79 protein-coding genes, 1 tRNA gene, 2 rRNA genes, 2 pseudogenes and 1 riboswitch (2 of these 85 cut by a window edge) are annotated in these 53,016 nt (G+C 36.3%); of the genes and pseudogenes, 14 read left to right on the plus strand and 70 right to left on the minus strand.

What is annotated here, in order from left to right:
• Both BC6307_RS17815 and BC6307_RS17820 read right to left on the minus strand, forming a co-directional pair.
• Positions 1 to 666: ribosomal RNA gene (locus BC6307_RS17815) — 23S ribosomal RNA — on the minus strand (it extends 2,270 nt beyond the left edge of the window).
• Between the two features lie 369 nt (positions 667 to 1,035).
• Positions 1,036 to 2,587: ribosomal RNA gene (locus BC6307_RS17820) — 16S ribosomal RNA — on the minus strand.
• Together the 16S and 23S rRNA genes form the textbook arrangement of a ribosomal RNA operon.
• A 471-nt stretch (positions 2,588 to 3,058) precedes the next feature.
• Here BC6307_RS17820 and BC6307_RS17825 point away from each other — a divergent pair.
• Positions 3,059 to 3,241, plus strand: a complete 183-nt coding sequence (locus BC6307_RS17825; RefSeq protein WP_066412496.1) for a hypothetical protein — start codon at positions 3,059 to 3,061, stop codon at positions 3,239 to 3,241.
• Between the two features lie 43 nt (positions 3,242 to 3,284).
• Here BC6307_RS17825 and BC6307_RS17830 read toward each other — a convergent pair whose 3' ends face one another.
• Both BC6307_RS17830 and BC6307_RS17835 read right to left on the minus strand, forming a co-directional pair.
• On the minus strand, positions 3,285 to 3,815 hold the full coding sequence (locus BC6307_RS17830; protein WP_066412493.1) for a hypothetical protein: 531 nt from the start codon (positions 3,813 to 3,815) through the stop codon (positions 3,285 to 3,287).
• A 167-nt stretch (positions 3,816 to 3,982) separates the two neighbouring features.
• The gene (locus BC6307_RS17835) at positions 3,983 to 4,885 is read right to left on the minus strand and encodes a DMT family transporter (RefSeq protein WP_066412491.1); all 903 of its coding nucleotides are present in this window, start codon (positions 4,883 to 4,885) and stop codon (positions 3,983 to 3,985) included.
• Positions 4,886 to 5,005: 120 nt separating this feature from the next.
• Between BC6307_RS17835 and BC6307_RS17840 the strand changes: the two genes are divergently transcribed.
• Both BC6307_RS17840 and BC6307_RS17845 read left to right on the plus strand, forming a co-directional pair.
• Entirely contained in the window at positions 5,006 to 5,707 is a 702-nt protein-coding gene (locus BC6307_RS17840; RefSeq protein WP_066412489.1) for an MgtC/SapB family protein, read from the plus strand.
• Positions 5,708 to 5,792: 85 nt separating this feature from the next.
• Positions 5,793 to 5,865 (plus strand) — tRNA-Ala (locus tag BC6307_RS17845).
• A gap of 94 nt (positions 5,866 to 5,959) precedes the next feature.
• Here BC6307_RS17845 and BC6307_RS17850 read toward each other — a convergent pair.
• Complete coding sequence (locus tag BC6307_RS17850) at positions 5,960 to 6,208, minus strand: hypothetical protein (protein WP_066412487.1); 249 nt, start codon at positions 6,206 to 6,208, stop codon at positions 5,960 to 5,962.
• 740 nt (positions 6,209 to 6,948) lie between these two features.
• Between BC6307_RS17850 and BC6307_RS17855 the strand changes: the two genes are divergently transcribed.
• The gene (locus BC6307_RS17855) at positions 6,949 to 7,953 is read left to right on the plus strand and encodes a DUF3231 family protein (RefSeq protein WP_066412485.1); all 1,005 of its coding nucleotides are present in this window, start codon (positions 6,949 to 6,951) and stop codon (positions 7,951 to 7,953) included.
• Positions 7,954 to 8,279: 326 nt separating this feature from the next.
• Here BC6307_RS17855 and BC6307_RS17860 read toward each other — a convergent pair whose 3' ends face one another.
• From BC6307_RS17860 to BC6307_RS25575, 4 genes are all read right to left on the minus strand, one after another.
• Positions 8,280 to 8,528, minus strand: coding sequence for a hypothetical protein (locus BC6307_RS17860; RefSeq protein WP_066412483.1), 249 nt, complete (start codon positions 8,526 to 8,528; stop codon positions 8,280 to 8,282).
• On the minus strand, positions 8,528 to 8,809 hold the full coding sequence (locus tag BC6307_RS17865) for a hypothetical protein (RefSeq protein WP_066412479.1): 282 nt from the start codon (positions 8,807 to 8,809) through the stop codon (positions 8,528 to 8,530). Before BC6307_RS17865 ends, BC6307_RS17860 begins: the two co-directional genes overlap by 1 nt.
• A gap of 68 nt (positions 8,810 to 8,877) precedes the next feature.
• Positions 8,878 to 9,297, minus strand: coding sequence for a hypothetical protein (locus BC6307_RS17870; protein WP_066412478.1), 420 nt, complete (start codon positions 9,295 to 9,297; stop codon positions 8,878 to 8,880).
• A complete protein-coding gene (locus BC6307_RS25575) occupies positions 9,266 to 9,400 on the minus strand; it encodes a hypothetical protein (RefSeq protein WP_268874256.1) in 135 nt (44 codons plus the stop codon). Before BC6307_RS25575 ends, BC6307_RS17870 begins: the two co-directional genes overlap by 32 nt.
• 173 nt (positions 9,401 to 9,573) lie before the next feature.
• Here BC6307_RS25575 and BC6307_RS17875 point away from each other — a divergent pair, with 173 nt between their 5' ends.
• Together BC6307_RS17875 and BC6307_RS17880 are read left to right on the plus strand one after the other, a co-directional pair.
• Positions 9,574 to 9,801: a helix-turn-helix transcriptional regulator gene (locus tag BC6307_RS17875; RefSeq protein ID WP_066412477.1), complete on the plus strand. Its 228-nt coding sequence runs from the start codon at positions 9,574 to 9,576 to the stop codon at positions 9,799 to 9,801.
• Between the two features lie 16 nt (positions 9,802 to 9,817).
• Positions 9,818 to 11,269, plus strand: a complete 1,452-nt coding sequence (locus BC6307_RS17880) for an ApeA N-terminal domain 1-containing protein (RefSeq protein ID WP_157076593.1) — start codon at positions 9,818 to 9,820, stop codon at positions 11,267 to 11,269.
• A gap of 487 nt (positions 11,270 to 11,756) precedes the next feature.
• On the opposite strand, the gene BC6307_RS17890 is transcribed toward BC6307_RS17880, so the two are convergent.
• The 29 genes and pseudogenes from BC6307_RS17890 to BC6307_RS18030 form a co-directional block, all read right to left on the minus strand.
• A complete protein-coding gene (locus BC6307_RS17890) occupies positions 11,757 to 12,590 on the minus strand; it encodes an N-acetylmuramoyl-L-alanine amidase family protein (protein ID WP_066412471.1) in 834 nt (277 codons plus the stop codon).
• Between the two features lie 119 nt (positions 12,591 to 12,709).
• On the minus strand, positions 12,710 to 12,952 hold the full coding sequence (locus BC6307_RS17895; RefSeq protein WP_066412469.1) for a phage holin: 243 nt from the start codon (positions 12,950 to 12,952) through the stop codon (positions 12,710 to 12,712).
• Between the two features lie 26 nt (positions 12,953 to 12,978).
• On the minus strand, positions 12,979 to 13,161 hold the full coding sequence (locus BC6307_RS17900) for a hemolysin XhlA family protein (protein WP_066412468.1): 183 nt from the start codon (positions 13,159 to 13,161) through the stop codon (positions 12,979 to 12,981).
• A 43-nt stretch (positions 13,162 to 13,204) separates the two neighbouring features.
• Positions 13,205 to 13,426, minus strand: a complete 222-nt coding sequence (locus BC6307_RS17905; protein ID WP_066412467.1) for a hypothetical protein — start codon at positions 13,424 to 13,426, stop codon at positions 13,205 to 13,207.
• Positions 13,423 to 13,836, minus strand: a complete 414-nt coding sequence (locus tag BC6307_RS17910; protein ID WP_084380206.1) for a DUF1617 family protein — start codon at positions 13,834 to 13,836, stop codon at positions 13,423 to 13,425. The genes BC6307_RS17905 and BC6307_RS17910 overlap by 4 nt, the downstream gene beginning before the upstream one ends.
• Positions 13,837 to 13,858: 22 nt before the next feature.
• Positions 13,859 to 17,443, minus strand: coding sequence for a phage tail spike protein (locus BC6307_RS17915; RefSeq protein ID WP_066412465.1), 3,585 nt, complete (start codon positions 17,441 to 17,443; stop codon positions 13,859 to 13,861).
• Between the two features lie 16 nt (positions 17,444 to 17,459).
• Positions 17,460 to 18,878: a distal tail protein Dit gene (locus BC6307_RS17920; RefSeq protein WP_066412462.1), complete on the minus strand. Its 1,419-nt coding sequence runs from the start codon at positions 18,876 to 18,878 to the stop codon at positions 17,460 to 17,462.
• Positions 18,878 to 21,196, minus strand: a complete 2,319-nt coding sequence (locus BC6307_RS17925; RefSeq protein WP_066412460.1) for a phage tail protein — start codon at positions 21,194 to 21,196, stop codon at positions 18,878 to 18,880. Before BC6307_RS17925 ends, BC6307_RS17920 begins: the two co-directional genes overlap by 1 nt.
• A gap of 54 nt (positions 21,197 to 21,250) precedes the next feature.
• The gene (locus BC6307_RS25740; RefSeq protein ID WP_084380204.1) at positions 21,251 to 21,364 is read right to left on the minus strand and encodes a zinc finger domain-containing protein; all 114 of its coding nucleotides are present in this window, start codon (positions 21,362 to 21,364) and stop codon (positions 21,251 to 21,253) included.
• Positions 21,365 to 21,428: 64 nt separating this feature from the next.
• Positions 21,429 to 21,965 (minus strand): SHOCT domain-containing protein, encoded by a 537-nt coding sequence (locus BC6307_RS17935; RefSeq protein WP_066412459.1) that lies wholly within the window; start codon positions 21,963 to 21,965, stop codon positions 21,429 to 21,431.
• A 60-nt stretch (positions 21,966 to 22,025) separates the two neighbouring features.
• Positions 22,026 to 22,421 carry a DUF6673 family protein gene (locus BC6307_RS17940; RefSeq protein WP_066412458.1) on the minus strand — a complete coding sequence of 132 codons (396 nt, stop codon included), beginning with the start codon at positions 22,419 to 22,421 and terminating at the stop codon, positions 22,026 to 22,028.
• The gene (locus BC6307_RS17945; protein WP_066412456.1) at positions 22,422 to 23,021 is read right to left on the minus strand and encodes a Gp15 family bacteriophage protein; all 600 of its coding nucleotides are present in this window, start codon (positions 23,019 to 23,021) and stop codon (positions 22,422 to 22,424) included.
• A 14-nt stretch (positions 23,022 to 23,035) separates the two neighbouring features.
• Complete coding sequence (locus BC6307_RS17950; RefSeq protein ID WP_066412453.1) at positions 23,036 to 23,467, minus strand: phage tail tube protein; 432 nt, start codon at positions 23,465 to 23,467, stop codon at positions 23,036 to 23,038.
• A gap of 6 nt (positions 23,468 to 23,473) precedes the next feature.
• Positions 23,474 to 23,881, minus strand: a complete 408-nt coding sequence (locus BC6307_RS17955; protein WP_066412450.1) for a ubiquitin family protein — start codon at positions 23,879 to 23,881, stop codon at positions 23,474 to 23,476.
• Positions 23,878 to 24,234: a minor capsid protein gene (locus BC6307_RS17960; protein WP_066412448.1), complete on the minus strand. Its 357-nt coding sequence runs from the start codon at positions 24,232 to 24,234 to the stop codon at positions 23,878 to 23,880. The genes BC6307_RS17955 and BC6307_RS17960 overlap by 4 nt, the downstream gene beginning before the upstream one ends.
• Complete coding sequence (locus tag BC6307_RS17965; protein WP_066412445.1) at positions 24,234 to 24,572, minus strand: putative minor capsid protein; 339 nt, start codon at positions 24,570 to 24,572, stop codon at positions 24,234 to 24,236. Before BC6307_RS17965 ends, BC6307_RS17960 begins: the two co-directional genes overlap by 1 nt.
• Positions 24,562 to 24,966 (minus strand): head-tail connector protein, encoded by a 405-nt coding sequence (locus tag BC6307_RS17970; RefSeq protein ID WP_066412444.1) that lies wholly within the window; start codon positions 24,964 to 24,966, stop codon positions 24,562 to 24,564. Before BC6307_RS17970 ends, BC6307_RS17965 begins: the two co-directional genes overlap by 11 nt.
• A 2-nt stretch (positions 24,967 to 24,968) precedes the next feature.
• The gene (locus BC6307_RS17975; RefSeq protein ID WP_066412442.1) at positions 24,969 to 25,286 is read right to left on the minus strand and encodes a hypothetical protein; all 318 of its coding nucleotides are present in this window, start codon (positions 25,284 to 25,286) and stop codon (positions 24,969 to 24,971) included.
• Positions 25,287 to 25,329: 43 nt separating this feature from the next.
• Positions 25,330 to 25,881 (minus strand): annotated as a pseudogene (locus BC6307_RS17980) (capsid protein); the annotation flags it as partial.
• Between the two features lie 174 nt (positions 25,882 to 26,055).
• A complete protein-coding gene (locus tag BC6307_RS17985; RefSeq protein ID WP_066412440.1) occupies positions 26,056 to 26,415 on the minus strand; it encodes an HNH endonuclease in 360 nt (119 codons plus the stop codon).
• Positions 26,416 to 26,493: 78 nt separating this feature from the next.
• A complete protein-coding gene (locus BC6307_RS25745; protein WP_084380198.1) occupies positions 26,494 to 26,637 on the minus strand; it encodes an NUMOD4 domain-containing protein in 144 nt (47 codons plus the stop codon).
• 139 nt (positions 26,638 to 26,776) lie between these two features.
• Positions 26,777 to 27,124, minus strand: a pseudogene (locus BC6307_RS17995) (capsid protein); the annotation flags it as partial.
• Positions 27,125 to 27,143: 19 nt separating this feature from the next.
• Positions 27,144 to 27,854 (minus strand): hypothetical protein, encoded by a 711-nt coding sequence (locus BC6307_RS18000; RefSeq protein ID WP_235858056.1) that lies wholly within the window; start codon positions 27,852 to 27,854, stop codon positions 27,144 to 27,146.
• A 79-nt stretch (positions 27,855 to 27,933) separates the two neighbouring features.
• Positions 27,934 to 28,314, minus strand: a complete 381-nt coding sequence (locus BC6307_RS18005) for a hypothetical protein (RefSeq protein ID WP_066412436.1) — start codon at positions 28,312 to 28,314, stop codon at positions 27,934 to 27,936.
• A gap of 98 nt (positions 28,315 to 28,412) precedes the next feature.
• A complete protein-coding gene (locus BC6307_RS18010; protein ID WP_066412432.1) occupies positions 28,413 to 29,564 on the minus strand; it encodes a phage minor capsid protein in 1,152 nt (383 codons plus the stop codon).
• Positions 29,561 to 31,054 carry a phage portal protein gene (locus tag BC6307_RS18015; RefSeq protein ID WP_066412429.1) on the minus strand — a complete coding sequence of 498 codons (1,494 nt, stop codon included), beginning with the start codon at positions 31,052 to 31,054 and terminating at the stop codon, positions 29,561 to 29,563. Before BC6307_RS18015 ends, BC6307_RS18010 begins: the two co-directional genes overlap by 4 nt.
• 26 nt (positions 31,055 to 31,080) lie before the next feature.
• Positions 31,081 to 32,382, minus strand: coding sequence for a PBSX family phage terminase large subunit (locus BC6307_RS18020; protein ID WP_094366165.1), 1,302 nt, complete (start codon positions 32,380 to 32,382; stop codon positions 31,081 to 31,083).
• Positions 32,372 to 33,196 (minus strand): phage terminase small subunit, encoded by an 825-nt coding sequence (gene terS / locus BC6307_RS18025; RefSeq protein WP_084380196.1) that lies wholly within the window; start codon positions 33,194 to 33,196, stop codon positions 32,372 to 32,374. The genes BC6307_RS18020 and terS overlap by 11 nt, the downstream gene beginning before the upstream one ends.
• An 82-nt stretch (positions 33,197 to 33,278) precedes the next feature.
• Positions 33,279 to 33,839 carry a hypothetical protein gene (locus tag BC6307_RS18030; protein WP_066412426.1) on the minus strand — a complete coding sequence of 187 codons (561 nt, stop codon included), beginning with the start codon at positions 33,837 to 33,839 and terminating at the stop codon, positions 33,279 to 33,281.
• A gap of 96 nt (positions 33,840 to 33,935) precedes the next feature.
• On the opposite strand from BC6307_RS18030, the gene BC6307_RS24845 reads away from it, so the two are divergent.
• Complete coding sequence (locus BC6307_RS24845; RefSeq protein ID WP_157076592.1) at positions 33,936 to 34,085, plus strand: hypothetical protein; 150 nt, start codon at positions 33,936 to 33,938, stop codon at positions 34,083 to 34,085.
• 124 nt (positions 34,086 to 34,209) lie between these two features.
• Here the strand turns inward: BC6307_RS24845 and BC6307_RS18035 are convergent, their stop codons facing one another.
• The 5 genes from BC6307_RS18035 to BC6307_RS18055 form a co-directional block, all read right to left on the minus strand.
• Positions 34,210 to 35,127, minus strand: a complete 918-nt coding sequence (locus BC6307_RS18035) for a nuclease-related domain-containing protein (protein ID WP_066412423.1) — start codon at positions 35,125 to 35,127, stop codon at positions 34,210 to 34,212.
• Positions 35,128 to 35,187: 60 nt separating this feature from the next.
• Positions 35,188 to 35,622: a helix-turn-helix transcriptional regulator gene (locus tag BC6307_RS18040; RefSeq protein WP_066412420.1), complete on the minus strand. Its 435-nt coding sequence runs from the start codon at positions 35,620 to 35,622 to the stop codon at positions 35,188 to 35,190.
• 15 nt (positions 35,623 to 35,637) lie between these two features.
• Complete coding sequence (locus tag BC6307_RS18045; protein WP_066412418.1) at positions 35,638 to 35,838, minus strand: hypothetical protein; 201 nt, start codon at positions 35,836 to 35,838, stop codon at positions 35,638 to 35,640.
• A gap of 106 nt (positions 35,839 to 35,944) precedes the next feature.
• Complete coding sequence (locus BC6307_RS18050; RefSeq protein WP_066412414.1) at positions 35,945 to 37,240, minus strand: PIN-like domain-containing protein; 1,296 nt, start codon at positions 37,238 to 37,240, stop codon at positions 35,945 to 35,947.
• The gene (locus BC6307_RS18055; RefSeq protein WP_066412411.1) at positions 37,237 to 37,437 is read right to left on the minus strand and encodes an XtrA/YqaO family protein; all 201 of its coding nucleotides are present in this window, start codon (positions 37,435 to 37,437) and stop codon (positions 37,237 to 37,239) included. Before BC6307_RS18055 ends, BC6307_RS18050 begins: the two co-directional genes overlap by 4 nt.
• A gap of 253 nt (positions 37,438 to 37,690) precedes the next feature.
• Between BC6307_RS18055 and BC6307_RS25375 the strand changes: the two genes are divergently transcribed.
• Complete coding sequence (locus tag BC6307_RS25375; protein ID WP_268874257.1) at positions 37,691 to 37,828, plus strand: aspartyl-phosphate phosphatase Spo0E family protein; 138 nt, start codon at positions 37,691 to 37,693, stop codon at positions 37,826 to 37,828.
• Positions 37,829 to 37,835: 7 nt separating this feature from the next.
• Here BC6307_RS25375 and BC6307_RS18065 read toward each other — a convergent pair whose 3' ends face one another.
• The 3 genes from BC6307_RS18065 to BC6307_RS24855 are packed head-to-tail and all read right to left on the minus strand — an operon-like array spanning position 37,836 to position 38,450.
• Positions 37,836 to 38,006, minus strand: a complete 171-nt coding sequence (locus tag BC6307_RS18065; RefSeq protein WP_235858055.1) for a DUF3954 domain-containing protein — start codon at positions 38,004 to 38,006, stop codon at positions 37,836 to 37,838.
• A 58-nt stretch (positions 38,007 to 38,064) separates the two neighbouring features.
• Entirely contained in the window at positions 38,065 to 38,232 is a 168-nt protein-coding gene (locus BC6307_RS24850; RefSeq protein WP_157076591.1) for a hypothetical protein, read from the minus strand.
• Between the two features lie 41 nt (positions 38,233 to 38,273).
• Entirely contained in the window at positions 38,274 to 38,450 is a 177-nt protein-coding gene (locus tag BC6307_RS24855; protein ID WP_157076590.1) for a hypothetical protein, read from the minus strand.
• A 117-nt stretch (positions 38,451 to 38,567) separates the two neighbouring features.
• Between BC6307_RS24855 and BC6307_RS18070 the strand changes: the two genes are divergently transcribed.
• Positions 38,568 to 39,104 (plus strand): CBO0543 family protein, encoded by a 537-nt coding sequence (locus BC6307_RS18070; protein WP_066412409.1) that lies wholly within the window; start codon positions 38,568 to 38,570, stop codon positions 39,102 to 39,104.
• A gap of 117 nt (positions 39,105 to 39,221) precedes the next feature.
• Positions 39,222 to 39,308: riboswitch (cyclic di-GMP riboswitch) on the plus strand.
• A gap of 63 nt (positions 39,309 to 39,371) precedes the next feature.
• On the plus strand, positions 39,372 to 39,728 hold the full coding sequence (locus BC6307_RS18075) for a response regulator (RefSeq protein ID WP_066412406.1): 357 nt from the start codon (positions 39,372 to 39,374) through the stop codon (positions 39,726 to 39,728).
• A 27-nt stretch (positions 39,729 to 39,755) separates the two neighbouring features.
• Here BC6307_RS18075 and BC6307_RS18080 read toward each other — a convergent pair whose 3' ends face one another.
• The 22 genes from BC6307_RS18080 to BC6307_RS24870 all read right to left on the minus strand — a co-directional run bounded on the left by BC6307_RS18080 (position 39,756) and on the right by BC6307_RS24870 (position 50,859).
• Positions 39,756 to 39,986, minus strand: coding sequence for a hypothetical protein (locus tag BC6307_RS18080; protein ID WP_066412404.1), 231 nt, complete (start codon positions 39,984 to 39,986; stop codon positions 39,756 to 39,758).
• Positions 39,983 to 40,333, minus strand: coding sequence for an IDEAL domain-containing protein (locus BC6307_RS18085; protein WP_066412400.1), 351 nt, complete (start codon positions 40,331 to 40,333; stop codon positions 39,983 to 39,985). Before BC6307_RS18085 ends, BC6307_RS18080 begins: the two co-directional genes overlap by 4 nt.
• Complete coding sequence (locus BC6307_RS25580) at positions 40,330 to 40,458, minus strand: hypothetical protein (RefSeq protein WP_268874255.1); 129 nt, start codon at positions 40,456 to 40,458, stop codon at positions 40,330 to 40,332. Before BC6307_RS25580 ends, BC6307_RS18085 begins: the two co-directional genes overlap by 4 nt.
• A 93-nt stretch (positions 40,459 to 40,551) precedes the next feature.
• On the minus strand, positions 40,552 to 41,016 hold the full coding sequence (locus tag BC6307_RS18090; protein ID WP_066412397.1) for a hypothetical protein: 465 nt from the start codon (positions 41,014 to 41,016) through the stop codon (positions 40,552 to 40,554).
• A 171-nt stretch (positions 41,017 to 41,187) separates the two neighbouring features.
• Positions 41,188 to 41,598, minus strand: a complete 411-nt coding sequence (locus BC6307_RS18095) for a RusA family crossover junction endodeoxyribonuclease (protein WP_094366167.1) — start codon at positions 41,596 to 41,598, stop codon at positions 41,188 to 41,190.
• The gene (locus BC6307_RS18100; protein ID WP_066412394.1) at positions 41,588 to 42,190 is read right to left on the minus strand and encodes a dUTP diphosphatase; all 603 of its coding nucleotides are present in this window, start codon (positions 42,188 to 42,190) and stop codon (positions 41,588 to 41,590) included. The genes BC6307_RS18095 and BC6307_RS18100 overlap by 11 nt, the downstream gene beginning before the upstream one ends.
• Before the next feature lie 20 nt (positions 42,191 to 42,210).
• Positions 42,211 to 42,366, minus strand: coding sequence for a DUF6011 domain-containing protein (locus tag BC6307_RS24860; RefSeq protein ID WP_157076589.1), 156 nt, complete (start codon positions 42,364 to 42,366; stop codon positions 42,211 to 42,213).
• Positions 42,367 to 42,555: a Fur-regulated basic protein FbpA gene (locus tag BC6307_RS18105; protein ID WP_066412392.1), complete on the minus strand. Its 189-nt coding sequence runs from the start codon at positions 42,553 to 42,555 to the stop codon at positions 42,367 to 42,369. It abuts the gene before it with no gap.
• Positions 42,556 to 42,564: 9 nt separating this feature from the next.
• Complete coding sequence (locus BC6307_RS18110; RefSeq protein WP_066412390.1) at positions 42,565 to 43,368, minus strand: ATP-binding protein; 804 nt, start codon at positions 43,366 to 43,368, stop codon at positions 42,565 to 42,567.
• Positions 43,268 to 44,206: a hypothetical protein gene (locus BC6307_RS25175; protein ID WP_066412382.1), complete on the minus strand. Its 939-nt coding sequence runs from the start codon at positions 44,204 to 44,206 to the stop codon at positions 43,268 to 43,270. The genes BC6307_RS18110 and BC6307_RS25175 overlap by 101 nt, the downstream gene beginning before the upstream one ends.
• Positions 44,207 to 44,221: 15 nt before the next feature.
• Positions 44,222 to 44,407: a hypothetical protein gene (locus BC6307_RS18120; protein ID WP_066412379.1), complete on the minus strand. Its 186-nt coding sequence runs from the start codon at positions 44,405 to 44,407 to the stop codon at positions 44,222 to 44,224.
• Positions 44,397 to 45,098: an MBL fold metallo-hydrolase gene (locus tag BC6307_RS18125; protein WP_066412376.1), complete on the minus strand. Its 702-nt coding sequence runs from the start codon at positions 45,096 to 45,098 to the stop codon at positions 44,397 to 44,399. The genes BC6307_RS18120 and BC6307_RS18125 overlap by 11 nt, the downstream gene beginning before the upstream one ends.
• The gene (locus BC6307_RS18130) at positions 45,098 to 46,024 is read right to left on the minus strand and encodes a recombinase RecT (RefSeq protein WP_084380190.1); all 927 of its coding nucleotides are present in this window, start codon (positions 46,022 to 46,024) and stop codon (positions 45,098 to 45,100) included. Before BC6307_RS18130 ends, BC6307_RS18125 begins: the two co-directional genes overlap by 1 nt.
• A 5-nt stretch (positions 46,025 to 46,029) precedes the next feature.
• A complete protein-coding gene (locus BC6307_RS18135; protein WP_066412374.1) occupies positions 46,030 to 46,233 on the minus strand; it encodes a hypothetical protein in 204 nt (67 codons plus the stop codon).
• A complete protein-coding gene (locus BC6307_RS18140; protein WP_094366169.1) occupies positions 46,224 to 48,209 on the minus strand; it encodes an AAA family ATPase in 1,986 nt (661 codons plus the stop codon). Before BC6307_RS18140 ends, BC6307_RS18135 begins: the two co-directional genes overlap by 10 nt.
• Positions 48,209 to 48,376 carry a hypothetical protein gene (locus BC6307_RS24865; protein WP_157076588.1) on the minus strand — a complete coding sequence of 56 codons (168 nt, stop codon included), beginning with the start codon at positions 48,374 to 48,376 and terminating at the stop codon, positions 48,209 to 48,211. Before BC6307_RS24865 ends, BC6307_RS18140 begins: the two co-directional genes overlap by 1 nt.
• 417 nt (positions 48,377 to 48,793) lie before the next feature.
• Complete coding sequence (locus BC6307_RS18145; protein ID WP_066412368.1) at positions 48,794 to 49,069, minus strand: YqaH family protein; 276 nt, start codon at positions 49,067 to 49,069, stop codon at positions 48,794 to 48,796.
• Positions 49,060 to 49,323 carry a helix-turn-helix domain-containing protein gene (locus BC6307_RS18150; RefSeq protein WP_066412365.1) on the minus strand — a complete coding sequence of 88 codons (264 nt, stop codon included), beginning with the start codon at positions 49,321 to 49,323 and terminating at the stop codon, positions 49,060 to 49,062. Before BC6307_RS18150 ends, BC6307_RS18145 begins: the two co-directional genes overlap by 10 nt.
• Positions 49,324 to 49,456: 133 nt before the next feature.
• Positions 49,457 to 50,155: a Rha family transcriptional regulator gene (locus BC6307_RS18155; RefSeq protein WP_084380186.1), complete on the minus strand. Its 699-nt coding sequence runs from the start codon at positions 50,153 to 50,155 to the stop codon at positions 49,457 to 49,459.
• Positions 50,156 to 50,203: 48 nt separating this feature from the next.
• Positions 50,204 to 50,326 (minus strand): hypothetical protein, encoded by a 123-nt coding sequence (locus BC6307_RS25585; RefSeq protein ID WP_268874254.1) that lies wholly within the window; start codon positions 50,324 to 50,326, stop codon positions 50,204 to 50,206.
• Between the two features lie 182 nt (positions 50,327 to 50,508).
• Positions 50,509 to 50,700, minus strand: coding sequence for a helix-turn-helix domain-containing protein (locus BC6307_RS18165; protein ID WP_066412363.1), 192 nt, complete (start codon positions 50,698 to 50,700; stop codon positions 50,509 to 50,511).
• Between the two features lie 12 nt (positions 50,701 to 50,712).
• Positions 50,713 to 50,859 carry a hypothetical protein gene (locus BC6307_RS24870; RefSeq protein ID WP_157076586.1) on the minus strand — a complete coding sequence of 49 codons (147 nt, stop codon included), beginning with the start codon at positions 50,857 to 50,859 and terminating at the stop codon, positions 50,713 to 50,715.
• Positions 50,860 to 50,926: 67 nt separating this feature from the next.
• On the opposite strand from BC6307_RS24870, the gene BC6307_RS18170 reads away from it, so the two are divergent.
• A complete protein-coding gene (locus tag BC6307_RS18170) occupies positions 50,927 to 51,205 on the plus strand; it encodes a hypothetical protein (RefSeq protein WP_066412361.1) in 279 nt (92 codons plus the stop codon).
• 1 nt (position 51,206) lies between these two features.
• Here the strand turns inward: BC6307_RS18170 and BC6307_RS18175 are convergent, their stop codons facing one another.
• The gene (locus BC6307_RS18175) at positions 51,207 to 51,407 is read right to left on the minus strand and encodes a hypothetical protein (protein WP_066412359.1); all 201 of its coding nucleotides are present in this window, start codon (positions 51,405 to 51,407) and stop codon (positions 51,207 to 51,209) included.
• A 51-nt stretch (positions 51,408 to 51,458) separates the two neighbouring features.
• Between BC6307_RS18175 and BC6307_RS18180 the strand changes: the two genes are divergently transcribed.
• Positions 51,459 to 51,737: a hypothetical protein gene (locus tag BC6307_RS18180; protein ID WP_066412357.1), complete on the plus strand. Its 279-nt coding sequence runs from the start codon at positions 51,459 to 51,461 to the stop codon at positions 51,735 to 51,737.
• A gap of 10 nt (positions 51,738 to 51,747) precedes the next feature.
• On the opposite strand, the gene BC6307_RS18185 is transcribed toward BC6307_RS18180, so the two are convergent.
• Positions 51,748 to 51,981 carry a helix-turn-helix transcriptional regulator gene (locus BC6307_RS18185; RefSeq protein WP_066412354.1) on the minus strand — a complete coding sequence of 78 codons (234 nt, stop codon included), beginning with the start codon at positions 51,979 to 51,981 and terminating at the stop codon, positions 51,748 to 51,750.
• Positions 51,982 to 52,142: 161 nt separating this feature from the next.
• Here BC6307_RS18185 and BC6307_RS18190 point away from each other — a divergent pair, with 161 nt between their 5' ends.
• Entirely contained in the window at positions 52,143 to 52,568 is a 426-nt protein-coding gene (locus tag BC6307_RS18190; protein ID WP_066412352.1) for a helix-turn-helix domain-containing protein, read from the plus strand.
• A 51-nt stretch (positions 52,569 to 52,619) separates the two neighbouring features.
• Positions 52,620 to 53,016, plus strand: the 5' portion of a protein-coding gene (locus BC6307_RS18195) for an ImmA/IrrE family metallo-endopeptidase (protein ID WP_066412349.1). It continues 185 nt past the right edge of the window; only the first 397 of its 582 coding nucleotides appear in the window; it begins with the start codon at positions 52,620 to 52,622; its stop codon lies beyond the right edge, outside the window.

Raw genomic sequence — 53,016 nt, forward strand, 5'->3', positions numbered from 1 at the left:
CTCCGTCTCATCAACTTAACCTTGCACGTAATCGTAACTCGCCGGTTCATTCTACAAAAGGCACGCTATCACCCATTAACGGGCTCTAACTACTTGTAGGCACACGGTTTCAGGATCTTTTCACTCCCCTTCCGGGGTGCTTTTCACCTTTCCCTCACGGTACTGGTTCACTATCGGTCACTAGGGAGTATTTAGCCTTGGGAGATGGTCCTCCCAGCTTCCGACGGGATTTCTCGTGTCCCGCCGTACTCAGGATCCACTCAAGAGAGAACGAGGTTTCAACTACAGGGTTTTTACCTTCTATGACAGACCTTTCCAGGTCGCTTCGTTTACCCCGTTCTTTTGTAACTCCGTATAGAGTGTCCTACAACCCCAAGAGGCAAGCCTCTTGGTTTGGGCTAATTCCGTTTCGCTCGCCGCTACTCAGGAAATCGCGTTTGCTTTCTCTTCCTCCGGGTACTTAGATGTTTCAGTTCCCCGGGTCTGCCTTCCATACCCTATGTATTCAGGTAAGGATACTACTCCATTACGAGTAGTGGGTTTCCCCATTCGGAAATCTCTGGATCAAAGCTTACTTACAGCTCCCCAAAGCATATCGGTGTTAGTCCCGTCCTTCATCGGCTCCTAGTGCCAAGGCATCCACCGTGCGCCCTTAATAACTTAACCGTCGACAAATGATAAGCTTCGGCTTCTCTAGTCAGCTTCCTTCGCTCACGTCCTCATGTACGCTTTTGTACACTCCGGCGCTCGCTCAGTCGCTTCCTCAACCTGCTCGCTTCTAATTTGTCTTAGTATTCAACCCAAAATTAGGTTTCGTTGATAACAGCGAATTGTTATCATTAGAAAATTACTAAGATGAACGATACTTGTGAATGTATCTTGATTACTTATATTATCTAGTTTTCAAAGAACAAATAAAGGTTAGAAATAAGCAACAATACCTTTTAGCACGGTTCCTCGCTTTAGTTCTTCCAATATAGAACGAGAGAATGATCTCTCAAAACTAAACAAAACAATGAGCGTGATTTTCCTTAGAAAGGAGGTGATCCAGCCGCACCTTCCGATACGGCTACCTTGTTACGACTTCACCCCAATCATCTGTCCCACCTTAGGCGGCTGGCTCCAAAAGGTTACCCCACCGACTTCGGGTGTTACAAACTCTCGTGGTGTGACGGGCGGTGTGTACAAGGCCCGGGAACGTATTCACCGCGGCATGCTGATCCGCGATTACTAGCGATTCCGGCTTCATGTAGGCGAGTTGCAGCCTACAATCCGAACTGAGAACGGTTTTATGGGATTGGCTCGACCTCGCGGTTTTGCTGCCCTTTGTACCGTCCATTGTAGCACGTGTGTAGCCCAGGTCATAAGGGGCATGATGATTTGACGTCATCCCCACCTTCCTCCGGTTTGTCACCGGCAGTCTCCTTAGAGTGCCCAACTAAATGCTGGCAACTAAGAACAAGGGTTGCGCTCGTTGCGGGACTTAACCCAACATCTCACGACACGAGCTGACGACAACCATGCACCACCTGTCACTCTGTCCCCCGAAGGGGAACGCTCTATCTCTAGAGGTGGCAGAGGATGTCAAGACCTGGTAAGGTTCTTCGCGTTGCTTCGAATTAAACCACATGCTCCACCGCTTGTGCGGGCCCCCGTCAATTCCTTTGAGTTTCAGTCTTGCGACCGTACTCCCCAGGCGGAGTGCTTAATGCGTTAGCTGCAGCACTAAAGGGCGGAAACCCTCTAACACTTAGCACTCATCGTTTACGGCGTGGACTACCAGGGTATCTAATCCTGTTTGCTCCCCACGCTTTCGCGCCTCAGCGTCAGTTACAGACCAGAGAGTCGCCTTCGCCACTGGTGTTCCTCCACATCTCTACGCATTTCACCGCTACACGTGGAATTCCACTCTCCTCTTCTGCACTCAAGTCTCCCAGTTTCCAATGACCCTCCACGGTTGAGCCGTGGGCTTTCACATCAGACTTAAGAAACCGCCTGCGCGCGCTTTACGCCCAATAATTCCGGACAACGCTTGCCACCTACGTATTACCGCGGCTGCTGGCACGTAGTTAGCCGTGGCTTTCTGGTTAGGTACCGTCAAGGTGCGAGCAGTTACTCTCGCACTTGTTCTTCCCTAACAACAGAGCTTTACGACCCGAAGGCCTTCATCGCTCACGCGGCGTTGCTCCATCAGACTTTCGTCCATTGTGGAAGATTCCCTACTGCTGCCTCCCGTAGGAGTCTGGGCCGTGTCTCAGTCCCAGTGTGGCCGATCACCCTCTCAGGTCGGCTACGCATCGTTGCCTTGGTGAGCCGTTACCTCACCAACTAGCTAATGCGCCGCGGGCCCATCTGTAAGTGATAGCCGAAACCATCTTTCAATATAGTACCAGGAGGTACTATATATTATCCGGTATTAGCTCCGGTTTCCCGAAGTTATCCCAGTCTTACAGGCAGGTTGCCCACGTGTTACTCACCCGTCCGCCGCTAACTTCTTTAAAGCAAGCTCTAAAGAAGTTCGCTCGACTTGCATGTATTAGGCACGCCGCCAGCGTTCGTCCTGAGCCAGGATCAAACTCTCCGTAGAGTATTTGATTGCTCAAAATGTTTGCTGACTTATCGTCAATTTATTGTTTTGTCGATTTTAAAAAACCGACTTGCACGCTATTGTTTTGTTTAGTTTTCAAAGAACATTTTCGCTTCAGAAGCGACTTTCTTATAATAACAACTTGTCTTCAATTCGTCAAGTAGTTATTTTTTTCTTTTATTTTCGCGCCATCTCGCGGCGACAAGTAATAATATATCATGTTGAAAATTATTTTGCAATACCTTTTTTAATATTTTTTTCAAAGTACACTGAAACGATTAAATTAGTATATTGTCATTAGTACGGATTAGTATTTTATATTTAGTAGAACTACAAAGGACTAGTTTTAATATCCCTATGTTAATAGAACGTTTAACTTTAATCTATATTTTTTTAATAATTACTAGAATTATTTTTATTCCTCTATCATATGCTCTACTATGCATAACAAATTTAATAGGAGGTTCCAAAATGGATCTAGTAAAAAATGTAGCAATGATTGTAGCCTTAATGTCTTCTGTTGGATTATTCTTATACGCATATTTTGAGGGAATAAAATTATTTGAAAAAAAGGGGAAAGTAAGAGGAGAAGGAGTTATTTTTAGCTTTACTTTAGCAATGATTTTTGCTATTTTCGCAAATAAGCTAGTGTAAATATATATTGAGGCTGTCCGTACATAAGGACAGCCTTTTTTTGTTAGTTACCCTCTTCAGTGTTTGCATTTTCTTCTTCATCGAAGTTAATAGGTTCTGTATTTTCAGCTACTACAACCTCATCAAGATCCACTATTCGAATTCGAGGTTCTTCTTCCTTATATAGTTCTGAATGCTTGTAAAACTGTCGGATAAACGTATCTAAAAAAACTGCTTGAAATGTATTCTCTAATGATTCTCCCTCTTTATTATTAATTACAATTTCAATTGTATTTGGTTCAATATATTCAGCCCGATCAATTAGTACCTCTTCTTCAGCATCTGGTTCAGTTAAACCTTTTAATATTTCATTAAAAGTTTCTCTTGATATGTAAATATCATCCCAATTAAAATTCTCTGAACTGATGTCCATGTTTTCTAGTTCCTCTAACGTAGTATAATTACCAGTTTGACGTTGTGTTTCTTCTGTTTTAGGTGTAGCTTCTTCTTTTTCCTTCTTCTTCTTTTCTTCATCGTTACCACAGGCTACTAATAAACATAATACCGTCAGAAAGAGAAAAGCTTTTAACTTCATTACCCTCATATCCTTTCTAATAGGTTTACACAAAAATTATTATTTGCCCATCGTTTTTTATTTATCCACTTTAGTTTTAATGCAACATTAGTAAGACGTAGTATATAGAAATTATCCTATTAAATTTTTACAATAAAAAAGAACTCTTTCATAAGAGTCCTTCTGTTTTATCCTACTTTTAAATGTTTGGTCCGTTGTTTTATTTTCCGATTATCTCTTAAGTATACTGCAATACTTAAAATTACAATACTTCCTCCAATAAACTGAGTTAACGTAATAGATTCATTTAAAAGGTAGAAAGCGAGTACACTTGCCCCAACGGGTTCAAACAATATACTCATTGAGATAACGTTCGTACTTATCCATTTTATTGACCAATTAAATAGGGAATGACCTAATAGAGTCGATACAACTGCTAATAGGAAAAACCATAACCAATCACTATTTGCATATCCTGTTAATGGATAGTTCATTGCAACAACATATATGAAAAGGGTAATAGTGCTTATTCCGTATACAATAAAAGTATAGGTGATTAGGGATAATCTTTTGCGAACTTCCTGTCCAAACAATAGGTAGGCTGTTACTAAAGCACAAGCAATAAGAGCCAAAATATCTCCATACAGTGCCATACCACTTATTCGGAAATCTCCCCAACTAATAATAAAACTACCGAATATGGCTATTGCACCACAGAATACCGCTTTAATTGTAATTTTTTCTTTAAAGAAAACATATGTCCCGACAAATGCAAACAAGGGTTGAAGAGTAACTAATACGGTTGAACTAGCAACACTCGTGTAATTTAATGACTCAAACCATAGAATAAAATGAAACGCAAGGAAAACCCCTGCAACGGTAGAGAAGAACCAATCTTTTTTCGTAATACCTTTTAATTCTCCTACATATTTATATAAGAATACTGGTAATAAAATTAGAACAGAGAATAATAAACGATAAAAGGCAATTATACCCGCTGGAGCTTCAGCAAATTTTACGAAAATAGCAGAAAGTGATACGGAAACAACTCCAATCGCTAAGGCTACATATGGATTAAACCATTTACTCATGATGTCTATCTCCTTATAGGTAATGTAGTATAAATACCTTTATCATTTTACATTAATTTGTTATAATTTTCTAACATTATTTTTTTCAACATTAAAGAAGAGTAGAGAGAGGGTGAGAAGATGCTCGAACTTTTTCAACAAGCCATCCAAAATAACGTACTATTAAAATTATCATTAGCTGCTCTTGCTGGTTTCATAATCGGTTTAGAAAGAGAGTTGAAAGGAAAACCTCTAGGGTTAAAAACTTGTTTAATTGTATCAGTAATAGCCTGTCTATTAACGATTGTATCCTATGAGTCAGCGTTTTTATTTTCAAAAGAATATTCTCGTCCAATGGATCCAGGACGTATCCCTTCTTACATAATTAGTGGAATCGGTTTTTTAGGGGCTGGAGTTATTTTAAGAAGGAATAATGATGTCATTTCCGGATTAACAACTGCTTCTATTGTACTTGCATCTGCTGGAATTGGTATTACGATCGGAGTTGGATTTTATGCAGAGGCAACATTAGGGGTACTTTTTATTATTTTAGGAGTAAAAATTTTACCCGACATTATTAGTTGGATCGGACCTAAAAGATTGAAGGAAATAGAAATAAAAGTAAAGCTATATACAGAGCGCGATGCCAATTTAACAGACCTAATAAAAGAAATTAAAAGAAAAGGTTTTGGCGTTAAGAGGGTAAAAGTAAAGGAAGAATCAAACGACATTGTGATAAGCTGTATCGTTATGACAAATAGAAAAATGTACACAACCGATGTTTTTTATGCAATGAAGTCTCTTCAAGATGTATACCAAGTCGAAGTCGAGAATATGGGATAATCTGCAGTATTGTACTGTAGATTTTTTGTTTTTAGTAATTGACAGATTTTTAAGTAATAACTAAAATAAGTTTATACTTAATTTCGGGGCATTAGCTCAGCTGGGAGAGCGTTTGGCTGGCAGCCAAAAGGTCAGCGGTTCGATCCCGCTATGCTCCATACCTAAAACCTTGATATATCAAGGTTTTTTCTTTTTTTACTCCTTTGCATTCTTAGTAAAATCTACATTTGTTGACGAATTGTTGACGAATGACTATTTTTTTAGTTTTTTTGCTCCCTTAAGTAATTTTTCAACTTCTTCCCAATGTCTTCCGTAAAGTCTAGAGTGCCCTTGCGTTAAAAATGAGTTATTGTATGGTTTATATCTTATATAGGAGGGTTTTAGCATTTCGACCATAAAAGCAGGTTTACTTTCTCCTCCAAAAATCAAAATACATATAGCCTGTCTAGTATCTTTTGTGTTTGGAATATTTAAAGCTGTTTCCACATCAATAGGCTTCAATTCCTATTCCAATAAAGGGTTCCTCGTAATCACTCTTAAACATTAACCAGCCCCCCCCTGATATTAGATCTAGCATTCTAATTAAACTAAAACACCCTTAGTTTCAATAAGCTGTTTCTCTTTTTTATTTTTATTCATCTAATATTATTTTATATTAGGTATTCCACTGAATAAATTTATTTCACAAATTAACACTAACATTAGTGTTATCATTTGACACTAAACTTCAATGTGGAGGGATATACTTTGAATTTTCTCTTTAGCTTGTTCTCAATCATAATTATTATGGGTATTAGAGTAGCATTCTTAATTAGTAGTACTACTTCCAGATTAACATCTTTGTTAAGAATGCCATCTTTGATTTAAGCACTGAGCATTCCGCAAGTGTCGTCTAATTCACATTGTTGTTGTGAAAAAGGTGAGCATAGAAATGTGCTTGCCTTTTTTATTGATTCGTCTCATAGGGAAACAATACATTTATTTTAGGATAATGGGTACATTAACTTACATATATTAAGTTTTAGGAAGTGATTATTTTGAAAATAGCAAAAAACTCAGGAAGCATTACATATTTAGGGTAAACTGCGATTATTTTGACAACTTATACCATAATCATAACAATTCTAGGATTGAAAACCATGCAGATGATGAAATATATTTACGATTCAAATAGAAGGAAAAATAAAGATTAGATGCATATTCCTTACCCAATTTACTAAAAAGCGTATTGAGGTGATAATGTGGATGAGAATAAATTAAAACTCACATCTTCCGAAATAGGAAGTTTGTGGGGAGAGTATGTAAATGGGACTGCAGTTGATATTGTAAATAGATACATGGTCTCTATTATTGAGGATGAGCAAATTAAAGCTGTTTTTGAGGATGCTATCAAGACATTCGAAAAGCAAAAACAACAAATCGTTACTTTTATAAAAAATGAGGGTTTTCCAGTTCCAATCGGATTTACTGAATCCGACCTCTTTAAAGGTAAACAGAGGTTATTCACGGATATATTTTGCCTAAATTATTTACATATCATGACGTTACATGGTTTGCTAGGACACTCAACTTCATTGGGCGTCTCTGTAAGAGAGGACTTACGGTATTTTTACGACTCCTGTGATAATGATGGAAAAAGGATGTATCATCAAACCATTGATTTATTGCTTGAAAAAGGAAGTTTCCAGAGAGACCCTTTATTTTATTCAGCTAATAACCCTGAATATGTTTCCAGCCAAGATTTCATAGATGGATTTTTCGGAAAGGGGAGGATGTTAGCAGCGACAGAAATCATAAGCATTTCTTTTAACCTTAAAAAAAGTATTATGGCAAAAACCCTTTCAATCGCATTCAGTCAAGTCGCACAAACAAAAGAAGTAAGAAAATTTTTAGGGCATTCTGAAAAAGTGGCTGACCAACAAATAAAAAGTTTTTCAAAAATTTTGCAAACGGATAATTTACCAGTTCCTAAGTCGTGGGAGACTGAGGTTACAACTTCAACAGACTCCCCTTTTTCTGATAAGCTAATGTTGTATCATACTGGTTTCTTATTCCAAGCTGCACAAGCATATCACGGGGCGGGTTTAGCATCCGCAATGCGAACAGACCTTGTAGCCACTTATGAAAGCACCATTCTACAAAATCTTATGCTTACTAAAAAGTGGTTTAATATTATGGTGCAAAATAAATGGTTAGAGCAGCCTCCACTTGCACCTAATAGAAAAGAAATTGCAAAAGAAATATAATAAGCTCTATTTCTAGGGTAATTATAAGTGAATAAGAATGCATTTGAAAAACTAATGTGGAGCATTGAACTTCCGGGATTTGGTCAGTATTTAAACGAAAAATATTTTAAAGGTACTTAGTGAAAGTCACTAATAACTACTACGTACGTTAAGAGAATCGCTTTGTAAAGAACCAAAACAAAAACCCTAGAAACCACGTTATATCAACGTTTCTAGGGTTTTTTCGTTTTTGTGTTCTTTGTAAAATTACCCATGCTTTACGATTTATTTGGGGGAGGTTGGGGGGATAAAAAGGTGGACAGTCGTTTTCCTTTCGTCCAAATAAATTATGATACCCTTACGTCAGTTTGACGTCTGCATTTCGTACATTCAAATAAATTAGGCTCGATTTCTCTATGTCGTTTTAACTTCCTACAAGACTGACATGATAGCGTTACGTACCTTGATTGGAAATCATGAACTAGGACGTCTTCATCTAATAGTTCGTCTTCTTCATCTTCATTTTTGTCAGCTGTAAACAGGGAGTACCCAAATAAGGTAACAACCACACCAGTAATAAAACTCACCCAGTGCATTAAAAAACATCCCTTTCCCCATTTAAAATGTACGAGACGTCCTTACTATTAAAGTGCTTAACAGGAATAACTCTATATGCTAAATGTACTCCATATTCATTTTGCAGTTCCTCCACAAGTGCTGGGTTATCGAGAAACCGCTCCACTAATAAACAAGCTAAGGTAGTTGGTTTTAAGCCGCAAGACGTCGCAAGTTTGTTTAATTTGCCATTATACTTGTTTGTTAGCGAGATGTTTACTCTGTTTATTTTTTTATTACCTAGCCCTTTCCCTTCTATCACGTTACCCTCTCCTTTTCAAAATATGTTGTCAATTGACAATGTCAACCGTGTAACAATGTAACAGTAAATTATCCAAGAGAGAGGACGATACCGCCCTTATTTTTCACTTCAATCTTTTTAGAGGTTCCTTTAGTATCAACGGCTGGAGTAGGGACGTCCCTCCCTCCTTCTGCTGTTTTTTGAATCCTTGCAACAGCCTTTTCTTGTTCCAGTACCTTTTCTACATCCGCAGTAGAAATTTCTCCATACGTCTCCGGATTCATTTCTAACCAGTACTTCTTTTCAGTCCTTTTCCAACTTGGAAATGGTATAACTGCTTCTTCATTTTTTAAGTATTGTTTCATCAGATTTTTAAAATCATTAGAATAGGCAGCAGTAAAAAGTGCAGCTCGAATAATTTGAGAGCGATCCAAAGACGTCAATGAAAATAAATCATCTACATACTTACGAAAATATTCATGATACCTTACTGTCGGTCTGTACACCATGAGACATCCCTCCTTTCGCGATAACTTCCAACATTAACTTTCCTTCTGACGTCAAATAGACGTCTTTACGAACTAATAATTGAATAGCCAACTCTTTAGTCATAAAATCCCCTCCAAGTCTTAAATTGACATCCTGTGAACGTCTCTGATAAATGATATGTTCATCTCAATTTATTTATGTTCATCTTTCTAAACGTTTTTATATAATCTTTAACTTTTATGTTAGAGGAAATACGTTTTGTGTAGAGAATAGAAATAATAGGTGGAGGTGTTCACATGCCTGTTAAAGGTTATGAATGTAGATTACGAGTACTATTTGCAGAAATGAAGCTAAAGGATCCTAATTTCAAATTAGAAACCTTTGCTAAAAAAGTCGGTATCAGTAGAACCACTTTGTATTCGATTGTTAATGAAAAGAGTTTACCGAGTTTTGATGTGGCATATACCATTGCAAGTGAATTAGAAATGAGGATTGAAGAAATTTGGAAAAAAAATGATCATTAAAATTGGAGTTGTTCATATGGAAAAGCAAAAAAACGAATTAGAATTCGGAATGTGGAAAATTGGTAAATCTGATTTCGAACTAAAAGGAATATTACATCTAAGTTATGAATCTAATCAATTTTACCTTGAGCTTTATAGTGACGTAAATATTTCATTGCCACATTATACAGATGTTGTTTATGGAAAAACACATAAAGGCAAAGAATTTACATTATATGATTGTAGTATTAGGGGAGGAACATCCATCTCATACGCGCATGATTATAAATCCAAATATATTTTTAAAGTACATTGCAGTTATATCCTAGAAGGTAAAGTATTTACTAGTGATGAAGAAATTAAATTAAAATCGGTTAATTTTCATTTAACAAATTTTAATAAGTGGGCATTCCAACAATCGATAGTAGAAGTAGAGACCAATGATTCAGATGGGTATGTTATTAGGACAAAAAAATTAGAAGATTTTATACATAATAATGATGAATTTCAGTTATCAATAAGTTATGTTACTATTCCTGACAATGAAAATAAAATAACAACCACTTTTAATATTGAAACTTTCACCAAAATAACTATGAAATTCAAAAATCCAACTAGTTTGGAAAGAGCACATAGTCTAATCTATCAATTTAGAGACTTTATTTCTTTGTGTACCAATTTAAGGACTTATATAAAATATATTTCTGCGGTACCATATTTTACTGAAGAAAGAGGTTTAGACTACCCTATACAAATTTACGGTCAAGTAATAGAGTTCGAGAAAAAAGAAAAAATTAGTGAATTAACAAAATTTGACGAATTTATAAGTTTAGACCAAATAAAAGATAATTTTAATATCTGTATGTCGAATTGGTTTCAAAAAAATGAAAAATTAAAGCCTGTAATTGACTTGTATTTTTCAACCAAATACCACAAAACATCTAATGAACGACATTTTCTTAATCTGGTTCAAGCTCTCGAAGCATATCATCGACTAACAAAAGAAAACAAAGTATTACCTTATGATGAGCACAAAACAAAGATTGAAAATATATTATCTAACGTTCCTCCAGAACATAAAGATTGGTTAAAAAGTAGGTTAGCATTTTCTAACGAACCAAACTTGCATGACCGTTTAGATGAATTGTTGACACCTAAAAGTAAGTCTGAATCTCCATATTATGCTGCAAGATATCAAAACCTATTTATACTTCATGGTAAATCAAAGTTAGAATTAATTAGAGATATAAAAAACACTAGAAACTATAATACCCATTTCGATGAGAGGCTAATAACAAAAGCATTAAAAGGTGAAGAGCTTTATCAATTAATTGCATTATTGAAATCTATGATGGAATATTACTTGTTAATGGAGTTAGAAATTGATGAGGATCTCGTTTTAGATTTTATCTGGAAAAAAGTTAAAGATATTCACTTACGAAATGAACTTATTGGATATTATGAAAAGAACAACATAAAATTTTTTTAAAATTATTAGGTAGCTAGAGTGGAACACATTTGTACACATTATGTAGTAGTTCGTAAATTGGTTGAGTAGTTTCATACCCAGTAATTCCCTTGATGAAGAAAAACCAATGATTCAAATAATTCAACAATCACTATTTAGAAACGTAAAAAAAGGACCAGAGCTTAATTTGCCCTGGTCTTTGTCATTGTCATTCATTTTTGTTTTCGTCTCTTCTTCGCTTGTTCAACGCCTTTTTTATAAAACCAATACTTATTTTTGATATGCTCATAGGTGCCTGTATCTTTAATGTAGCTTCCATGTTGTTTGTAACAATGAGAATGTGTTAATGTGTGCGCCTGGTTCATGATCACCAAGTCTTCATGTTTTAATTCTACTGTACACTCACCACAATGAATCTCCATAAAAATTCAACACCTTTCTAGAAATTTCAAAAAATATTATTCTAGATAGTTATTAAAATTCCTTCTTAGAAAGATGTTTTATTTTATTATTTCACTCTTAGCACTTGACCTACTACAATAGTATCGCTTGTCAATCCATTAAGGGACTTAATCGCATTTACAGTCGTGTTATATCGTTGTGCTAACCCCCATAATGTATCACCAGCTACAACAGTATGGTAAATAGGTGCCTGTCCATTTACAATTAATACTTGTCCTGGATAAATAATGTCACTCGTTAATCCGTTTAGAGCTTTAAGCTCATCCACAGTCAAATTATGAGCTTGAGCAATACTCCAAAGCGTGTCTCCAGCTTTTACAATGTATGTTCCTGTTCCTCCACTTCGTTGCAAATTAAAAGCTCTGACAAGTCCATTCACATGACCACGAGCAATACTTTCAATAAAGGATGCTTGTTTCAACTTATTTGCGTCATTCACATTGTCAATAAATCCATTCTCTGTTAAAAGTGCAGGCATTCTAGACTCACGCAGAACATGGAAATTAGCCTGTTTCTTCCCTCGATTATAAAAATCTACTACCCTATTAATCTCATCATGAATAATGTTTTGATAAGTTGTTGTCGGTGCACCTGAGCCCGGATAGATAAAATCCTCATACCCAGTTCCTCCGCCAGCGTTAATGTGGATGGACAAAAAGAAATTTGCTCCCCATGCGTTCGCATCATTTGTACGTTGTGCAAGTGTTACTGTAGTGTCTCCTGTACGGCTCATTCGGATTTGATGACCAGTGTATTCAGCGTTTAGAATGTCTCGGATTCTAGTAGAAATTTGCAGATTTAAATTTTTCTCCTGTAGTCCATTTCCTACAGCACCTGGATCTGTCCCACCATGACCTGGATCAATAAAGATTTTTACCATTTTTCATCACCTCATATTATTTTTATGAAACTAATAAATAACTGCTTGTATGGTTGTCCTTAAAAAGTCTACATTCCACTCACCTCCTAATAGAAAAAAGCCACCACGAATGGCAGCTCTTATTTTTTAATTAGTCCTTGTGCTTGTAATGCTTTCTTTTGCAATTGTGCATTTTTCGAAGTATATGTGTTTTTCCAAACTGCATATACATTAACAACCAATGCAACCAAAGAAGATACCAAGAGTACAAAAGCATTAATACTCTCTTCATTAAACCAATCAAAAGTAATACCTACTGTACCAAGAAACATTAATAAAGCTGTTAAAAAACCGCCTAACAATGTAATTACATCTTTTCGCATATTTTTCTACCTACCTTTTCTAATTTTTATGCCTTATCAATAACAAAACTAACTAACTGCAAAATCAATGCACCTAAAACTAGTCTATTTAACCATGTAAGGGTATTCTTTATTTCTTTTACATCTGTAGCTACCGTGTCCATTCGTTGCTCCTGTGTGGCCATACGCACCTCTAAATTTCTAACCCGTTCCTCTACTTGTTTGTCCATAATTCACCCCATAAAAGAATGCCCACAGTTCATCTGTGAGCTATTATTTCGTACTTTGTAGTTGTTCAATAACTTTGTTTTTTATTATGCTTTTTAAGCTCGGAATTGCATCATTTCCAACGTACTCTTCAGGAGAAAGCACCATATTTCCACTTATATTTATTGATCTAGTTTCGTCCGAACCATTATAATGCACTCTTACAGACGAAACCTCATCAGTTTCTGAAAGTGTAGTGTTAACAGAAACTATTTTAAATTTAATCATTTATCTTCCACTCCTTCGAATTGGTCACATAAATAGTCGTATATCGTTGCATCAATACCTTTAAATTCTTGCTCGCAATTAAATAGTATTTGTTTAACGGTCTTCAACATGCCATGATTATCACCGCCTTCAATGACAAGCTCCTCTTCATATAACTCTTGAAGGTCTTTTTTAAATGCCTCCATGTTCTTAATGTCGTATTTTCCATCAGAGGACTTTGGATTTCCATCTTCATCTTTGTTTGAATGCTCTTTAGCCAACTCAATTCGTTGCTCTTCCACTTCTTTTGAACGAGCTTCCAATAACTTAATCAGTTTCGTTCTATGACGAGATTGCTTTCCTTTTAAAGGCAAATTAAAAAGCAGGCTCATCGCCTGCAATAACTTTCCGTTTTCAATTTTCACTTGCATATTATTTCCCTCCATTTGTGTATTAAGCAGCATAACTTTCGTCGCTACTATAAGCCATCATTAATTCTAAATCATCTATTCGTTTTTCTTGATTTTCTATTATATCCTGCTGTTGTTGAAAAGCTTTCCATAGGATAGATAGTATACTATATGGATCTACTCCATCTTCATCTCTCATAATTGAATGGACCATTTCCGAGATAAAGCCCACTTTTCGTTTATCATATATACCTTGTTCTAAATTAGATTTCAAATGATAGGTAAAAACTTGATTGTCCTTTACAATAGCTAAAGCATCCTCATCAAAAACCTTTATATTGTCTTTGTATTGAACAGAAGAATCAGGAACGAAACTACTTGCTCGAATGGAATTATAGCCAGTGTCATTTATGTTTGTAACACGTACCTGTTGGTTGGTTCGTAAATACAAAATGTTTGACCAATCATTTACCACTGTACCTGTGCGTACGGAATACCCTTGTACATTCACATCCCCAGCTACATCTAATTTATATTGAGGACTTGACGTTCCTACTCCGAAATTACCTGAAATATTGTTTACAAACGAATCACCTTGTCCTCTAAATCGATGAGATACATCATTAGAGTTATTCCCTCTCATTATATCTAATCTCCATTCAGATGGTACGTTAGCAAATCGACCAACACGTAAATACTCTCCACTAATATCCAACCAAGTAGTTTTGTGAATGTGTCCGCTTGTTCCAAAGTTTATCCCTCCGCTGCCAATAAACAATGTACTAGCTCCCGAAAGTCTTATAGAGTTTAATATATTTATATCACCAACAGTAGATGAAATATTTGCACCAGTTATTTTATCTTTATAAATATATTTTGTTCCATCTGGCCCAACTATTTGCTCCTGAACGGTTTCCCACTTTGGCTCGAATCTTACTGTGGAGTTATAATCATCTTCAAACAAAAAGGACGCTCCACTCATATATCCAGCATAGAGATATACTCCTATTCCATGAGGATTGTCAAGATTAATCGAACTAGGCTTAATAGTAATACCATGAGAATATGTTCTATTTTCTCCGTGAACAAGAGACACTTTCACAAGACCAGAGTTAATCTCAGTCATTTCTCTGTGGTTGTTACCATCGACAATGGATTCACTTATCATGTATCCTTCTTTTAAAAGAAGTGTTCCGATTGTACTCCCACTTGTTACAAACTCACTACCATTTATTCTGACACCGTTAATGTCTATACCGTTGATTTCACCTGCCGTTATAGATCCTAAATCGTTAGTGATATCACTTAGAACTGTAACTGCTCCTACCAAATCTATATTCCTTGAAAGGATCTTTACGCTTTCTGGAGATAGATTTATAGCGCTAATAACTTCATCCTTATTCACTTTTAGGCTAATTTCACCATTTAGGCCATTCAATTCAATTTCTGCACTTCTCATTCGAGTTTCTAACTCTGTTACAGATTCCGAACTTGCTTTTAAGATTAATTGACCAGCCATAGTGGAAATTTCACCTTCTGCGGTTTCTACTCGACCTTCTAATGCATTAAAAGTAGTTTGTTCAACTTTCGAATTTATTTCTGTTTCTGTTTGTGTAATCCGTGATTCAGCACTGTCTAAACGATTAATTATTCCTTCTTGATCTACTTCGTAGTCCATTTTAGAAACACGTTGTTCAATTTCACTTGCTAGTTGAATACGAGCACTTTCTAAACTACTAATCTCCGTTGTGTGCCCGTCCACAGTCTGATTTAAACTACTGACATTTTGACTGATACTATTAACATCAACCGTAAGACTTGTAAGGTTATTGCTGACTGCAGTTACTTCACCTTCTAAGGTTTCTAAAGCGCTCTGTTCAGCTTTTAACTCGACTTTACCAGCAATAACATTTACCTCTGCCGACAAACTAGAAACATTTCCAGAAACTGTGTCTAATTCATCTTGGCTCGCTTTTAAAGCGATAGCACTTGCATTCGCATTTATTTGTATTTGTTGATTTTGCACCGTGCCATCAAGAGTAGAAAGTTCTTCAATGGTAAGGCTTAATCTTCCTTCAATGGTATCAATTTCTTGCGTAATGGATGTAATTCGCCCGCCATGTTCAGTTAGAGCAGATTCATTATCTGATACTCGTAATAGCAGAATATCTGAAACATTAACTAGGTCATTAACCGTGTTATTTATCTCATTAACAAGACTAGAATCAGCTTTTAAAAACAACTGACCATCCACATAATCAAGATTTGCCTTATCAGCCAAATTGGTCATTATTTCATTTACTTTCGCTTCATACACTTCTTTAGAAACTGAATAGTTTTTCGCATTTTGTTCAGCTTGATTAGCCTTCTGTGTTGCATCTTCTGCAGCTGCATTAATTGCCTCCGTCTTTGCAGTATCGGAAACAACATCAGCATAGTGTGTACCATCGTGATAAACACTCTCGTCTTTGCTATCAATCGTTTCCTTAGTATACGTCACTTCTAAAACGTCCATCATACTTACCTTCTGCTTAATTTGTGCTTGAAGTGACTTCCAAATAGCATTGACTTCCTCCTCAGTGAATTCGATAAAATCACCAAGTTCTACATGCTTTTTAGATTTATCAACAATTGAACGGACTTGTGTGTGTATTCTTGCTTCAAGATAAAGAGGCGGACTAAACGTTGTATCTTTAATTTTTATTGTGTCTCCAAAACGAATTTTCTTGTTTTCCATACCTGGAACATGTTCTAAGTCAGCAATCTCACCTTCATACTCCACCAAAGCATTGACCCGCTCCTTTAATTCCATCTGTGTCAAAGTGGTTAATCGCTCAAGTGACATATTTTCATCGGTTGTTTGAGGTTCATAAGTTTCTACAAGATGTTGTCCTCTTCTCCCCCATCTTTCAAGGGCTTCTTTATCCTCTACAAATACTTCTAATCTAGTACCATCTTCTCGTTCCGGTCCAATACCTAACAGAGCAGTTACGAGTTTGTCCGTCTTTTCCTTCCGTCTAATGCTAAGTAAATCCCGTCCAAACTCAACTTCTCTACCTTGCCATACTCCAATACGGGGAAGTAAATCAACAAATCTACCGATTATTTTGTTCCCATCTACTTCAATTCTAAATCGAAGCTCTAGACCAAACTCACTAGAAATCTTTTTCAATAGACTGTATGGGTTTGTATGCGACTCAATATGAATAGTTCTGATGCCTGCGAATGAAATGTTACCAGGTTGCCATTCCGTACCGTAACATGCAAAAACCACTGCCATAGATGCAGTTTGTGCTGGTAAAGTTTGTGGGGAAATTACTCCTGCTTTTTTTAGTAATAAGTAAGTAGCAGAAGTATAAATTTCAGCTTTTAAAAAACCGTCACTTCCTCTATATTTTCCAGCTTCTTGAATTACAAATTCTTGATATGTTCCATCTTCATCCGGAATTACAACTCGATTATGCTTTCCTAAATGCTCCGAGAATTTCTTGTCTGCAAATGTAGTAAAATCAAAAGTTTCAAGTGTATCTTTTAATGACTTACGATGTTCATCATTTAGTATGTGTTTAGAAGTAATGGAAGCTAGTATGCGATCCGATAGTCCATCAGTAATATGGATTTGTGACATAATAAAACCTCCTTTCTTACCTATACCGTTGACGATACATAACTCTTGTTCGGAAGCTTTCACTAGGCTCTACGATTAATTGATTTTGACCTTCTTTTAGCTTGAAATATTCTGCACCAAAAACCTTTAAATCTGTTCGGTCTTCACCATTTATCAGAATCTCATCAGCTTGGTGGTCAAAACGGATAGTGTCTCCTGGTTGAGCTATATAAGGAATTCTGTAATCATCTGCATCATTAATCTTCCAAACTTTTAGATCCTTAATCGCCATTTGGCAATGCTTAAACCCTCCAAACTTGGATATATGGACCTGAACTTGTGCTACTTTATCCATAAACAAGTTGCCGTTATCAGTAAATCTTCTCGTTTCACGTGCATGATGCGTGCCGTCAGGACGTATTTTTGCTATATAGGAAAGCCATTGGTTCCCAATACGTTCTAGCCTCAATATTCCGTCAAAATCATTCCACGATCCCTCATATGACTGGGTTAGTAAGTAGCGACCTCCGGAACCACCAGCTCTTGCCTCTCCTCGATTTCGACGAAAATGTTCCCACGCGTCTTTTAATGTGATTCGACCGATAATATTGTTATTCACATCAAGTAAATACAACTCAACTTTTCCTACTTCATCGATACCATTAAAATTTTCGATTAACATGTCTACCCTAAAGTTCTGCAACGTCTCTGATAAGCTAGTTTTAAGCGCTGGTCCGTGCCATTTAGCTTCTGATTCGTTACCAAAGTTTTGTACAACAAACTTGGAGCCATCCGATATCATACTTCCCTCAACAGACCCATTATCTACTTGATTACCAACAGTCCATCCATTAGTGGTAGACATGGTACTATGCAAAAGCAACTGTTCTGCGACAAAAGGAGAAGCATCCACATCAACAGGACGTCCAATCATCTGATATTCTCCGTTATGGTTTTGGATCATCGCAAATGTTACTGGTTCTAATACTTCTAATTCGAATATTGGATTTGCTTCGGCTGTGCCGTTATTTGTTAACGTTACAACATCGCTAGGAAATTCAGTACTAAGTTCTGGACCGTATTTGTATGGATCAGGGCATAGAAAGGTAATTACACCCTTTCCACGCTCAAGAAATTCATCAATATCAAAGCTTCCGTCTACAACTGCATATAATACTCTTTCTGGATCATCATCAAACTTTAATTCACAAGGAGAATTGGTAATTAGCCAACTCGCTAAATCTTCCTTTAATCTTTCTAAGTTTGCGAACTCTACATTTTTTAACTCAACTGGGATTTTCTCAACTCTTACTTCTGTCTCTGTGCTACTTAAATGACCACCAGGTTTACCTGTAACGTTGATTATTCTCCTTTTAACGGGAGCCCATGGATAGCGACTAAACCCACGAAGAATTCTTATATAATTTTTCCGTAGATTATTAAATGTGAAATTCATTAGAGCCCCCCTCCTCTAAAACCTTTTACCCTGTTAGTTTTTAGTTCTTGAAACTCTGTAATATCATCAAATGTAAACCTAGCAAATTCACGACCATTAACTTGAAGCGATACTGGACGAGATGCTAATTCTTGAATCGAATCAATTAATTCACCAAGAGCAAAATTATTTGAATCCCTCTCAGTCCCTATTCCTTTATAACCTGTTACTCCATAACTAGGTAACAAACTTCCTATTGGTGGACCAATTCCTTTTAACCTATTAATGAATCCACTAACATCCGGCTTCATCCATTGCGCTGATTCATCTGCTTTATTCAAAACGCTACGTTTCTCTTTATCAACCCCAACCTCAAAACCTTTCATGAGGTTGACACCAATTTCGTCACGCATCCAACGAGATGGAGAGAAAATTGATAATGCTCCTTTAATTGTCTTTTTAACCCCATCAGAAATGTCAGTGACCTTCTTCCAAACTGCACTGGCCATGGATCCGATCCCATCAATAAGACCTTGGATAATGTCTTTACCAATTTGAACGAGGTCTATCGCAGAAAAGAAATCCTCGATGTTTCGCCAAATTTTCTCACCGATGCCCTTAATCGCATTCCAAGCACCTTCCCAATCGCCTTTTATTAGCGACATAATTACATCGATGATGCCTGCCACATAATCAATTCCACTTTTAACAATTAACTTGATAAACTCCCAAGCTACTTTTACTACATTAGAAATGATTGGCCAAATAACTTGGAAAATACCTTTAATCATATTTAGAGTAAACTTAATGGTACTCTTTATGTTATCGATTGTTTGTCGAATTAATAGTTTTATAAGTTCCCATGTTTTCGAAATAATGGTCATTATGGTATCGCCATGCTTATCCCATATTTCTTTAATACGCTTCGTAACATGTTGAATCATCTCTCGAATGCCTTCTATCACCACAGAGATAACATTCATAATCGTGTCCCATGCAAGTTGGACATTTTCTAGAATTTGTTCACCGTTTTCAGCCCAAAACTCACGAATTTGCTCTAATTTTTCCGCAAAAAAAGCAGTCACATATTCCATGACTACTTGTACGATTCCCTGTATCCACTTTAAGGCTACAGAAATATATTGGGATATTGCTTGCCAAATGCGGTCTACTTGCTCTCGGAACCATTCATTGTTGTTGTAAAGGGCTATAAATACGCCAATTACCGCTGCTATAATGAGGACTAGTCTTATCCAAGGGTTATTCTTTAACACGTTATTTAACGCTGAGTGGGCTGTTTTAACTTTTCCAATTAAAGTTGTTACACTGTTATAACCTGAATGAGCAAGAATAGAAGCAAGGACCCCAAGAGTTATTGAAGTTAGTATAGGTATTATAGGTTTTAAAAAGTTATACAGATTTTTGATTTGATTTACAACTATGGGGATGTTTTCAGCAATAGAGTTCAATACATTTTCAAACGTTTTTCCGAAAGATGCTATGATTGATCTCATATCAGGTAACCCATTTTGAGTTAGCATCTCATCAATTTTCTTAATAATATTCTCTACACCACGAGCAACAGCTGCTCTCATGTTAGCAAAGGAAGCACCCCAGGAAGCTCCTGCTTCTTTTGCAGCTCCAGCAATCTTAAGAACACCATTAGTCCCTTCCATCATTGCTGTAGAAACCACATCGATAAATTCTTCTGACGTGATTTTTCCTGCCGACAAGTCTTTTTGAACTTGTGCTGCGTCTCTTCCAGTAGCTTTGGCGTACATTCCGACAGCATCTATTCCAGCATCAAATAACCGGTTTAATTGATCCATCCCAACTTTACCGCTTGTAGTCATCTTTGCTAAGGCATCCATGACATTTGCAAGTTGCTCATTAGACCCATTTCCATAGAACGCTACTGCATCTCCCCAGGCAGCTAACCTTTGAGTTGCTTTATCAACTGAAACACCACGTGTAACAAAGTCCTGTACACCTTTAGCAGCTATGTCTAAACCATATGCTGTTCCAACTACAGCTTCTCTCGTTCGCTCTAGCGCTAAAATTGTTTCCTCTGTGCTACCAGTAATAGCTGTCATAACTCGTTCGAAACTCTCGAGCGTGTCTATGCGTCCAAATGCAGTGTTTATAGAATCCCTTACTAAACCAATTGCCTTAGCACCTAGTGCAACTAGTCCCAAGGCTGTAACGATTTTCCCTATTCCTAACGAAGCCTTTTCTCCACTTGATTGTAAGCCACCTAGTTGCTTATCTAAATCAGCAACTCCTTTGGCAACTGTTCCATCGTCCAAAAGGACATCTATTACAACTCTTCCGTCTGCCATTTACATAATTCACCCCCATGCACAGTATTTATTGCACAGGGGCTCGATGGCTCTCTAACGGTCTTTTTTGACTATATTGACCGTTGCGCATTTTGGACATTTAATTTCGGCAATGCCCTCAACTTTTCCTAATAATCTATTACATTTCTTACAACGTATTTCTCTCATTACATTTTCCACCGCCTAAAAGGCAATATAAAAAGCCGTCCTTTTCAGAACGACTAAACAGCATCTAACCTATTAATTCTTTTTTCTTTTTATTAAATTCTTCTTGAGTAATAATCCCTTCATCAAGTAACTTTTTAAACTCTCGAATTTCATCTACTTTTGATAAAGCGCCTTTTGAATTATCTTCAAAGGTTTCTTCTTTTGCTATATCATGGGCCTCAAGGCGATTTAGTTCATTTGGATGAGTGGCAAATAAATTTACCTCTACTATAAATTTTTCTTTGGATTCCACATCCATGAACGCCATTGTATAGTTGGTTTTCTTTTTCTTTTTCGCTCCTACCGCACCACCAATTAATGTTCCAATTCCAGGAGCAAATACAGTTCCAATGGCAGCACCAGTTAGTGCCTTTGCAGTACTCATTTCAGATATTGATTGCTCTGAAAAACCTAAAAAATAATACTTCCTTTTATTTACTTCTACTATTCCTTTTTCTTTAGTAAAAAGTATCAGATAAGTAGGTTCTTTCTTTTCGCCAATAGTACCTTTTATAACTTTAACTACAATTCCTCTCGGTTTAAAAAAATCAAATAAACCCATACCATCGCCCCCAATAATTCTATATGATTAATTATAGGCGAGGTTTCTTCTAACTTTCAACTATCGATTCTTCGGACGATGTTTACGTTTGTTTAAATACTTCTGCGCCTTCTCTTGTTGATAGTTTCCTTTACCGAGGGCTTTTAATTCCTTTTCGATACCATCTGCTAACTTAACATAGTATTCCATTACATAATGTAAAGAAGGTGTTTGTTCATAGACCTTGGCAAAAGTACCTTCACCTAGTAAAAGATCGTAACCTTTTTGTAAAGCTTCCCTAGCGCTTTTTTCGGCATGTTCATCACCTTTATTCTTTAGGTTTTCAATCTCTTTTTGTACTTCCGCAGCACTTGTTCGTAATCTCTTCAAAGCATCATCAGATACATCAAAAGAAAACTTTAACTTACCAATCTCAACTGGTATTTCGGGCTTTTGAGTTTCTATTCTAATAGCCATTTAGTTACCTCCTGCCAATTTATTAAACATATAATCTAGCTCTTCTTCTCGGGACTTCTGATCTTTGTTTAAGGCATACATTTCTTTTAGTTCTTTTAACCTTTTTCTTTCCTCTTCCGTCCCTTTACCGGTCGGAAGTTTGGCAGCCCTTATACCAACTATTTCTTTAAATTTAGTTGTATCACGCATACCTGAAAGTAAGGCTTTGAATTTTTCCCAACGCAAGGAACCTTGTTGATCTATTAAATCAATACCATACTCCTGCATAAACGAGGCGTAGATATACTCAGCATCTTGTTTAAGGTCATAATATATCTTCTTATCGGAAGATTCACCAGACGATTTTTTTTGTTTATTTTCCACACCAATTATTAAACTGGTTACAATTGCTTGAACTGCTTTGTATTTTGTCTCAAATTCAAAGTCTTTTTCGGTTCCTACAAGCATTTCGAAAGCAATTTCTATCTTATCTGAATCGAAAAAATTTTCGTCGTCCATGAGGTCAAAAAATCTTAATACAACATCAAAAAAGAGATTGATAGGGTAATATTTCCCTTCAATCTCGATGTCCTCTTCTAGTCTGTCAGATAGTGTAAACATATCCTCACACTTTCTTAATTAGTTAATTGGGGCTTACCGTTGAAAGTAGCAGTAAATTCAAACTCTGATTTAGAGTTTGCATCTCCACCAGTAGTTTTAATCCCACTAATAGTCACCGGTCCAGTAATAACACGTCCATCTGGCTGTTCCCATTTTAATTCGGTTTCACGTTTTGCTCCTACTTCAAATGCTAAACTAGCAATATAATCCTGTGCTTCATCTCCATATTTACGATGTCCAGTAAATGTTAGAGTTGCTTTAATACCAGTTACCGTCTCCGAGGAAAAACCTTCACCATCGTAATATGCCGTATCATCCGTTTCATCGTCAAAAGAAGGGTCAACACTTGAAATACCTGCACCAATTGGAGCCCAGGTTGGTTCTGCTCCTTCTGGAGTAATGTTTATGGAATATTTATTTTTATAATTTAATGGAAATTCATTCACCTTTTATCACTCCTTGCTTTCAATAAATAAAGCCGCACTAAATTGCGCGGCAAAAATGTAATACTTATCATCTTTTGCAATTACATTTGGATCAGTAGTTACTCTAATTCCCTCGAATTGATAGCTCCCGTTTTGACTAGGTATGTCTTTCAATGATGGTAGGAACTTCGCTATATCCAACAAGGTGTTATAAGCAACAAGTTGCGATTCATGCTTTGTCATTACCTGAAACGCATACCCCTGTCGATAAGAGCCGTCATAATAATGCTCATAATTGTTAGAAGGCATTGTCATAACAGCAATGCTATTTCCATTGGTTAAGACTGGAGAAACTACAGTTGTATAGTACCCCTGTTGATCAAGAGTGTTTACTACCAGCTGAAACAAAAAATCGCTATTCTCATTTTCTATCATAGACCTTCTTCCACCGCCTTCTGTGCCACACGCTCCCATTCTCCTAAATGAACACTTCTAGCTTTTTCATACCACAATGGCGAAGCGAATGGATTCTTATCTGTAGAAAAGTTAAACCTTAAACCGAAATAAAGCCGTCTTCCATATGGGGTATCCCAAATAAGCTTGCCGTTTTCAAAATCAGAAGACCTTAAACTACTATCTCGAAGATTCCAAATATCTGCTGGGATATAGAAATTACTATCCTTTAATACTTGCTCAGACAATATAATTTGTCCTTTTTTTGTAGCTGTATTAAGCTTCGGCCCAACCTTCTTAGTATCGATTGTTACCCTTACATGTTGCTTAGTCACTATACAACACTCACTTCATAATGGTGGGGAATGATTGGATCTAATGCATATAGAGCATCACAAGCAACAACACGGAACTCAATCTCCTTAAACCGTATCTTCGACTTTTCTCTCAAGCGCCTGAACTTTGGAGTATTGACAGAATCAAGGAAAATAATTCCTCTAGTTTGCACTTCCTCACCATTTGAATCCCGCTTTAGTTCACTTTTCGGTTGAACTAATACAAAAGAGATGGTTTCTTTAGGTGCGAATTCTTCACCAAAAGAGCCATCCCTAATAAACTCCTCATATTCAATTATATGAATTAACAATCGCTTGGGAATTGGTTTAATACGCACTATCGAACACCCCAATGCCACTGTATAAAAGTCCGGTAGGTCTTAAATAGTCTAAAAGATTATCAGCGATTGGTTCCCTTTCCTTTCCACTAGACCTATTACCTCCACCATAAGAGAATTTTCCTACAGCAACACCTGTAATATCATCGCCAGTTATAGCTATATCAGTTCCACCACTTAGAATATAAAACTCTACCTGAGCAGCTGTTGCCTTTTTTACCTGCTCTTGGACAAATGAATGAAACTTTTCGAAAGAAGTAGACTTTTTTAACTTATACCCTGTTATTTGATCAATCACTTCACTAGCTCTTTCCGCTAATCTAGCAAATTCATCCTCATCAATCGTGGTACCTTTATAATCATTCGTGTAGTATGTGTAGTCGATATATGCCATGATTACTCACTCTTTGATTCCTCGGACAATTTCTTTAACTCCTCGAGTGATTTCTTCAACTTGGTATTTTCAGACTTTAATGCCTTGATTTCCTTTTTCGCCTCTTCAAGCTCTTGTACTGCATCGTTTTCCTCTAATTCTTTGATTCGATCCAGAGCTTTGTTGTGCTCCTGAAGAGAAACTGTTCGGCCGCCGGTTGCTTCTTTTACCACTTTTCCGTCTTTATCGATTTGCTCAAAGCCCTGTAACAAATAGCTCTCTAACCTTGTATCCTCGATATTTAAAACTTTATTATTCTTTCTTACTGTTACTTGTGCCATTATCCTAGCCTCCTATTAGAAATATTAAAAAGCAAGGGTATTATTATACCCCTGCTTCTACGTGGAACTTGATTCCTGGTACTTTCATTTCAATTGCGAATACATCCCAATACTTACGTTCGAAGTAATAGTACTTACCACCAGTTGTTGCACTTGGTGCTGCTAAGTCAACAAAGTCATATTTTTGAGGCGTAATTACTGCTGTAGGATGAACTAAAATCATATTGATTTGTTTTGCTCCTACCGCTGGAACCGCACCGTTAGTAAAGTTGTAAGCTGTTTTCATACGAGATGATGGTACAGTTACAATCGTAACCTCGTCTAATGAACGAAGATTTCGGTTAACGTCATTCGCACCAGCACCTTTAATATCTAAAGAGCGTTGGATTTTTTCAGCATTTTTCAATAATGTTTTCACTGGTGAAGTTACATATAGAATGCGTCCTTCTTGTGGAACTTCCGCTTCGTCCATATCTTCCATCATTTGGTCAAAAACGGTTAAAATGTTGTCCACTGTTAAAGCAGTTGTAATAGCCTCACCACCGAAAGTTGTGAACTCGCTATATAATTTTGAAGCAGCATACTTGTCCATTTCCATATATCTTCAGAGTAGGTCGCTAATCTACTCCCGCTATTCTTAGATAACTGCTATGTGTTACCACATAGATGAGACTATATCTTCATCCAATTTTCATTGGAGCCGCCCGTTTCCACTCGCTTGAGTGTATGCCTACTGATGTAGGTCTTACTAGTCGTTGAACCTTCTATGTTATAAATCTTTCCATGTATACCCGTACGCTTTAGGTGTCCTTCCAGTAGCACTCCCTCGTATGATACGTGCCAATTTTTCATATCCAGATTCGGTTAAAGAGGTTTTGTTTGGATCATTCTTCAATATCCATTTAGCTGCTTCGGCGCTATTTTTAAAAACAATTCCCGTTTCAACACATAGGAGGGGTTTATTTTGATACTGTCCAAGATTGTCTCTAAGTCCGATCACTGACGCATGGTGATGATTAGCAATGTGAGTTGTCCACTCAAGGTTCTCTACTCTGTTATCAGTTTTTATTCCGTTTTTATGATTAACCACAGGCAGTGATTTGGGATTAGGGATAAATGCTATTGCCACTAATCTGTGAACTGAAACAGTTTTAACTTTTCCTTTATAGGATAAGTCAACAGCGTAATAACCACTTCTTTTGAGTGCTCATTTAAGAATCTTGCCTTTAAGTAGCCTTTCTTTCACATTCCTGATATTCGTTTTTACTAGTCTGTCTTTGCTTCGAACATCACCTTTATCAGACACCTCATAAACCTCGTCGTAACCAGGTATACTTTTCCACATCTCCATTGAAAGAAAACCTCCATTTCCTGTTTTCTTTCACCATAACATAGCTTGGCTGCTGATTGTCCTAAAGGTGACAAATCTTTAGGAGTTCCCAGCAATTAGAGCGGATTCAGTTCACTTATTACTAAGCGACTGCCCAAAATTTAGGAATTTTTTGCTCCTGATTGAATACACGAGTGATGTTAGCAATTGATAAAACAGTGTTAGTTTCGTCAATGTCTTGAGGGTCCACGAACATAGGAAACTCACGATCGTGAGCTAATGTCTTAGGCTCCCAATCATTATCAGCGCGTCGAGCAAAGCTGCTAGCAACATCACGATCCACATCAATAAATCCACCAACAGTGATACGTGGGATGTGTATTGTTTTAGCACCTACCCATTTAATAATTTGGTTATTAGGTGTTTCATATAATGCTCGGAAATAAAGACCTCCAAAGTATGCTTGTTGTACTGCTTGTTGATATTGTTCAGCGTAATTTACTGGCATTTAAAATCACTCCATTTTTTTATTTTTTTACTCCAAATGCGTCCAACCATACGTCCATTTCAGATGGTTGTTGTTTCTGATGCTGGCCTGTTGAAAAAGCAGGCTTCTTTTCTTCACCCTGTTGTTGCTCTTGTTGAGCTTTAAAATGCGGATACTTTTCCACCACTTTCGAAATAGCAGCATCCATATCCAACTCGTCATTTACCATTGTTTTTGCTAGAGTTACAACGTCTTCCACAGATTCAGCGCTTACTCCAGCTTTCATTGCACTAATTTGTGCTTTTAAAGAAGTATTTTCATCGCTTGTTGTAGTAAAGTTTGTCTCTAACTCTTTCAATCTTTCAGCTTGCTTCTCTGCTTCTGTTTTCTGCGATTCTTGCCACTCCTTGAACTTAGCAAGACCATCCTTAGCACTATCAAAATCCTCAATACCTAATTGCTTAAGAAGCTTTTCTTGTGCTTTTTTCGCCTCTTTAGCAGCAATACTATTCACATCCTCTTGCGTAAAAGTTTGAGGTGGATCGGCTGGTGGAGGGTCTGTACTCGGTGGTTCAGTTCCTCCTGGTGGGTCTGCTGGTGGTGGATCATCTTCTCCAGCTCCATCTGCAAAAAACTGTAATTGCAACGGTAATAACTTTCCTTCAGTTCTTTTTGGCGACTGATTAGCCTTCTTGCTTGGAACTAATAAAGTCCAAAGTAATACAATTTTCATCCATAGTTTTTTTAACACAGTAATTCCTCCCTATTGGGTAATTTCCTTCTGTTTCTTTAACGCCTGTACAGATAAAAGGCAAAATAAAAAGCACCCTCTACGGATGCTTAATAGTGATCAAATTATTGTGGTACTTCTGAAAGTAGTATTTCACTTTCTGAAGTTTTGAATTTATGTTGTTGTAACTATTAGGATTTACTTTACTTACACTAACTTCCCTAAGGAATCCATGCGCTATACTTACAGCAGGTAGTAAAAAGTTTTGACTATATTCGTTAGAATCATACAGTGTAAATAGTTTTAAAGATATCGAAACCTCTGATTTATATTGTCTTAGTTCCTCTTTTATTATTTGTAACTCGTGTGAGTTCTCGAAATTATTTTCTTTCAAGCTTTTCAATAACTCTAAAAGCTCATTCATTTTATCTATATAATTACTCAGAATTTCAACTGCATCATAATAGCCTATATAGTCCATTTTTCAACTTCCTTTAGTGATTTAATGAAACTATTTTACTACATAGAAGATAAGAATAAACCTATTATTCCTATAAGAATAATAAATATATTTTTATTTTATTTATCTTTTTTAGAGCGAAATTTTCCACCTCCAACATTAGGATTTTTAATACCCAACTGCTCTCGATCAGGTCTTCTATTCCTTCCGGTCTCTTGAATAAACTCTCTCATACTATCATGTCTTTCTCTTACTTTCTGTTTTGCAATTTCGATACCTTCTTCATCACCTAAAATACTCATCATATTTAACTCTCTTTTAGCATGCCTTATTTGACGTTCTAGGTATCTTTGTTTTTGCGATTGTTTGTATGCTTCATCGTTTTCTTCAACTCCGAAAGGTTCATTTCGTTTTATAGAAACACCTTCGACGTATGCATAGAAAACATGGCCACAATTAACACCTCTAAGCCCAGCAATTTCCCCATAACTCGTTTCAGACAGCGGAGGGTACTTTTTACTTGTACCACTGCGACTATATATTTTCCCTTGAAATGGTGCACAACGGGGTCTTGCACCTAAATGGCTTGAAACCTCTATCAAATCCACTCCGTACTCATCCATACGAGAAAACTGCATTTCATTTGAAACTTTGTTGCTCATTGACCTAGTAACTAAACTAATGTAGGCCTCGGTTGACCACTCTTTCCCTGCCCTATCCACCAATGCTGGAATACCTTTTTCAGTCCATTTTAATAACGCTTCCCTAAGTGCTTGTTGTGGTGTTTTGGTGCCGGTTAGTACCTTTCCAACAGTTTGGTTTAAAATATCTATATAAGATTGTTGGGATTGTTGTAACATTGTTGAATTTATAAGGTTAAATGTTTCAGTTGCCTGATTTTGATAGGTCAACAATATATTTTGAAACACACCACTTGGATCTCCTGGTGGGATAACAACTGCCCCGTTTTTAACTGCTTCTTCAAGAGTTTGGTCTACATAAGCTATAGACTTATAACCCACATCTTCAAGAAGCCTGGACACCTCATCAACTGCTAGTCCGCTTCTTTTAGCGATTGTAATGATATTCTGTTGAGTTAACGTACCTAATTCAGATAAGTGTAATAAACGCCATCCTTCAATATCCTGAGAGTTTAATAAACTTCTATGTTTTTTTATGTGTTTAGCTATATTAGTCAATATTTGGTCTTCAATCTCGAGAAACACTTGAACGGTCGGCATTGCTAGTTGCTGATTCTCCGATGGCCTCATTCATTACCAGCCCTATTCATTCCGAAAAAGTCTATTGCTTCTGCTGTTGCCGTTTTGTTTTCCTCAGCGATTTCCTGCAGTAAAAGCGTAGCTTCTTCCTCAGATAAACCATGGATTCTCATAATCGCTCTTTTACGAGATTGAAGCTTATTTGTTACAAGCTGAGTTTGTTTATTAATTTCGGCTGTCTGGTCCTCTGCAATAGAGTCGTCAAAAGCTACTGTTACTTCCCAACCATCTTTCGGACCACTAAACAGATCGTATAGCTCTGCCAATTGAACAATTACATCGATTAATTCCGTTAGCCCTGCTTCAATCACATTCTCATGAGACTGTTTTGTTCTAAAGGTCTTACTATTCTCTGAAACTACTTCTGTTGCCGTTTTTACGCTTTTTCCATCAAAGCTAAAGGAACCGCTACTAAAACCTGTTTGCATTGACAGGAGATTTAATAAAGCATTAATTGCAGCAATATGCTCTTCTACCCGAAGTTCAACCGTGTTGTCTTGAATCTTATTGTCATCCATGTCCCCTGACCCACCAAGCGCTTGGTAAACTTCATCGTCCGCATCAAAATAACGTTGCGGATTGCCATTTTCGTCTATTACCATCCTAACTGCAGATGCGGGAATTAATATTCTTCGTTTTCCTAATACAAACTCCCGCTGAAAGCTATCATAGGCAATATCCAACGTTTTAAGGGTATCTAACGCAGCTGAAAATATCGCAACTCCTAATGGACTCTGCATATCAATGTGATTAGCTAGGTTAGGCTTAAAATAAACAAATCCAGAGCGTTTAAAATTGTTAATTCGCACCTCTTCCTCTAGATCAGGAAAAAGCGTTGAAAGAGGAACTTTCTTCCCTAAATCAGATGTTGTCTTTTCAGCAACATAGAGCTCATTTTTTATGACATATTCTTTACCTTCCCACAAATGCCATTCCAGGTGAGTGTACTTCTTATCACCTTTACGTATCTCATTAGGAAACACAGCCTCGTGAATCCCTTGATTGTCCCACCCTACAGGAATAAAGCAATCTGCAGTAACGTAGGACAACTTAATCTTGTCATCTTCTACATACGGCTTAATTACCATTCCACCAAGAGCGAATTGGAATTCTAGGTAGTCTTGAAACTTCGATATGAATTTGTTTTGCTTGAAAATGTCGTGGACGTTTTCAGCCAAGCTCTTGTCGGAAATATTAACTTCACATCGCTCGTTAAAGATTAATGTGGCCATTTCCTGCGACAACACTTTTGGCATGTTTAAAGAGGCTCTACGACGTTTTTTCCTCCCGTTAATAGTTTGGTAATGAATGTCGTGCCATTCGCTAAAATAGCCCTGATAGAGGGCTTTCCACATATCGATATTTTTATAGAATTGGTCATCGATTGGAATGCTCTTTGTATCTGATAACGATTTAATATTTTTTACTAAGCCCAATTTCTGCAACACCCCCTTTATTTTACTAATGAGTGATTGAAACATTTCATCACCGCCTTTCCGATCCCTATCTATAACACGTATCTCTTATAAAAATAGTTATTGCTATATCTACATTCATCCAGTGAATGGTTGTCAGCATCAACTGGTTTACCAGTTTTAGCATCCCGCATATACATTCCTACTTCTTTCAAAAAGTTGTAATGATCATATTCGTTATTCTCTTGTTCTACTAAAACAAAGTACTCATTAGTCATAGCGTTTTGAAGTCTCTCAATACCAACCTCAATTCCTTTAGACGTACCGTTTACGTCGTGAGCATTGTTATTTGCTGGACTAGTTGAAATGCCTAACAAATGCAATTCCTCTCTAAGAGACTTACACGCTGGGTCAATGAACACTTCTGTTCTCCTCATCTCATATGTTTTCTCACACCATAGGATGAACTTCTTAATTTCTTTTGCATAAACGCTCATCGCTTTTACTTGTCCTGTATCATTACCAGAGTGGTAATAATGTGCAACACGATTAAGTTTATAATCGTAAGTTCGTTTTTTTCCTTGGTGCCTCGTAACAATATTACAAGCAATGCTCGTAGCATCTCCTTGTCCACCGTCACCAGAGAAATACATCTCGATTTTCCTACCTTCTAATTTAGGGATAACATTTTTCTCAAGATCGAACATGCTATAGATTACACCAGAAGGAATAACCCTTTTTCCAAACCAGTCACGCTGTAAAAGGTAAGGGTTTTTACTCAATATTTCATATATCTCTTTTTTACGTTCCTCTGTGATGATTGGATTGTCTTGAATAGTCCAATGTGTCCATCTAGTGTTTTGCACTTCGAAAACTTCTTTAATAACAGGATGATGAGGTGCTGGTGGATTTAGGTCCGCTAAATGGTATCTATCTTGTGCTGCAAATGTACGCCTAAAACATTCTTGGATCATATCCATATGGAGTAAATTAATTTCTCCAAATGCAACACTCCCCAATGACATACCTGTGATAGCACCCACGCTGTTACTTTTCCCACCACCTTTGTAATAAATCTTTTTAATGCCTGTTGGCGTATGCAATTGCAAATGGGAACCGTGTTCATCATGTTTGATATCGTATAACCCATCAAAGATATGCATTAAACCTGTTCCGTCACCATCAATAAATAATCGATACGCTTGCTCCTGGTTATACGCAACAAGTAAATGGTTTGTATCTCTACACCAACTGTAGTAATCAGCTAACCTGAAATGTGCAGCTGTTGTCTTTCCGCTTCTTGGGGTACCTTCTAATACATCAAATGTGTAATCATACGGTCTATAAATTACTTCTAGTTGTTTTGGACTGAAAATAATGTTCTTATCCATCATTCTCACGTTCCTTTATCATTTCTTCATATTTCTTACGCCCTTCAATAAGTGACTCAAGCATTGACGTATCTTTTCTATCACCACGAAGTTTAGAAGCGCGCATTTTAGCGAACTCTGTATCAGCTTTCGTTTTCTCAATTCCAAGCTTCATACCTTCAAGTTTAAGCCTGCGTTCGTCATCCAGATGTGCCATTTCGTCAAACTGTTTTATTAAACTACGAAGTTCACTCATGGCTCTAGATTGGGCATTTAAGAAAGTGGCTTGACGGTCCCATGCAAATTGGAACTCATATTCTTCTTCTGTTGTTGCTTGCTCTACTCCACCGCCTTCTTCTTTTGAACGGGGGTAGTATTCATATTTCGCCTTTTTAAGCTGCGTTATCATCTCATCCTTAGCAGTGACGAACATAACCTTTTGAGCACGAATAATAGCTGCATACTGAATCTGTATTTGGTCCCATATCAAATCAGCTGCAGAACGCTCGTTCATTTGCTCCATGATCTCGAGCGTTTCTTCTGGTAAGAACTTAGAAAAAAAGCCATGAGTCTCTGCGTTGGAGTTTCCTTTCGGAGCTCCATGACCCACGGCATTCTTATTTCCTTTTGGTGCTCCTCTTTTATTAGTAACGTTACTTTTTACATTGGTAACGTTACCTTTCAATTGTTCGTCCCATTTGTCTTGATTCTTCCACTTACGAATCTGGGAATCCTTAACTCCTAATTCAGCTGCAATATCTTTGAGCAGTAACTTTCCACCGCTCTCTTTCCACATCTCAAATGCTTTGTCACGGTTCGGACTTCTCGCTCGAGCCATCTACAAATCACCCACCTCCAAGTGGTATTTGTTTGTTTTGCGTATAAAAAAAGCCTTCCTTTGTGGAAGACATTTATTATTTTTATATTGCCCCGTTTCTCCTTAAGTTTCTTAGAAGTTCCGGGTTATCGTTTTGAACATCGTAAAAAAACACTTCATCTGTATAATTCTCTATGTCCCAATTTTTAATTGACCACTCATTTGTTGTAATTAATATTACCTTTTTAGACCTTACTTCTCCTAAATCCTTTAAAAAATTCGCATACCTCTTTGGATTATCCAAGGCGGTTTGAATTGGATAAAATATGGTAAAAGTGTTATCGTTCCCTGCTGGATTATTTCTGGTGTGAGTGGTATAACTGTTAAAGTTAATTTTCATGTTTCCTAATTTATATAGCTCAGTCGATTTTACATTAGAAGGTAAATGCTTCTTACCTAAGGCTAAATTAATATTATCAGCTATATCTTGCATTGAGCTTGTTCTAATTATTCCCTTTGAAAATTGTTGATTTAATGCCATTAAAACTGCCTTCAGTTTTGCTTCGTTATCATATCCCTTAATCAGTATTACTCTTTTGTTATTCTCCAAAAAAGTAGTAACAGCATTAACTGCTCCTTTTAAATCAACTTTTAGATCAGTCATTTTACCATCTCCTTTTTAGAAAGAATTCGACAAAAGGAGATATTTCCCTTCATAATCCTCCAATAAATTGTATTATATTTACAGGAGGTGATTTTTATGTTAAGTAGACTTTTAGACTCCTTGATTGACTTTGGAGAAGATATTTTGATTAAAATATTTGCCTTAGCATGTGGTGCTGGATTGATGTACTTTATTATCACCAATGCCGAAGGCATATCGCCGTTTTTATTTAATTTCGGAAAATAACAAACAGGACGGTAAGCAATTACTTTTATTGCCGCTCCGTCCTGCCTCCCATTTTAGCAAGCTGATTTATGTTTTTGCAACTTTGTTTCTTTTGTGCCATTTGTGCCATTAGTTTCTTTTTTAGTTATCTGTTGATATTTTCAATTATATTATTTATTCTTGCAAGTTCATCGTTAGTAAACACTTTTTTACGATTTGACAATTCATTAATAAAAAACCCTTCAATGTCATCTTTAGAAATAAATATTTTTGGATAAATACCGTCTGACTTACTAGTATAATTTAATACATAATTCTCATTATCAGTAGGATATCCAAAATAAACTATTCCTTGAACTAATACCTTTTTGTTTAAGTTTAAGTCAATGATTTTCTTTAAATCAATTGCCGTTTTAGCAACCTGAGTTGCAGGATTATCGTATGAAGATATACTAACTTTATTTTTTTCTTCGTTAGTCAGTACAATTGTTTGTTCAGCTTCTTTCTTCGATTCAGGGAACATTGATTCAAGTATTGGTAGATATTCTTTATTTTTCTCTTTAGATATCCCATGGATTATTTTACCTCTCCAATATTTAGTTTCAATTACATACACACCTGTAGGTATAAGGATCAAATGATCGATTTGACGAACGTTATTTCTCTCTTTTTTCGAATTATATATATATACATTTTCTAAAATAAATATATCATTAGTATTGATTAAATTTTCTCTTATTAAGGATTCTTTTATTTCATACATTATTTGACTAGTAATAAATTCACCTCTATTTTGCAACTTATTGTGCAAGTACTTGAGGTAATTTTTACTTGATTCTAACTCCTCTTGCTGACGCAATATTACATGTTCGAATTCCTCATTTTTATTCGATAAATTATTAACCTCGTTTGCAAGTCTACTCTTTTCTATACTTTCAGCCTCTAAAGTTGCTGAAACTTGCTCGAATGCTTTATTAATTTCTCTAGTTTTCAAGCTATCTTTATATAACTTAATACAATAAAGACTTACCAATAATAATAAAACCAATAATAAAATATCCACTTTAATCCCTCCCATAATTATTATCGGTAGCTAGTGGATATCTTTTACAAAATTATTCAATCAACATATTCTCCGAATTCTTTTACACTCATCACTACTATTCTGACATAACTGTTCAACTATAGAGTCTCTAAGTCTTTTTATGTGTGAAAATGAAAGCCCCATATGAGCTCCAATCCATCGATAACTCTTCCCCTCAAGCAACCAGTGAAGAACCTCTAATTCCCTGTCATCCTTTATTAAATGTAATCTACCCTGAATAACTGATATTTTCGCTTTATATTTACTAATGACCTGGTAACGTTTTTCTCTTCTAATAGCTTCACGGTAGACCGGATCTCCTGTCATTCCTTTGGGTTTTGGCATTCCAGCTTCATCGCCATACTGGGCTGTTAATCCTTCACCAGCATCGATTAAAGATGAATTTAATATCTTTATTGAGTTAATCATCCAATGGTAATCTTTCAATATGTTTTCAATTTCTTTTTTGTTCATAGTATTTCTCCCCCTTTATTTTTGTCTATAAGCTCCACCGCGACCTCGAGCATATGTTGGTCTATTGGTACCCATTAACTCCCGTAAGTCCTGGTCCGACAACTTCTCTTCCTTCTTTTTCGAGGTAGTTACATTTTTCTGTTTATATTTAATTTTCGTTTCAAATCCATGCTGCATCTTCCAATCCTTTAATTGATCCCTTATACTTTTATTCATCCTCAAATCCCCTTTAGATAAAATTAAAAGCAAAAAAGGACACCAAACAAACAGAAAAAACTGTTTGTCTAGTGTCCTCCAGTTGGCTGGTAGGATGTATTTCATTTTATCTTGATAACAAATTTTGTAATCTTCTTTCTAAGTAGCTGTATTCAAGAGCTAATTTACGTATTTTATTTCTAATTTCCTCGTTCATTTCCGTAACTTGATTTCTATTTATATGCCCCAATAAATAAATAGATTTACTTTTTAAGTACTTAAACTCGTCTTCTAATGTTTTAATTTCCTCAAAGTCATTTATAGAACTTCCGTCATTATTTAATAAAAAATATTCTATTTTATCAACTTGATATTTTATATCATTTATTATTCCTTCAAGAGCTTTTGTGTTATAAGATTTATCTTCAGAATTCATTTGTAAAGCATTTAATAATTCTTGAATCTTTTTATAGTCCTTAAAGCGATAGCCGGACTTCTTTCTTAAACTTATTCTATTATTTTCTTCAGAGTTCGTCGTTTCTACTAAATCTAAATTAATTTTTGTACTAGTTTCCTTTAAGAATTTATTGATGTTCATCAGTATTAAATCAGAACCTGCTTCTCTTAACATCTCATTTTTCAGTTCTGCTCTAGCACCAATTTTTTTTCCTTTTATTTCATACCACCAATCAGGCTTTACATCCCCTGTAATAAAAATTACTAACCTTTTTTTATCGCTTTTTGCCTTCTCTAAAACTTGTTTCCAAGCTATTAAATCGCCGTATTTATTTTCAAACTTTAAGTTATTATACCTGGTCATCTCTTTTTTTGTTTTATCTTTATATCCAGGAGGTATTTCTTCTTCATATCTAACCTCTCCTTCTTTGCATATCTCATCAATCTTTTCTTGGGAGAAAGGTTCTCCAACTTTCCCTTCAAACAACTCTGCCAATTCTAACATCTTGTCATCATTCTTATTTATCAAATTATCCAATTCGATTATTTCGTTTTGATTAAAACTTGTTGCGACTTTTCTTATTTCCTCATTAAATTTCTCCAATATTTTCTTTCTTACTTCTGTCCCATCTGTACTTTTAATCGGGTACTTGTCTAATGAAGACTTTATGGCTTTTAAAAACGTTTCTGTTTCATTATTGACGTCGTTTATAATTAAGTCTTTTATGGTATCCATTTCAACCATTACCTTGCGCCTGTGCAAATGAAATTCTAAACCAACCTGATAGGGAATCCAAATATTTTCCTTAACTTTGTCCAAAGCCTCTAGAAATGTATTACGTGTTGATTCGGAAAACCTATAAATATTTAACAAAATGTTAGTATCGAAAACAATTAGTACTGATTCATCTAGATTATTGAAATTTACCTTTTCATTATTAAAAAACTCTCGAAAAACACTTTTCAAAACTCTTCCCCCTCATCAAACTTGACCCTCTTGACCTTCCCCTGGTGAGTAATTATCTTTGTCTCACCATGCACCGGTAAATGAGTTATCTTCGCCTTGCCATCGCAAATTACAATGGCGAAACTTCCTTTTAGTTCCATTATATCAATTTCTAATCTATTTGTACTACGGTTAATTTCAATGCTTTCTAATCTCATATCCATACCTCCAGTTATAAAATAAAGAGCACCAAACAAACGCTATTGCGCTCATTTAGTGCCCTCGGTTATTCCGTTAGGCAATAAAACTCTTATTTTGTAATAAAAAGTACTTTAATAACTAGTTTTGTCGAATGCCTATCTTTTATCTTAGGTGTTATGCAATAATTCTTTTGGACTATTCCCACCATTACTTTTGTATATTTTAAGGAGTATAATTATTATGCAAAATAGCGATAATTTAAACGATTTAATGAAAAAAATTTATTACGTAAGAAAGAATATGTTAACCTTAGCATCACAATTCGGTTTGGGTGACAACAGAACCATTTCATGTAGTCAAAAACTTGATAAATTAATAATTAAATATCAGAAGCAAAGAGTGAGCTAGTAATAAATCAAATCTTTCTCTTGTTTGTCGTTTCTAAACGATCAACCTTCCCGCCAAGTACAACAACAGATATTTCACCGTAATCAGGAAGGTCATGCTCTATTAATCTACCGTCTTTTATCACATACATTTTTTTATTATTTGTTAGATCTATTTCTGCCGTTAATTTTCCGTTCACCAGGACCCCTCCTAATGTTATAATTGAGTTGGTTGGGTCAGGAGAAATCCTGGCTTTTTTATTTTGGTACTGTAGGCTCTAGAGCTTCTATCTTTGCTACCAGTTTTATTAAATCCTCTTTAAGTTGTACTGGATGTTCTTCATAATGCCTATCTTCTTGGTTTAGTATCATATTGATTACCTTGACTTTAATTTCTGTTAATTCTAGTTTGTTAACCCAATCCATGTTTATCACCTCGTTTACAGTTTGGTGAGTAATGGATTTATTTATGCTCGTCTCTTTTTTCGATTCCCAGCATGCCTTATTCTGGTTCTTTCACTGTAGGAATTCAAATCAGAGTATGACGTCCCCTTTGGTCTTTCGGTTGGCTTAATTGGATGCTTTTTTATATATTCAAGTCGTTGTTCTTCTGTCATATACCAAACCTTAACCTTGCCAATCACTTAGTATTCCTCCTTCACCTTTTTCTAGAACTGCGCATTAATTAATTTTTTTTGCTCCTCCATTATATGTATTTATATTCCAATATTGGAAATAATTCAATTGTAGGAGGTTATAAAATGTTTGAACAATTACAAGAGCTTAACAAGCAAGCAAATAGAATTGAAACAGAATACTGGGTAAACCACGATTTATTCTCATGGCAGTGGTGGTTTATAGTAATAATAAATTTGTTATTTTTAGTTTTATTAATACTTTTCATGGATAAGCAAAGAATTCAAATTATCACCATTGCTTTCCTATTCTCATTTATCTTGGTTGGAATAGTAAACGAACTTGGAAGCTTTTATGGATGGTGGAGTTATCCACACCAATTCATCACGGCTCTAAAAACAATGAATGCAGTAGATTTTTTGACTGTACCTGTAATAATTACTTTGTTTTATCAGACATTTGGAAAGTGGAAAATTTATTTGATAACAACAACTGTATTTTTTTTAATTCTATCTTTTGTAGGAATACCGATATTCGTTTATTTTGACTTCTACAAACTCCATACCTGGAATTACTTTTACTCTTTTCTAACTTTACTACTGGTTTCAATACTAGTTAAATTATTTACTGATTTTATAATTACGAAATCAAAATCTCTATAAGAGTCCATCTTTTTCGGTGGTCTTTTTATGTCGCAATTTTGGTCAAAGGTTTCTTAAATCCCTTGCAACGGATATTATTTCTACATTTTTCTACAAATTTCTACATTTATGTCGATAGACTATTAGAGGCAAATTTTACGAAAGTAAAAGACGCAAAGCTACGGGCCTAAAACATTTATTTGTCATGGCGGCCGGGTTGCCAGGTATTCATGTCCTGTAATTATATTTGCCTTTTCTAATTTGCCTAATTTAGTAAAGGTGGTTCTTATGAAAAAAGTTCTTATAGTTGATGACTCCAAATTTATGCGCAAATTACTTAAAAGGCTAGTCGAAAAAGGTGATTATCAAATAATTGCAGAAGCTTCTAACGGCCAGGAAGCTATTGAAAAGCTTCAAGAATTTAGTCCAGATATAACTTTATTGGATATTACTTTACCTTGTATGAGTGGACTAGAAATTCTAAAAAAGATAAAAGAACAAGATCCAAGTTCTAAAGTCGTTATTTGCTCTTCACTAAGCTACGAATCACTTGTTGATGAATCAGAAGGTCTTGGTGCGAATGGTTTTATAGTGAAGCCATATTTTGATAAACTATTATCCACACTCGATCAGATTAGTTCTTAATTTCGAGAGAGCACACACTCTCTCGAATCATTTCTTTAGACCAAAATCGGCTTTTATCAAGTTGCCCTGAACTTCGTAAGAAGGGTCTCTATCTTTAACACTAGTAAGCAATTTTTCTACCTTTTTATCAGTTTCAAATTTCTCCGCGCATCCTTTAGCAAATGCTGTTATTTCAGTAACACTCATACCTTCACGTAATAGTCCTCCAACCGCTAACGCCATATATTGTTCTGCTTTTAATTCCGCTTTTATCTTCACCAGCCAACCAACTCCTTTGGTAAGCGTTCCGTTAGTTCCATGAACCACTCTTGGTCGTTCATATCAAGTGCTATATCGATAAGAACGTGTAAATCGACTTCTTCCAGTGAAGGTTCTGCTTTGGAGAGGTTTTCTATATCAACCCATTCCACTCTTCTAATTCTTGATCCATTTCCATGCTTTAGAAAAACAACCTTTGCAATATTTTCATCTTCCTTTACAACTGAAACAAATCCTACTGACCCTTTAGCCTTTGGATTATAACCAAGGCTAATCTGTGATAGTTCTACCCAGTCACCTTTTTGTAGTTGACCTATCTCTAGAATGAAATTTTCTTCCGTGTTCATGATTCATCCCTCCCCATTTTAGGAAAATCATTTTCCCAACGTCTTTTCCATTCTTGCAGCGCCTCTTCGTTTTCGTTTTGGCATAGTTTGACTAACTCTATCAGTGATACTTTTTCTAAGCTCATTGAAACTCTCCGATTCTACCAATTCTTCTCGTAACACTTGCTTCTGCCATTCTAGTTGTGAGTTGTTATCCTGAGACATGTACTCACTTCCTTTCAAAATAGGCTTAGTTGTTCATATTCCGTTGGCTCTGATTCCACATATATCTCTTCAAGATCAACTTCCTCTATGCTTACAACTTCTTCAGGAGAATCATTTAGAGTAACTTCTTCAAAGTTTGAAAACCAATCTAATGGGAAACAACCTCTTAATCTACTAAGCTCTGGATCCTTGTAAAAATTAGCATGTGTTCCTTTTACCCTGAGGAAATATTCTCCTAGCTTTACTCCTTTGTAACCCTGCTCACGGTACACTAGCTGTGCTTTATAGAGCTTTTCTTTATGTAGTTCTTGATTAGCAACAATTTCAAACCGTTCAGCATGGTAACAACCTCTGTGAGCACCTTTGTTAGGGAAATTAGATACGTAATAATGTTCAGGGCCGTTCGGAAAGAGGTAATACCTCTCTCCATTCTTCAAGAGCTCTGAACTATCCGCCTTTACGCAAACACCCTGTAGCATACCTATACCTTCTTTCTTGCCTTATTTTCGGTATCTCCGAGCCACCTAACTTTTTGCAATCAGTACCGAAACGACTGGAGCAGTGACTATACAGTGAGCATCTGTTCATACATGTCATTATCTTGTCCTCTTTTTTCATCCAATCAGTTCGAACATCTGATATGATTACATTCATGTTCCTTTCAACTCCTGAACAGTAATATCAATACCAGGAACTTCACCATACAGTTTAATAGCTGTCACCTTAGATACCTGATTGTCATCATGCCAGGCTAGTTTGTTAAGTGCATCAAAAACACCTTTTACTAAATTGTCTGCATCAGGCTTCTTGATGTGATATTCTCCTAATGCTGCAACCTGCTTCTTCTTGCTCCAACTTTTCGGTATTGGCATCTTAAACCATATTTCTACTGCTATTGGACCATCTAGTAGTGTTTTCTCCTTCAACTGCTGTTTGGCTTTCCACTGGATAAAGCTTTTGTAAGCTAGATACCTTTGGGCATTGGGTTTAACAAACTTTCCTCTTCCCGTCATTCTTACGGCTCCCATTGGCTCAATAGGAATTGATAGTTTAATAGCCATTGTCCTGTCTCTCATGATTCATTTTGTTTTTGGCGGAGTATGCTTCCTCAATCTGTTCGAATGTAAAGCCAAATTGAATCATCCCGATTGCAATAAAGAGAAACCATGCTGTTCTAAAACAAAATTCATGTTTCGAATATGTTAGAAAGAAGTTAGGTTCGTTTTTATCATGTGACATTTTTGCAATGAAGGACTTTAATTCTAAATACACGCCATTAATACCACCATCAAATCCCTTTTCCTCGAGTTCAAGTATTGCCTCTTCATGTAGATATAAATATTCTTGCCAACCTTTCTGATTAGCAAGTGAGAGAAAGAAATGTACTGCATCCACATACTCTTCAAGAAGGGGATTTTTAGTTAATCCTTGTTGAGCAGCATAATAAGATTTCAGACCTACTCTAGTTCTTGGCTCTTGATCATCGCTCCAAACCTTAAACCAGCGACCCTCATTAGCAAATTCACTTAACTCAACATCTAGTGCAACTAATGTATTTCGGAATCTCTCTTCATCCGTCCAAACGATTCCTTTTTCGGCTATAATTCGGTTATCTAGTTGCTCTTGTGTTGCCAACATTTTTTCTAGACTCATAGTCTCCAACCTTTCGTGGTTTATTTAATAACTAGTACCGTCTCTTCAACGAAGGATAGTTGCCCCTCAGGAGGCTCATTTTCGCGTTCCTTAGCTTTCTTTTCACAAACAGGACCAATACCTCTTTCAATGCTCCTTTGACTTTTCAGTGGTCTATTAAACACTGGACAGTTCATTTATTTTCCCTCCCCCGACATTTCTTTGCCAAATTTACATTTAACGTTTATATGAATTTGCTCTAGTTCTGATAGATTTAATTCATAGAGTTGCTTCCCGTCAGGGGTTTTAAAGTATCCGTATCTCATAAGCTGGTTAACTAAATAATCTCTTCTTTCTTGTCGTTTCTGTCTAAGCAATGTACTCATGTTTTCCTCCTAGCTTGGTGCTCCTACTAATCTATGGTTTAGCTGTTTACGATCTCCTTTAATAACAACTGTGTAGTCCTGGCACATTTGATAAATTCGTGTACCTAATGCCTCATCAATGTCGCATAGTTCGTCAACTGACAGTTCAGATGAAACCAATATTGGCATGTGATTCAAGTAACGATAGTTTAAAACGGCATACATCTGTTCAATTTGCCAGTCAGTAGCTCTTGGTTTTCCTCTAGCTGGCTTGAATAGGTCATCGATAAATAAAACATTTACCTTTTTCATTTTTTCCAGCTTTTCCTCGAGCGCATCGAAGTCATCTTTTAAATCACCAAACCCTTCAACGAAAGGAAAATACAGAACTGGAACATGTTTTTTCTGTATGAAATTGTTCGATATAGCCATAAGTAAGTGAGTTTTCCCTGAGCCGGGTTGACCTAACAACGCTATGCTATTATTGCGGTTTTTCTTGATAGATTCGAAGTTCTGATAATACATAAGTGAGCATTCGTAAGCATCTTTGATAACGTCTGGTTTATTCTCCGTATCGAAGTTTTGGAAGCCCAGCCTCTTAAACTCGTTTGTTATTTCACTAGTTTTCATCAAACGATTTGCTCTTCTCCAACTAATGCAAGTGCAACGAATCCAAACTTCTACTCCATTTTCGTAGCCAATATAACCTGTTTCATCTTTGCATTTAGGGCAGTCATACTTTGCTTTTTCTAATCCATCCGACTCTTCCGCCTGTAATTGACTCGTTTTCAACTGCAGCCTCTTTAAGATTTCCTCCATGCTTTGGGTTGCCATGTTCTTGTATCCTCCTTTTCGCTAGTTTTTTAGAATCTAATTTTTGTTGATGCTTGTCCAAGATGTATCCAACACAGTATGAAAGGCTATTTATCCTGTCTCTCGAGTGTTTTGGTTTATAATTATCAAAGCGTTCTTTTAGGTATATCAAGGCATCTTCAATTGGGACGTTCGCGTTTAATATTTCATATGCAGCTCGTTCATCCGCTGGGGAGAAGTCAAAGCCATATGCTCTAAGTTGTATAAAACGATCAAGAAGAACTTTAATTGCTTGCTCAGAAGTATGTGATATTTCTCCAGACGGCACTGGATCACCACGCAATGGGTCGGTCGTAGGCACCCCGTCACTGTCTTCTGTCGCATGTGCGTTAGTGGCAGCAGCAATATCTTTATCATTCTTAATACATTCTTTATCATTCTTGTTTATATCCACGAGGTGTTCCCTGTCTGTTACCTCACTGTTACCCTCAACGTTATTTGACTGGTAAGATTCCCAATTTATCAACGTTATTAGTGTGTATTGCCTGTTACCCTTACCCCTATCTATGCTAATCATGGACTGTTTTTCTAGCCAAGATAATATAGTCGAGACTGTCTTTGGGTTAGGCTCTTGCCATTTCACCCCCTCATACCAACCGATATTTTTTGCAATATCCCTTACCGAAGTAAGGTGCTGACCAGCTTTTATGGTTAAAAAGGTACCGTCTCGCATTGGAATTCTATTATCTTGATGATTGACTTTGTATTTGAGATATTGCCATGTCCTATGATAGAGAGGGGGCATCATCCATACGGAGCTTTCTAGTTCTTTCCTAAAGTCCTTGATGTACCCTTGCAAGGAAAAACCTCCTAACTATCTTGGGTCGTTTTTAGGTTTAATAATTGCTTGCATACCTGATATTTTTACTAATTCGTAACCTGGATTGTACCGATTAACGTAACCAGCAACATACCGTTTGAATAGTTCTGCTCTTTTTGTGTTACCTTCAGTAATCCATACATAACAACTAGGTATTGAAACTTTTAACTCACGGGACATAAACCATCTTCCCTGTTAGCTCCATGATTTCTTTTTTAAATAATGCTTCATCGCTGTTACTGTCACTTAGATGTAAGAGCCATATTTCTTGTACTTTAGATAGGTCATTTGCTTTTAAGAATTCTTTTAAGTTTTCTAAACTGAAATGTGACCGTAATAATCGCTTTTTCATTACAGATGGAACGGATCCATCCAATATATTTTGATTAAGTATTTCCAAGGAGTAATTACACTCCACTAGGATGTGAGTGAGCTCTTGAAACTTGTATTTGATGTAATAGGTATCTGTAGCAAATAAAAGCTTTTCTCCCTCTTGATTAGCTAGTAGAAAGCCTAGAGGCTCACTAACATCGTGTTGAACATCGAACGGAAGTATGGACCATGTACCGATTTGAAATTGCTCCATTGCCTTCACACGCTTAATTCTGTGGTGACTAATACCTAAGGTGTCTACTGTTCCAGAAGACGTATAAATGTCGATTCCAGCCTTTAAAACCTCTTTAATACTTTTACAATGGTCACCATGTTCGTGTGTGATTAAGCACCCTGCAACCTCTGACATATTAAAATCAAAGCCCTTTTGTATCTCCCGATAGTTGATACCGCATTCTAGAAGAAGGGGCGTATGGCCGTCTGTAACACGGTAGCAATTCCCCTTACTACTAGAAGCTAATGCTGTAATTTCTATCATTACCAATTCGGCCCGTTTGTTTTTGAATCAACAACATCCTCTTGTTGCGTTTCTTTATTTCGTTGCTGAGTACTTGCCTGATTTCCTTCTGTGACATCTATAATTTCAGGCTGTTTTCTCAAAGGCTCACTTCTTTTAATGTCTATTAGTTCTTGATTTGCTTTTTGCTCAATTTCCTTTTGTGCTTCATATTCTGGATTAACTTCTTTACGCTCGTTTTCGTACTCATTTTCTGTCGATCTATTGATAGCATCTACCAGTAAGTCACTATCGTCGGATGTGTTTATATAGGCTTTAGCAGCTCTATTAATTACCGTACGCTTTGCCATTTCTTGTGGAAATTTCTTGTGGACACCTTGGCTAGTCTTTGATTGCCCCCAAGCTATATCGATTTCCTTACGCGTCATTACAGTAAGTATTTCTTCATCATCATTTGTTTTAACCACAGCATAAGCGCCAAGAATATCTTTGTCCCTGTTTAAAAAGTTTGTTTCATGCTTCAATAACTTTTCACGTCCGCCATCAATTTCATAATCGAATACGTCACCTTCAAAAATGACATTGGCCCAAATATCTTTAACGTTCGTAAGCCTTTTAAGAACTGCTTGTGTGCCAAAATAGGAACGTTCCATTTTCAACTGCGTTCCGTATACAACAAAGTAACATTGCGTCTTTGCTGGACTTAAACCTTGCACGACCATATCGAGTAAAGAATTAGCTATAGACTCTTTTGTACATACTTCCAATGCGGGTCGGCCGCTTTTATCCTTCGTTTCCTGTAACTTAAAGAACGCTGATTTTAGTGCATTACTCGCGTTGTATTTAGGAGGGATTACTAATCCCTCTTTTTGTAAATCATTCAACTTATGGTTGACACTATCTGTAATATCTTTTTGAATAATTGCTAGTTGATTTTGATTACTCACTTGATTCACTCCTTTTCTTTCAACTTATAAATCTTTTTAACTTGTGCAATAGGGTAAATATATTCATCAGCAAACTGATCATAGATGTAGCCTTGAGGAAACATATCCCTTATAGCCTTTTCAATTTCGTCCTCCGTTGGGTAGGTATCAAATAGTTTCCTACCCTTAAGACCATTTATTTCAATAGTGAAAAAAGCCTCTATTGCCACAAAATTTCCTCCTTGTGTTTCGGATACTCTACTCGAAGAACTTTATCTGGCTCCGACACTATCAACTGAATTACTTGCGAATCTACATCTATCAATCTCGTTACAGCCTCACTGTTGTCTACAAATATAGGAGCAGATACACCGAAATGTTCTGATAGGGTATTTATAATGTCTAGCCCTACGTTTATACGTGCAGCGTTGTTTAGGCCACTACCATAAGGAACACCGTCGTATAACGTTTCACACGTTTCTAATAGACCACCATTAATTTGTTGTTCGAATAGCTTAAAGCGTGCATATTTGAATTTAGAGTTGATTTTCTCCTCGAGCAAATTCACTTTAGTACGAATGAACTCTTCTGTTAGGTAAAGTTCTTGTTCTAATTTTTCAAATTCAGTTGCTAAGTCCTTTTCTCGTTGCATTAATTCTTCCATTCGGCTTTGTGATTGATTTACAGTTGAAAACTTAGCTAAGTCTCCTTGTAAGGTCACTCTTTTATTCCGAAGTGTAATGATTTCTTCTTCTACACTTTGGATTGCTGTTTGAGCAGATTCACGAAGTTCTTCCAATTCCTTTGCTTTAGTTGCTTTCTCTTGGAGCTTGGATGTATAAGCAGGGTTGTCCATGATATCTATAACCGAACTTTCTAACTCTTTCAGTTGAGCGTTTAACAGTGTTAGACGTTCCTGTTTGTCAGCAATCTGCTTTCCAATAAGTTCGTTATCTTTCGCTAGTTTTTCATTTTTTTCTTGGAATCCTTCCTTTGTAGCCTTTTCCCGTTTACCAGCTGCATCGATTTCTTCAAGCTTTTTACTCTTGTTTAAATTGAACTGAGCTAATGCTTTCTCTCTGGTAGCTGATACTTGTTCCTCCGGAAGATCTTGACCACAAGTTGGACATTCGCAATTATCGTTGTGCACAAACTCCTGGTTATTTATTTCAAACCATTCATCACGTAACTTTTGAAGTTTAGTATCTATAGAAACAATACTCTCATCGTTAAATCGCTTCTGGTGCCTTAAGTTCGATTGTTTAGATTCTAGTAAATAAATATTAGAAGTCTCTTCCTGTATTTGAGCTTTCAACTTGTACAAATCGTCTTTCGAACCGGCTTCGTGTGCTTGTTTAATTTGTAGCAATTCCAACTCAATCTCCTGAATTTCACGTTGTTTTAACGAAATAGCATTTCCATTACGGATGTTACTAATTAAGTCCTGTTTCTCATCAATTTCAGCATTTAATTTTTCTATGTTAACCTCTAACTCTTGTTTATTTAAACCTTCAACACTTGGCAAATTATGCTCTATTTCATCAATCCGAACTGGAATTTTATCTAGTTCTTTATTAATTTCAGCACGTCGAGCCGCTATAACTTTTCGATGATTTTCGATTGTCCGACCTTGCAGAATATTAGGTAACTTAACAAGGTCCTTATTCGATGCAATCACTTCTTCTTCGGTAATGTCACCGCATATCTCTAACAATGTCGCTCTACGCTTCTGCCAGTGCAGCTGTTCGTTAAAGTACATTGGACTAGTTAGTAGTTTGAAAATCTCTTCATCAACAAGCGAGGCTACTTGATCAGTAAATTCTTTTTTCTTTGATGGAACACCATCTATAAAATAATCTGTCGTGTGACCGGAGAATTGTTTTTCTGCACTCCCGCGCTTTTTAGTCCATTTTTCCGAGTACACTTTGCGAAGCGTTAATTTTGTACCGTTTACTATAAAAGTCGCTTCTACTTCGTGTTCAAGCCCATGTACTTCTTCCCCGTTCACTAATGTTTTAATAGAGAAGTCCTTTTTGTTTTGACTATCTTTATCAAAAAGCAACCAAACAAAAGCATCGAATAAAGTTGTCTTTCCAGTTGCGTTATCACCAAATACTTTTGCGTTTTCTCCGTTAACCTCTAGGGAAAATGACCTTACGCCTTTAAAATTCTTTAAATCCAAACGGTGTAGGATAATTGTTTTCATTATGCTGAAACCCCCTCTTTCTTCCCTAACTGAACGTATTTCATAAACTGTTCCTTCGTTTTAAACTGAAAAACTGGAGTTCCATTAGGTTTAATAGAAATTTGTCCACCTGATCGTGTTAATCTTTGTTGGTCAAACTTGGTGCCACTAAAAGTCAATTCAATCATTTGTTAATCTCCTCTCATTGAAAATTGGAGGTAATTACGATAAAATGAATTAATGGCTTTTTTCCGTAATTACCGATGACACGTGTTCCAGCACGGGTCATTTTTTTATTTGATTTAACATGTATCCTCCTTTCTAGTGTGCTTTGTCACACTGTCTTAACCAGGAATGAAGAGAACCAGATCAATAAAGAGGGATGGGATTAATTCCTCAACATTCCTAGTCAAGACGGCAAGACAAAACTTGCCGAACATATTTTCTTATGTTAGTATTTAATTACACCTAATATCTGTGCAGTGAGTTAAAGCTCGAACCTTTAGCTCACTGCTTTTTTTGTGCAACTTTTTAAGATAACTTGCTTCTCAAAACTAGTAAGTGATAGCCAATGCTTAACTTTGATTACCAATGCTTGTCCCTCCTTATGAAACAACTCTATTAACTATGGATAAATCTATTCCTCGCTTAGCGAACTCTTCTACCGTTTCACATAATCGATCATGATGTTCTTTTCTGCTATTTAACTTTTCGATTTCTCGAACGGAATTTATTAAATCAACACAAGTAAGTTTTACTTCCTTCAAATCTCCAGTTGCTATTTTTTCCTCAATACGACTGATACAAGACCAAGCAGCTCTATATTCTGATAAAGCTTGCTGAACATCTTTTTCTAAAAAATCATTTTTGTTTAGCCCCATATAATCATTCCTCCTACCAACATAGTTAAAGCTTGAGCTAATGCATTTACATCCACTCCACACAACATTGCTGCAACTGCCTCCGGTGCCCGTGTTACCTGAAACCACCTAATCGCATCAGCTAATTTCAATTCAAGTTTGTCATTTTCTAGCCTTGACACTGCGCTTCGAGATAGATATATCTTCTCGGCCAATTCCTCTTGACTTAATCCCGCTTTAATCCTAACTTGGCGGAGGATTTTTCCGAATGTCATCGAAATCACCTCCCTTTTCGTGCAGTATCTGCACATGTGCAAAAACTGGACAGACTATCCTACTAAAACCTCTTAAAATTTTTATATGAAGAAACTAGTAATCTTTCAGATCTAGGCAGCAGTGGTTTGCTGCCTAGGACACTTTTCTTGGAATCCAGTTTTCTATGTATCTCAATGCAGTCTGGAGTTCCTTTCGTTTTAAATCTTTATAACTGGCAACACCAAATCTGTCTTTTATTTCACGGTGTAATTCGCGAAATAGCTGTGGTCTATTTTGTGGATCGTCGCACAGCTCGTAAACCTTTGTCGCAATACCCTTCTGCAGGCGACGTTGTTCACCGTGATCTAAAGTAATTTGTTCTTCTACTTTGTAATTGACATCCGTGATTAGCTTTCGTAGTTCATTCTGTTCTTTGACAATGGACTCATGACCCTCAACAAGGTCTGCAGTAGTCCTTAATACAGTTACAAGCGCTTGGTCTTTTGATAATGGGACAACCTTATTGTTTTCGATATGCTCACGCATTCTTTTGAATTCATTGATAAACCTAACTTTCATTTTCATAGCTTCCGGAGTTACATACGACATTGCTACCAAAGTGAAAGCTTCTTCTGTTAGGTTGATTTTTTCTTGGTTTCTTCCTCTAGAATCTTGATAATTAATACGCCCAAAGTTGGACTTAATAAATTCAATCTCGTCAGCTTCAATTAATTTAGAAATTTGATTTTCAATATCACGTTTTACGTGTTTATGTTCTTTTCCAAAAACACCTGCAACCATAAGGCTATCTGTTACAAGTTGGTTATTTGTTACAAAAACTAATTGGTTCATATGATCGACCTCCGTATATGCTTGTCAATTTATAAAAGGGCGAAGTAATTACATGTAGCGTAATTTAATTGCTTCAATTGCTAGTTTCTTGTTGGAATCATCTAGGTAGTCCATATCACCAAGATTCACTTTGTTTCTTTCATTGAATAAATGAAGCGCTAGTTTTAACATGAATTTCTCACTGTCGGACCATGGTCCTGATACTTTTCTAAGGAGACCAGTTTTTATGGTCCCTTCTGCTAAATCAAAATATTTTGTAGTAAACACTTGCTGTAGCTTGTAATGGTTTTTAAATAAGTGAATTACACTACGTCAGTACCGATCGTTTAATAAGGACGAAGGTATTTTATTCATCAAATTGCTTCCTCCAGTACTTTTTGTTCTTGGTCCCTAATCCAAGCATCTATTGCTTCAATAGAGAATAGGATTCGTCTCCTTACACGAAAGTGTGGAATTTGTTTTTGTCTAACCATGGTGTAAATAGTGTCAGAGTGAACACCTAAATATTCTGCAACATCCTGAACGTTTAGCGTTTTCTTAGGCATTGCTTTCACCTCCTATAAATCGTGTTTATCGATTATTTTTAATAAATCATTAATTGCAGCTGATGTCGTGTATGTTTCGTCTTGGCTAAGGTTGTAAGCAATTTGCAAAATTTCTGTTTTAATGGATGACTGAAGAAGTAGCTCATCTATGTTATCCATTTGGAACCTCCTTGAAGGTGTTTTCTTCCTGTTTGTCGAACTTTGACAGTAGAAAGGGGGTGACTTCATGGCTATTAAACTAATAACTTATGACCTTAATAAACAAGGGCAAAATTATTCTGCGCTTTACGATGAGAATAAAAAGTTAGGTCCATGCATCAACCCATTAGATTCTGTTTGGTTAGTTCAGACAGATATAATGTCATCCGAAATTCGTGATAGGCTAAAATCTGTTGCTGATAAAAACGATTACTTTATTGTTGTTCCTTATGCAATAAATAAAAACGATGAACGAGCTGCTTGGTTAAAGGGTGAACACATTGAATGGATTCAAGGTCATTTGTGAGCTATTCATTTGAATCAGAAACACCTGGTGCCATTCTGCTAACCCAAAATTCGTTATCGTAAGGGAAACCTTCGATAGTTGAAATTCCTATTTTAAAATGTATCCACTCTGGAAATTTTGTCGTCGATTGTAACTCGGCGACCTCTTTTCCGAGCATTGTAACTTGGTCTCGGATATCATTTATTTTCTGTTCGATATTCAACTAAATCACCTCCTAGTCAGTGTGTAAAAAATTGAAAGGTACCGAAATAAAATGCCAATATATCTAATTGCTTACGATTTGAGTGCACCAGAAACTGAAAATATTTCGATGCTAGCTTTTTTAAATACAATCGGAACCGCCATTCCTGTATTAAAAAATGCTGCTTTTGTTGCTACTGGATTAACCACTCAAGAGATTCATATCCAAATTCATGAACACTCCGAATATAAAGAAGAATGGGTTATTACCAAATTAGATAAGGAATTTACGGGTTCAGCTAAAAATGTTGATGCGCTGAATTATTTTCTTAAATCCAATCAATTTAAATAAGATATTTTTCTTAAGCTGTATTTGTATTTTTACTCGATATGTGTAACTTTTTGTCAAAAAAAAGCTCATTTACTTCAACGCCTAAAATTTCTGATATTTCTTTAGCTTTTTCTAAACTCGGCTTTGTACGCCCCATTTCAATATTAGCGTATCCACTTGCATACTTATAGCCGAGTTTTTTTGCCATAAATGTTTGTGATTTCCCTTGAGAAATACGAACTTCTCTAAGTTTTTTTAAAGTCATCTCCTCACCTCCGTTACTCGTTTCGTGTAACCCTTGAATTAATAATACATTACTCGTTTTGTGTAAGTCAACTAATTTTTATTCTTTTTGTGTAACTTTTTATATTCTCTGTGTAAAACATGATAAAATTATTTTAATAACTTAGAAAAAGGTGTATTTGAATGTACGATAGAACACCCAAAATATTAGAAAAATTAAGAGAAGATAAAGGATGGTCTAAAACTGAAGTTGCTAGGCGTTTAGGTATGAAAACTGTATCGACATATGCAAATTGGGAATACGGACTAAGAACTCCTGATAAAGAAATGTTAGCTAGGATTGCAGACTTATATGAGACAAGTACTGACTACTTACTTGGTAGGACAGACGTAATTAAAGAAGAAACGGCTACATATAAAACATCTAATGAACAATTATTAACTCCTGAGGACCTAAAAGTCCTCGAAGAAATAAAAAAACATCCAGTCCTATTTCATGATTTAGCCAACGCACCTGAGAAAAAAATTAAGCAACTTATTAAGATGTGGGAATTCATCAAGAAGGACCTTGAAGAAGATGATGATCACGACGATATTATTGAAGATTAAAAGCTACCCGTAAAATAGGTAGTTTTTATTACACCAAGGAATGAGAAATTTATGCAGATAAGTAATATCTTACAAAGAACCACAAGTGATTGGTGGGAAGAAAGAGCAAATAAAGTACTATCTCATTTCAATTTTTCCAATCCAGATGAGATAGATATGTACGATATATGCTGGAAGTATGGAGTAAAGATTAAACCATTGGACAAGCACTTCTATTATGGAGAAATTAAAGATGGGATTAAGGCTATGTCGTTCCCAAAAGAAAGTGGCCGACGCGGAGTTATTTACCTTAAACCTGATTTGGATCCAATCGAGAAAAAGATAATCTTAGCTGAAGAGTTTAGCCATTGCTATTCCCACCACATTTCACAAGTTTCAATGAATAGTAGTTTTATAGCTAAGACCGAAGCACAGGCAAGAAGGATGGCAGCATACTTACTTATGCCCT

The sequence above is a fragment of the Sutcliffiella cohnii genome (genome assembly GCF_002250055.1).
Classification (GTDB): Bacteria; Bacillota; Bacilli; order Bacillales; family Bacillaceae_I; genus Sutcliffiella; species Sutcliffiella cohnii.

Excerpts from the sequence above, each read along its gene's own strand:
- BC6307_RS17840 (WP_066412489.1), top strand. The coding sequence starts at position 5,006 with ATGCTCGAACTTTTTCAACAAGCCATCCAAAATAACGTACTATTAAAA.
- BC6307_RS17970 (WP_066412444.1), bottom strand. The coding sequence starts at position 24,966 with ATGGCATATATCGACTACACATACTACACGAATGATTATAAAGGTACC.
- BC6307_RS18190 (WP_066412352.1), top strand. The coding sequence starts at position 52,143 with ATGTACGATAGAACACCCAAAATATTAGAAAAATTAAGAGAAGATAAA.
- BC6307_RS17890 (WP_066412471.1), bottom strand. The coding sequence starts at position 12,590 with ATGGTAAAAATCTTTATTGATCCAGGTCATGGTGGGACAGATCCAGGT.
- BC6307_RS18145 (WP_066412368.1), bottom strand. The coding sequence starts at position 49,069 with ATGGGGCTAAACAAAAATGATTTTTTAGAAAAAGATGTTCAGCAAGCT.
- BC6307_RS18140 (WP_094366169.1), bottom strand. The coding sequence starts at position 48,209 with ATGAAAACAATTATCCTACACCGTTTGGATTTAAAGAATTTTAAAGGC.
- BC6307_RS18125 (WP_066412376.1), bottom strand. The coding sequence starts at position 45,098 with ATGATAGAAATTACAGCATTAGCTTCTAGTAGTAAGGGGAATTGCTAC.
- BC6307_RS24850 (WP_157076591.1), bottom strand. The coding sequence starts at position 38,232 with ATGGATTGGGTTAACAAACTAGAATTAACAGAAATTAAAGTCAAGGTA.
- BC6307_RS17875 (WP_066412477.1), top strand. The coding sequence starts at position 9,574 with ATGCCTGTTAAAGGTTATGAATGTAGATTACGAGTACTATTTGCAGAA.
- BC6307_RS18095 (WP_094366167.1), bottom strand. The coding sequence starts at position 41,598 with ATGGCTATTAAACTATCAATTCCTATTGAGCCAATGGGAGCCGTAAGA.
- BC6307_RS25740 (WP_084380204.1), bottom strand. The coding sequence starts at position 21,364 with ATGAGAGAAATACGTTGTAAGAAATGTAATAGATTATTAGGAAAAGTT.
- BC6307_RS18040 (WP_066412420.1), bottom strand. The coding sequence starts at position 35,622 with ATGAACAAAAAAGAAATTGAAAACATATTGAAAGATTACCATTGGATG.
- BC6307_RS25580 (WP_268874255.1), bottom strand. The coding sequence starts at position 40,458 with ATGAGCTTAGAAAAAGTATCACTGATAGAGTTAGTCAAACTATGCCAA.
- BC6307_RS17910 (WP_084380206.1), bottom strand. The coding sequence starts at position 13,836 with ATGCAAGTGAAAATTGAAAACGGAAAGTTATTGCAGGCGATGAGCCTG.
- BC6307_RS24870 (WP_157076586.1), bottom strand. The coding sequence starts at position 50,859 with ATGGATAACATAGATGAGCTACTTCTTCAGTCATCCATTAAAACAGAA.
- BC6307_RS18005 (WP_066412436.1), bottom strand. The coding sequence starts at position 28,314 with ATGGACTATATAGGCTATTATGATGCAGTTGAAATTCTGAGTAATTAT.
- BC6307_RS17905 (WP_066412467.1), bottom strand. The coding sequence starts at position 13,426 with ATGATTAAATTTAAAATAGTTTCTGTTAACACTACACTTTCAGAAACT.
- BC6307_RS18075 (WP_066412406.1), top strand. The coding sequence starts at position 39,372 with ATGAAAAAAGTTCTTATAGTTGATGACTCCAAATTTATGCGCAAATTA.
- BC6307_RS25575 (WP_268874256.1), bottom strand. The coding sequence starts at position 9,400 with ATGACTAAAGAGTTGGCTATTCAATTATTAGTTCGTAAAGACGTCTAT.
- BC6307_RS18150 (WP_066412365.1), bottom strand. The coding sequence starts at position 49,323 with ATGACATTCGGAAAAATCCTCCGCCAAGTTAGGATTAAAGCGGGATTA.
- BC6307_RS18165 (WP_066412363.1), bottom strand. The coding sequence starts at position 50,700 with ATGCCTAAGAAAACGCTAAACGTTCAGGATGTTGCAGAATATTTAGGT.
- BC6307_RS17920 (WP_066412462.1), bottom strand. The coding sequence starts at position 18,878 with ATGAATTTCACATTTAATAATCTACGGAAAAATTATATAAGAATTCTT.
- BC6307_RS25745 (WP_084380198.1), bottom strand. The coding sequence starts at position 26,637 with ATGGAGATGTGGAAAAGTATACCTGGTTACGACGAGGTTTATGAGGTG.
- BC6307_RS24860 (WP_157076589.1), bottom strand. The coding sequence starts at position 42,366 with ATGAACTGTCCAGTGTTTAATAGACCACTGAAAAGTCAAAGGAGCATT.
- BC6307_RS25375 (WP_268874257.1), top strand. The coding sequence starts at position 37,691 with ATGAAAAAAATTTATTACGTAAGAAAGAATATGTTAACCTTAGCATCA.
- BC6307_RS18070 (WP_066412409.1), top strand. The coding sequence starts at position 38,568 with ATGTTTGAACAATTACAAGAGCTTAACAAGCAAGCAAATAGAATTGAA.
- BC6307_RS18105 (WP_066412392.1), bottom strand. The coding sequence starts at position 42,555 with ATGAGTACATTGCTTAGACAGAAACGACAAGAAAGAAGAGATTATTTA.
- BC6307_RS17935 (WP_066412459.1), bottom strand. The coding sequence starts at position 21,965 with ATGGGTTTATTTGATTTTTTTAAACCGAGAGGAATTGTAGTTAAAGTT.
- BC6307_RS17975 (WP_066412442.1), bottom strand. The coding sequence starts at position 25,286 with ATGGCACAAGTAACAGTAAGAAAGAATAATAAAGTTTTAAATATCGAG.
- BC6307_RS17880 (WP_157076593.1), top strand. The coding sequence starts at position 9,818 with ATGGAAAAGCAAAAAAACGAATTAGAATTCGGAATGTGGAAAATTGGT.
- BC6307_RS17945 (WP_066412456.1), bottom strand. The coding sequence starts at position 23,021 with ATGTTTACACTATCTGACAGACTAGAAGAGGACATCGAGATTGAAGGG.
- BC6307_RS18045 (WP_066412418.1), bottom strand. The coding sequence starts at position 35,838 with ATGAATAAAAGTATAAGGGATCAATTAAAGGATTGGAAGATGCAGCAT.
- BC6307_RS17860 (WP_066412483.1), bottom strand. The coding sequence starts at position 8,528 with ATGCACTGGGTGAGTTTTATTACTGGTGTGGTTGTTACCTTATTTGGG.
- BC6307_RS18155 (WP_084380186.1), bottom strand. The coding sequence starts at position 50,155 with ATGAACCAATTAGTTTTTGTAACAAATAACCAACTTGTAACAGATAGC.
- BC6307_RS17955 (WP_066412450.1), bottom strand. The coding sequence starts at position 23,881 with ATGATAGAAAATGAGAATAGCGATTTTTTGTTTCAGCTGGTAGTAAAC.
- BC6307_RS18100 (WP_066412394.1), bottom strand. The coding sequence starts at position 42,190 with ATGAGTCTAGAAAAAATGTTGGCAACACAAGAGCAACTAGATAACCGA.
- BC6307_RS17830 (WP_066412493.1), bottom strand. The coding sequence starts at position 3,815 with ATGAAGTTAAAAGCTTTTCTCTTTCTGACGGTATTATGTTTATTAGTA.
- BC6307_RS18090 (WP_066412397.1), bottom strand. The coding sequence starts at position 41,016 with ATGCTACAGGGTGTTTGCGTAAAGGCGGATAGTTCAGAGCTCTTGAAG.
- BC6307_RS18055 (WP_066412411.1), bottom strand. The coding sequence starts at position 37,437 with ATGAGATTAGAAAGCATTGAAATTAACCGTAGTACAAATAGATTAGAA.
- BC6307_RS18010 (WP_066412432.1), bottom strand. The coding sequence starts at position 29,564 with ATGAGGCCATCGGAGAATCAGCAACTAGCAATGCCGACCGTTCAAGTG.
- BC6307_RS24845 (WP_157076592.1), top strand. The coding sequence starts at position 33,936 with ATGTTAAGTAGACTTTTAGACTCCTTGATTGACTTTGGAGAAGATATT.
- BC6307_RS24865 (WP_157076588.1), bottom strand. The coding sequence starts at position 48,376 with ATGATTGAATTGACTTTTAGTGGCACCAAGTTTGACCAACAAAGATTA.
- BC6307_RS25585 (WP_268874254.1), bottom strand. The coding sequence starts at position 50,326 with ATGTTAAAACTAGCGCTTCATTTATTCAATGAAAGAAACAAAGTGAAT.
- BC6307_RS18030 (WP_066412426.1), bottom strand. The coding sequence starts at position 33,839 with ATGACTGATCTAAAAGTTGATTTAAAAGGAGCAGTTAATGCTGTTACT.
- BC6307_RS17900 (WP_066412468.1), bottom strand. The coding sequence starts at position 13,161 with ATGGACAAACAAGTAGAGGAACGGGTTAGAAATTTAGAGGTGCGTATG.
- BC6307_RS17870 (WP_066412478.1), bottom strand. The coding sequence starts at position 9,297 with ATGGTGTACAGACCGACAGTAAGGTATCATGAATATTTTCGTAAGTAT.
- terS (WP_084380196.1), bottom strand. The coding sequence starts at position 33,196 with ATGGCTCGAGCGAGAAGTCCGAACCGTGACAAAGCATTTGAGATGTGG.
- BC6307_RS18020 (WP_094366165.1), bottom strand. The coding sequence starts at position 32,382 with ATGATGGATAAGAACATTATTTTCAGTCCAAAACAACTAGAAGTAATT.
- BC6307_RS18170 (WP_066412361.1), top strand. The coding sequence starts at position 50,927 with ATGGCTATTAAACTAATAACTTATGACCTTAATAAACAAGGGCAAAAT.
- BC6307_RS18120 (WP_066412379.1), bottom strand. The coding sequence starts at position 44,407 with ATGTCCCGTGAGTTAAAAGTTTCAATACCTAGTTGTTATGTATGGATT.
- BC6307_RS17925 (WP_066412460.1), bottom strand. The coding sequence starts at position 21,196 with ATGGCAGACGGAAGAGTTGTAATAGATGTCCTTTTGGACGATGGAACA.
- BC6307_RS18185 (WP_066412354.1), bottom strand. The coding sequence starts at position 51,981 with ATGACTTTAAAAAAACTTAGAGAAGTTCGTATTTCTCAAGGGAAATCA.
- BC6307_RS17895 (WP_066412469.1), bottom strand. The coding sequence starts at position 12,952 with ATGCGAAAAGATGTAATTACATTGTTAGGCGGTTTTTTAACAGCTTTA.
- BC6307_RS17835 (WP_066412491.1), bottom strand. The coding sequence starts at position 4,885 with ATGAGTAAATGGTTTAATCCATATGTAGCCTTAGCGATTGGAGTTGTT.
- BC6307_RS17940 (WP_066412458.1), bottom strand. The coding sequence starts at position 22,421 with ATGGCTATTAGAATAGAAACTCAAAAGCCCGAAATACCAGTTGAGATT.
- BC6307_RS17915 (WP_066412465.1), bottom strand. The coding sequence starts at position 17,443 with ATGTCACAAATCCATATTACTGATGGACTATCGGATCGCATACTAGCT.
- BC6307_RS18110 (WP_066412390.1), bottom strand. The coding sequence starts at position 43,368 with ATGGCAACCCAAAGCATGGAGGAAATCTTAAAGAGGCTGCAGTTGAAA.
- BC6307_RS18015 (WP_066412429.1), bottom strand. The coding sequence starts at position 31,054 with ATGTTTCAATCACTCATTAGTAAAATAAAGGGGGTGTTGCAGAAATTG.
- BC6307_RS17825 (WP_066412496.1), top strand. The coding sequence starts at position 3,059 with ATGGATCTAGTAAAAAATGTAGCAATGATTGTAGCCTTAATGTCTTCT.
- BC6307_RS18180 (WP_066412357.1), top strand. The coding sequence starts at position 51,459 with ATGCCAATATATCTAATTGCTTACGATTTGAGTGCACCAGAAACTGAA.
- BC6307_RS18085 (WP_066412400.1), bottom strand. The coding sequence starts at position 40,333 with ATGAACACGGAAGAAAATTTCATTCTAGAGATAGGTCAACTACAAAAA.